The 57,109-nt window shown below is 67.9% G+C and carries 48 protein-coding genes and 9 pseudogenes (1 of these 57 cut by a window edge); 33 read left to right on the top strand and 24 right to left on the bottom strand.

All coding sequences use genetic code 11. The features are described from left to right. Positions 1 to 688 carry the 5' portion of an alpha/beta fold hydrolase gene (locus ACZ7L9_RS32650; RefSeq protein ID WP_471420938.1) on the bottom strand. It extends 140 nt beyond the left edge of the window, so 688 of the gene's 828 nt are visible here — the first part of the coding sequence; its start codon is at positions 686 to 688; its stop codon lies beyond the left edge, outside the window. A gap of 912 nt (positions 689 to 1,600) precedes the next feature. Here ACZ7L9_RS32650 and ACZ7L9_RS32645 point away from each other — a divergent pair. Continuing rightward, on the top strand, positions 1,601 to 2,293 hold the full coding sequence (locus ACZ7L9_RS32645) for an SDR family oxidoreductase (protein WP_471420935.1): 693 nt from the start codon (positions 1,601 to 1,603) through the stop codon (positions 2,291 to 2,293). Next, positions 2,290 to 3,048, top strand: a complete 759-nt coding sequence (locus ACZ7L9_RS32640) for an SDR family oxidoreductase (RefSeq protein WP_471420933.1) — start codon at positions 2,290 to 2,292, stop codon at positions 3,046 to 3,048. Before ACZ7L9_RS32645 ends, ACZ7L9_RS32640 begins: the two co-directional genes overlap by 4 nt. A 428-nt stretch (positions 3,049 to 3,476) precedes the next feature. On the opposite strand, the gene ACZ7L9_RS32635 is transcribed toward ACZ7L9_RS32640, so the two are convergent. After that, entirely contained in the window at positions 3,477 to 3,854 is a 378-nt protein-coding gene (locus tag ACZ7L9_RS32635; protein WP_471420932.1) for a hypothetical protein, read from the bottom strand. A gap of 81 nt (positions 3,855 to 3,935) precedes the next feature. Between ACZ7L9_RS32635 and ACZ7L9_RS32630 the strand changes: the two are divergent. Then, positions 3,936 to 4,316 (top strand): annotated as a pseudogene (locus tag ACZ7L9_RS32630) (hypothetical protein); the annotation flags it as partial. 712 nt (positions 4,317 to 5,028) lie between these two features. Here ACZ7L9_RS32630 and ACZ7L9_RS32625 read toward each other — a convergent pair. Then, positions 5,029 to 5,436: a transposase gene (locus tag ACZ7L9_RS32625; RefSeq protein ID WP_471420930.1), complete on the bottom strand. Its 408-nt coding sequence runs from the start codon at positions 5,434 to 5,436 to the stop codon at positions 5,029 to 5,031. 237 nt (positions 5,437 to 5,673) lie between these two features. Between ACZ7L9_RS32625 and ACZ7L9_RS32620 the strand changes: the two genes are divergently transcribed. From ACZ7L9_RS32620 to ACZ7L9_RS32610, 3 genes are all read left to right on the top strand, one after another. Then, on the top strand, positions 5,674 to 6,393 hold the full coding sequence (locus ACZ7L9_RS32620; protein WP_471420928.1) for a DUF1963 domain-containing protein: 720 nt from the start codon (positions 5,674 to 5,676) through the stop codon (positions 6,391 to 6,393). Positions 6,394 to 6,656: 263 nt separating this feature from the next. After that, on the top strand, positions 6,657 to 7,697 hold the full coding sequence (locus ACZ7L9_RS32615; protein ID WP_471420926.1) for a transposase: 1,041 nt from the start codon (positions 6,657 to 6,659) through the stop codon (positions 7,695 to 7,697). A 196-nt stretch (positions 7,698 to 7,893) separates the two neighbouring features. Beyond that, positions 7,894 to 8,580, top strand: a complete 687-nt coding sequence (locus ACZ7L9_RS32610) for a hypothetical protein (protein ID WP_471420924.1) — start codon at positions 7,894 to 7,896, stop codon at positions 8,578 to 8,580. 550 nt (positions 8,581 to 9,130) lie between these two features. Here ACZ7L9_RS32610 and ACZ7L9_RS32605 read toward each other — a convergent pair. Together ACZ7L9_RS32605 and ACZ7L9_RS32600 are read right to left on the bottom strand one after the other, a co-directional pair. Continuing rightward, positions 9,131 to 9,392, bottom strand: a pseudogene (locus tag ACZ7L9_RS32605) (IS630 family transposase); the annotation flags it as partial. Positions 9,393 to 9,625: 233 nt separating this feature from the next. Further along, positions 9,626 to 10,558, bottom strand: a complete 933-nt coding sequence (locus ACZ7L9_RS32600) for a LysR family transcriptional regulator (RefSeq protein WP_471420923.1) — start codon at positions 10,556 to 10,558, stop codon at positions 9,626 to 9,628. 100 nt (positions 10,559 to 10,658) lie between these two features. Here ACZ7L9_RS32600 and ACZ7L9_RS32595 point away from each other — a divergent pair, with 100 nt between their 5' ends. Together ACZ7L9_RS32595 and ACZ7L9_RS32590 are read left to right on the top strand one after the other, a co-directional pair. Further along, positions 10,659 to 11,825 carry an MFS transporter gene (locus ACZ7L9_RS32595; protein ID WP_471420921.1) on the top strand — a complete coding sequence of 389 codons (1,167 nt, stop codon included), beginning with the start codon at positions 10,659 to 10,661 and terminating at the stop codon, positions 11,823 to 11,825. 11 nt (positions 11,826 to 11,836) lie between these two features. After that, positions 11,837 to 12,076, top strand: a complete 240-nt coding sequence (locus tag ACZ7L9_RS32590; RefSeq protein WP_471420918.1) for a hypothetical protein — start codon at positions 11,837 to 11,839, stop codon at positions 12,074 to 12,076. Positions 12,077 to 12,452: 376 nt separating this feature from the next. On the opposite strand, the gene ACZ7L9_RS32585 is transcribed toward ACZ7L9_RS32590, so the two are convergent. Next, a complete protein-coding gene (locus ACZ7L9_RS32585) occupies positions 12,453 to 14,222 on the bottom strand; it encodes an alpha-L-fucosidase (RefSeq protein ID WP_471420917.1) in 1,770 nt (589 codons plus the stop codon). 512 nt (positions 14,223 to 14,734) lie between these two features. Between ACZ7L9_RS32585 and ACZ7L9_RS32580 the strand changes: the two are divergent. Further along, positions 14,735 to 15,031 (top strand): annotated as a pseudogene (locus tag ACZ7L9_RS32580) (transposase); the annotation flags it as partial. Positions 15,032 to 15,184: 153 nt separating this feature from the next. Here the strand turns inward: ACZ7L9_RS32580 and ACZ7L9_RS32575 are convergent. Next, positions 15,185 to 16,084, bottom strand: a complete 900-nt coding sequence (locus ACZ7L9_RS32575) for an NADP-dependent oxidoreductase (protein WP_471420915.1) — start codon at positions 16,082 to 16,084, stop codon at positions 15,185 to 15,187. A 1,139-nt stretch (positions 16,085 to 17,223) separates the two neighbouring features. Here ACZ7L9_RS32575 and ACZ7L9_RS32570 point away from each other — a divergent pair. The 4 genes from ACZ7L9_RS32570 (at position 17,224) to ACZ7L9_RS32555 (ending at position 21,433) form a co-directional block, all read left to right on the top strand. Then, the gene (locus tag ACZ7L9_RS32570; protein WP_471420911.1) at positions 17,224 to 18,180 is read left to right on the top strand and encodes a GlxA family transcriptional regulator; all 957 of its coding nucleotides are present in this window, start codon (positions 17,224 to 17,226) and stop codon (positions 18,178 to 18,180) included. A gap of 104 nt (positions 18,181 to 18,284) precedes the next feature. Beyond that, entirely contained in the window at positions 18,285 to 19,283 is a 999-nt protein-coding gene (gap, locus tag ACZ7L9_RS32565) for a type I glyceraldehyde-3-phosphate dehydrogenase (RefSeq protein WP_471420909.1), read from the top strand. Positions 19,284 to 19,665: 382 nt separating this feature from the next. Further along, a complete protein-coding gene (locus ACZ7L9_RS32560; protein ID WP_471420908.1) occupies positions 19,666 to 20,814 on the top strand; it encodes a serine hydrolase domain-containing protein in 1,149 nt (382 codons plus the stop codon). A 160-nt stretch (positions 20,815 to 20,974) separates the two neighbouring features. Beyond that, entirely contained in the window at positions 20,975 to 21,433 is a 459-nt protein-coding gene (locus tag ACZ7L9_RS32555) for a protein kinase family protein (protein ID WP_471420906.1), read from the top strand. Positions 21,434 to 21,536: 103 nt separating this feature from the next. Here ACZ7L9_RS32555 and ACZ7L9_RS32550 read toward each other — a convergent pair whose 3' ends face one another. From ACZ7L9_RS32550 to ACZ7L9_RS32540, 3 genes are all read right to left on the bottom strand, one after another. Beyond that, entirely contained in the window at positions 21,537 to 21,929 is a 393-nt protein-coding gene (locus ACZ7L9_RS32550) for a hypothetical protein (protein ID WP_471420903.1), read from the bottom strand. A 374-nt stretch (positions 21,930 to 22,303) separates the two neighbouring features. Beyond that, the gene (locus ACZ7L9_RS32545; RefSeq protein ID WP_471421013.1) at positions 22,304 to 22,693 is read right to left on the bottom strand and encodes a RidA family protein; all 390 of its coding nucleotides are present in this window, start codon (positions 22,691 to 22,693) and stop codon (positions 22,304 to 22,306) included. 793 nt (positions 22,694 to 23,486) lie between these two features. Next, a complete protein-coding gene (locus tag ACZ7L9_RS32540) occupies positions 23,487 to 23,765 on the bottom strand; it encodes a hypothetical protein (protein WP_471420901.1) in 279 nt (92 codons plus the stop codon). 349 nt (positions 23,766 to 24,114) lie between these two features. Between ACZ7L9_RS32540 and ACZ7L9_RS32535 the strand changes: the two genes are divergently transcribed. Further along, positions 24,115 to 24,657: a hypothetical protein gene (locus tag ACZ7L9_RS32535; RefSeq protein ID WP_471421019.1), complete on the top strand. Its 543-nt coding sequence runs from the start codon at positions 24,115 to 24,117 to the stop codon at positions 24,655 to 24,657. A 290-nt stretch (positions 24,658 to 24,947) separates the two neighbouring features. Here the strand turns inward: ACZ7L9_RS32535 and ACZ7L9_RS32530 are convergent. The 3 genes and pseudogenes from ACZ7L9_RS32530 to ACZ7L9_RS32520 all read right to left on the bottom strand — a co-directional run. Next, positions 24,948 to 25,148: pseudogene (locus ACZ7L9_RS32530) on the bottom strand (helix-turn-helix domain-containing protein); the annotation flags it as partial. A 120-nt stretch (positions 25,149 to 25,268) separates the two neighbouring features. Continuing rightward, entirely contained in the window at positions 25,269 to 26,033 is a 765-nt protein-coding gene (locus ACZ7L9_RS32525) for a class I SAM-dependent methyltransferase (protein ID WP_471420899.1), read from the bottom strand. Between the two features lie 50 nt (positions 26,034 to 26,083). Next, a complete protein-coding gene (locus ACZ7L9_RS32520; protein WP_471420897.1) occupies positions 26,084 to 26,839 on the bottom strand; it encodes a hypothetical protein in 756 nt (251 codons plus the stop codon). 370 nt (positions 26,840 to 27,209) lie between these two features. Here ACZ7L9_RS32520 and ACZ7L9_RS32515 point away from each other — a divergent pair, with 370 nt between their 5' ends. The 3 genes from ACZ7L9_RS32515 (at position 27,210) to ACZ7L9_RS32505 (ending at position 29,460) form a co-directional block, all read left to right on the top strand. After that, positions 27,210 to 28,619, top strand: a complete 1,410-nt coding sequence (locus tag ACZ7L9_RS32515; protein ID WP_471420895.1) for a hypothetical protein — start codon at positions 27,210 to 27,212, stop codon at positions 28,617 to 28,619. Between the two features lie 146 nt (positions 28,620 to 28,765). Further along, positions 28,766 to 29,287 carry a hypothetical protein gene (locus tag ACZ7L9_RS32510; protein ID WP_471421017.1) on the top strand — a complete coding sequence of 174 codons (522 nt, stop codon included), beginning with the start codon at positions 28,766 to 28,768 and terminating at the stop codon, positions 29,285 to 29,287. After that, complete coding sequence (locus ACZ7L9_RS32505; RefSeq protein ID WP_471421011.1) at positions 29,185 to 29,460, top strand: mycothiol transferase; 276 nt, start codon at positions 29,185 to 29,187, stop codon at positions 29,458 to 29,460. Before ACZ7L9_RS32510 ends, ACZ7L9_RS32505 begins: the two co-directional genes overlap by 103 nt. 885 nt (positions 29,461 to 30,345) lie before the next feature. On the opposite strand, the gene ACZ7L9_RS32500 is transcribed toward ACZ7L9_RS32505, so the two are convergent. Both ACZ7L9_RS32500 and ACZ7L9_RS32495 read right to left on the bottom strand, forming a co-directional pair. After that, positions 30,346 to 30,954, bottom strand: a complete 609-nt coding sequence (locus ACZ7L9_RS32500) for a DUF6551 family protein (protein WP_471420893.1) — start codon at positions 30,952 to 30,954, stop codon at positions 30,346 to 30,348. Between the two features lie 202 nt (positions 30,955 to 31,156). Further along, positions 31,157 to 31,774 (bottom strand): hypothetical protein, encoded by a 618-nt coding sequence (locus ACZ7L9_RS32495; protein WP_471420891.1) that lies wholly within the window; start codon positions 31,772 to 31,774, stop codon positions 31,157 to 31,159. A 521-nt stretch (positions 31,775 to 32,295) separates the two neighbouring features. Between ACZ7L9_RS32495 and ACZ7L9_RS32490 the strand changes: the two are divergent. Next, positions 32,296 to 32,477: pseudogene (locus tag ACZ7L9_RS32490) on the top strand (transposase); the annotation flags it as partial. 70 nt (positions 32,478 to 32,547) lie between these two features. Here the strand turns inward: ACZ7L9_RS32490 and ACZ7L9_RS32485 are convergent. Together ACZ7L9_RS32485 and ACZ7L9_RS32480 are read right to left on the bottom strand one after the other, a co-directional pair. Then, the gene (locus tag ACZ7L9_RS32485; protein WP_471420889.1) at positions 32,548 to 33,084 is read right to left on the bottom strand and encodes a GNAT family N-acetyltransferase; all 537 of its coding nucleotides are present in this window, start codon (positions 33,082 to 33,084) and stop codon (positions 32,548 to 32,550) included. A 231-nt stretch (positions 33,085 to 33,315) separates the two neighbouring features. Further along, positions 33,316 to 34,203, bottom strand: a pseudogene (locus ACZ7L9_RS32480) (ISAs1 family transposase); the annotation flags it as partial. Between the two features lie 261 nt (positions 34,204 to 34,464). On the opposite strand from ACZ7L9_RS32480, the pseudogene ACZ7L9_RS32475 reads away from it, so the two are divergent. Both ACZ7L9_RS32475 and ltrA read left to right on the top strand, forming a co-directional pair. Then, a pseudogene (locus tag ACZ7L9_RS32475) lies at positions 34,465 to 34,749 on the top strand (transposase); the annotation flags it as partial. Between the two features lie 680 nt (positions 34,750 to 35,429). After that, the gene (gene ltrA, locus ACZ7L9_RS32470; RefSeq protein WP_471421009.1) at positions 35,430 to 37,193 is read left to right on the top strand and encodes a group II intron reverse transcriptase/maturase; all 1,764 of its coding nucleotides are present in this window, start codon (positions 35,430 to 35,432) and stop codon (positions 37,191 to 37,193) included. Positions 37,194 to 37,342: 149 nt separating this feature from the next. On the opposite strand, the pseudogene ACZ7L9_RS32465 reads toward ltrA, so the two are convergent. Further along, a pseudogene (locus ACZ7L9_RS32465) lies at positions 37,343 to 37,441 on the bottom strand (IS6 family transposase); the annotation flags it as partial. 71 nt (positions 37,442 to 37,512) lie between these two features. Here ACZ7L9_RS32465 and ACZ7L9_RS32460 point away from each other — a divergent pair. Continuing rightward, positions 37,513 to 37,752 carry a hypothetical protein gene (locus tag ACZ7L9_RS32460; protein WP_471420887.1) on the top strand — a complete coding sequence of 80 codons (240 nt, stop codon included), beginning with the start codon at positions 37,513 to 37,515 and terminating at the stop codon, positions 37,750 to 37,752. A gap of 100 nt (positions 37,753 to 37,852) precedes the next feature. Here the strand turns inward: ACZ7L9_RS32460 and ACZ7L9_RS32455 are convergent, their stop codons facing one another. From ACZ7L9_RS32455 to ACZ7L9_RS32440, 4 genes are all read right to left on the bottom strand, one after another. Further along, positions 37,853 to 38,221, bottom strand: coding sequence for a PIN domain-containing protein (locus ACZ7L9_RS32455; RefSeq protein ID WP_471421007.1), 369 nt, complete (start codon positions 38,219 to 38,221; stop codon positions 37,853 to 37,855). Positions 38,222 to 38,229: 8 nt separating this feature from the next. Then, positions 38,230 to 38,487, bottom strand: coding sequence for a hypothetical protein (locus ACZ7L9_RS32450; RefSeq protein WP_471420885.1), 258 nt, complete (start codon positions 38,485 to 38,487; stop codon positions 38,230 to 38,232). Positions 38,488 to 38,585: 98 nt separating this feature from the next. Beyond that, positions 38,586 to 38,762 (bottom strand): hypothetical protein, encoded by a 177-nt coding sequence (locus ACZ7L9_RS32445; protein ID WP_471420883.1) that lies wholly within the window; start codon positions 38,760 to 38,762, stop codon positions 38,586 to 38,588. 267 nt (positions 38,763 to 39,029) lie between these two features. Further along, the gene (locus tag ACZ7L9_RS32440) at positions 39,030 to 40,037 is read right to left on the bottom strand and encodes an NAD(P)/FAD-dependent oxidoreductase (protein WP_471420882.1); all 1,008 of its coding nucleotides are present in this window, start codon (positions 40,035 to 40,037) and stop codon (positions 39,030 to 39,032) included. A gap of 90 nt (positions 40,038 to 40,127) precedes the next feature. Here ACZ7L9_RS32440 and ACZ7L9_RS32435 point away from each other — a divergent pair, with 90 nt between their 5' ends. From ACZ7L9_RS32435 to ACZ7L9_RS32390, 10 genes are all read left to right on the top strand, one after another. Beyond that, positions 40,128 to 40,733, top strand: coding sequence for a helix-turn-helix domain-containing protein (locus ACZ7L9_RS32435; RefSeq protein WP_471420880.1), 606 nt, complete (start codon positions 40,128 to 40,130; stop codon positions 40,731 to 40,733). A gap of 130 nt (positions 40,734 to 40,863) precedes the next feature. Then, positions 40,864 to 41,730, top strand: a complete 867-nt coding sequence (locus ACZ7L9_RS32430; RefSeq protein ID WP_471420878.1) for a class I SAM-dependent methyltransferase — start codon at positions 40,864 to 40,866, stop codon at positions 41,728 to 41,730. A gap of 366 nt (positions 41,731 to 42,096) precedes the next feature. Next, positions 42,097 to 42,699, top strand: coding sequence for a DUF1684 domain-containing protein (locus ACZ7L9_RS32425; protein ID WP_471420877.1), 603 nt, complete (start codon positions 42,097 to 42,099; stop codon positions 42,697 to 42,699). A 55-nt stretch (positions 42,700 to 42,754) separates the two neighbouring features. Next, entirely contained in the window at positions 42,755 to 42,988 is a 234-nt protein-coding gene (locus ACZ7L9_RS32420) for a hypothetical protein (RefSeq protein ID WP_471420876.1), read from the top strand. Between the two features lie 185 nt (positions 42,989 to 43,173). Next, the gene (locus ACZ7L9_RS32415; RefSeq protein WP_471421006.1) at positions 43,174 to 44,289 is read left to right on the top strand and encodes an IS110 family RNA-guided transposase; all 1,116 of its coding nucleotides are present in this window, start codon (positions 43,174 to 43,176) and stop codon (positions 44,287 to 44,289) included. 830 nt (positions 44,290 to 45,119) lie between these two features. Beyond that, positions 45,120 to 49,778 (top strand): phage tail protein, encoded by a 4,659-nt coding sequence (locus ACZ7L9_RS32410; RefSeq protein ID WP_471421003.1) that lies wholly within the window; start codon positions 45,120 to 45,122, stop codon positions 49,776 to 49,778. After that, complete coding sequence (locus ACZ7L9_RS32405) at positions 49,775 to 50,407, top strand: hypothetical protein (protein ID WP_471420875.1); 633 nt, start codon at positions 49,775 to 49,777, stop codon at positions 50,405 to 50,407. The genes ACZ7L9_RS32410 and ACZ7L9_RS32405 overlap by 4 nt, the downstream gene beginning before the upstream one ends. Before the next feature lie 139 nt (positions 50,408 to 50,546). Continuing rightward, positions 50,547 to 52,085 (top strand): ISL3 family transposase, encoded by a 1,539-nt coding sequence (locus tag ACZ7L9_RS32400; RefSeq protein WP_471420873.1) that lies wholly within the window; start codon positions 50,547 to 50,549, stop codon positions 52,083 to 52,085. 313 nt (positions 52,086 to 52,398) lie between these two features. Beyond that, the gene (locus tag ACZ7L9_RS32395) at positions 52,399 to 52,929 is read left to right on the top strand and encodes a hypothetical protein (RefSeq protein ID WP_471420871.1); all 531 of its coding nucleotides are present in this window, start codon (positions 52,399 to 52,401) and stop codon (positions 52,927 to 52,929) included. Between the two features lie 220 nt (positions 52,930 to 53,149). Next, positions 53,150 to 53,419: a hypothetical protein gene (locus ACZ7L9_RS32390; RefSeq protein ID WP_471420869.1), complete on the top strand. Its 270-nt coding sequence runs from the start codon at positions 53,150 to 53,152 to the stop codon at positions 53,417 to 53,419. A gap of 370 nt (positions 53,420 to 53,789) precedes the next feature. Here ACZ7L9_RS32390 and ACZ7L9_RS32385 read toward each other — a convergent pair. Beyond that, positions 53,790 to 53,954: pseudogene (locus tag ACZ7L9_RS32385) on the bottom strand (peptidoglycan-binding protein); the annotation flags it as partial. A gap of 1,476 nt (positions 53,955 to 55,430) precedes the next feature. On the opposite strand from ACZ7L9_RS32385, the gene ACZ7L9_RS32380 reads away from it, so the two are divergent. Both ACZ7L9_RS32380 and ACZ7L9_RS32375 read left to right on the top strand, forming a co-directional pair. Further along, positions 55,431 to 56,084: a YeeE/YedE family protein gene (locus ACZ7L9_RS32380; RefSeq protein WP_471421001.1), complete on the top strand. Its 654-nt coding sequence runs from the start codon at positions 55,431 to 55,433 to the stop codon at positions 56,082 to 56,084. Next, entirely contained in the window at positions 56,084 to 56,500 is a 417-nt protein-coding gene (locus ACZ7L9_RS32375; protein WP_471420868.1) for a YeeE/YedE thiosulfate transporter family protein, read from the top strand. The genes ACZ7L9_RS32380 and ACZ7L9_RS32375 overlap by 1 nt, the downstream gene beginning before the upstream one ends. 126 nt (positions 56,501 to 56,626) lie before the next feature. On the opposite strand, the gene ACZ7L9_RS32370 is transcribed toward ACZ7L9_RS32375, so the two are convergent. Next, a complete protein-coding gene (locus ACZ7L9_RS32370; RefSeq protein WP_471420866.1) occupies positions 56,627 to 56,809 on the bottom strand; it encodes a hypothetical protein in 183 nt (60 codons plus the stop codon). Positions 56,810 to 57,109: the final 300 nt, after the last annotated feature.

Below are 57,109 nucleotides of genomic sequence, written 5' to 3'. Positions count from 1 at the left end.
CGATGGGGACGATCTGGTCGTCGTCACCGTGCACGATCAGGGTGGGGATGTCGAACCGCTTGAGGTCCTCAGTGAGGTCGGTCTCGGAAAACGCCTTGACGCAGTCGTACGCGCCCTTGATGCCCACGGACATGGACCACAGCCAGAACGCGTCGCGGGTGCCCTGCGTCACCGTCGATCCGGGACGGTTGGCGCCGAAGAAGGCCACACCGAGGTCCTGGTAGAACTGCGAGCGGTCGTTTGCCACGCCGTTGCGGATGTCGTCGAAGACCTCGATCGGCAGTCCCTCGGGGTTCTCCGGCGTCTTCAGCATCAACGGCGGGATCGCGCCGAGCAGGACGGCCTTGGCGACCCGTTCGGTGCCGTGCTTGCCAATGTAGCGGGTCACCTCACCGCCACCGGTCGAGTGGCCCACCAGGATGATGTCCCGCAGATCCAGGGTCTCGATCAGGGACGCCAGGTCCTCGGCATAGGTGTCGAGGTCGTTTCCGTTCCAGGGCTGACCGGAGCGCCCGCCCCCGCGCCGGTCGTGGGCGATCGCGCGGAAGCCGTTGTCCGCGACCAGTTTCGCCTGAGGGTCCCACGCGTCGGCGGTCAGCGGCCAGCCGTGGCTGAACACGACCGGCTGACCGGAGCCCCAGTCCTTGTAGAAGATCTCCGTACCGTCCTGCGCGGTGATGAAAGGCATGGCGTGGGTTCCTCACGATCGCGATCGCATCGGCAACGGACATGGCGGTCGGCGGCCGGCCGGGACTCCCCGGGACTTTGGGCGCGGAATGCGGAGTTGTGCCTCCAGCAGCTGGGGCAGGACTTGGCCCGGCGGGCAGCCGGCCGCAACGTGCCGCAGCACGGACAGCGCCACCCGAGACGACGACAGCCGTGGTCGCTGCGTCGCCGCGTAGACGAGGTCGCGAACACTGGACCCGACGAGAGTCGCACCCACCATGGCGTCCGCGCCCGGCTCGACTTCCAGCTTCGCGCAGCCGTCACACTCCTGCATCATGAAGTTGCGGCGAGGACCGCCATGTCGTACTGGGCGGCCTCAACGCCCATCCGAGCAACGCGGGTCAGCGAAAGCGGGGGGCAGCCGAAAGCCTCGAAGCCGGCGGTGCCCGGCCGGCCCGCATGGTGACCCACGAGCTCGACTCAGGCCCGGCTGACGGTGGCGTTGTACTTCTGCGGGACGCCTGCCCAGCGGGCGGTGCGCTGGATGCCGTCGCTGATCAGGTCCACCGCCGCCAAACCCACATCGGAGTCGGCACGTTGTTGTCGGCCGGTCGCAGTCTCTGTGGCCTGGCCCGCTGGCACCGGCTGCGGGAACGGGATCAACCACGCCCCCTCTCACCCCTGGCGCCTCGTGATCCCCGGGCCTGTCGGACGACCCCGGCTATTCGATTCCGTGTGTGAGCGCCACGGACTGGCTCTGATGCTTCCTGAGCTGCGAAGAACCCGTTCACATGCACAACCACGGCATCCGGTGCAGGCTGGCAGTGGAAAAGACGTGCTCCACGGGTGTGCTGATACGTACGTCTGCATCGCCCGGCCTGCATCGCCCAGGGTGCCCACCAGGTACGGCAGGCACCGGCAGGAAGGAAGCGCGATGGAGATCAAGGGATCGGTCGCCCTGGTGACAGGAGCCAATCGCGGCATCGGCCGCGCATTCGCTCGCGCGCTGATCGACCACGGAGCAGCCAAGGTCTACGCCGCCGTCCGCGATCCGGCCGGCGTGAGCGATGAAGACCTCACTCCGGTGCGTCTGGACGTCACCAGGCCCGAGGAGATTGCCGCGGCAGCCGCCGCCGCGGGGGACGTCACCATTGTGATCAACAACGCCGGTGTCGGAGGATTCAGCACCAAGCTGCTGACAGGCTCCTTCGACGCCGCACGCCAGGCGATGGACGTCAACTTCTTCGGCACCTGGGCCGTCTCCCGCGCCTTCGCCCCCGTCCTTGCCCGCAATGGCGGCGGCGCACTGGTGAACATGCTGTCGGCCGCCTCCTGGGCCTCGCGGCCGGACTACCCGGGATATGCCGCCTCCAAGGCCGCCCAGTGGTCATTGACGGGCGCCCTGCGAGACGGCCTGCGCGAACAGGGGACGCTCGTGATCGGCGTCCATGCCGGTTTCGTGGAGACGGAACTCAGCTCCTTCACGGATGCACCGAAGATCGACGCGGCCGACGTCGCGGAGCAGACCATGGAAGCCCTGGCGAACGACCGGGTGGAGGTCCTCACCGACGAGCGGACCAGGCAGGTCAAACACGCCCTGTCGCAACCGCCGGGGAGCGATGCATGAGTCCGGAAGTCTCGGCGGCGCACAACCCCCGTGAGCCGGCCCTGCTCGGACAGACCCTCGTCGTCATCGGCGGGAGCGCCGGCATCGGGCTGGCGACCGCCGCGCAGGCCCACGCCGAGGGCGCCACGGTCATCCTCACCGGACGGGACCCCGAACGGCTGCGCACCGCGGCCACGGAGGTCGAAGCACTCAGCACCACCGCCTTCGACGTCAACGACCCGGCGCGGCTTCAGCAGTTCTTCCAGGAGTTGCCCAGGCCGATCGACCACGTGATGGTCACGGCCGGACACCCGACCTACGGGCGTCTCCTGGACATGGACCGCGATCAGGCGCGCCGGGCGATCAGCGAGCACATGGTGCTCGCGCTGGAGGTCGCACGCCACTGCGCCGGAATCGTCCGACCGGGCGGCACGCTGCTGCTCCTCGGCGGCACGGGCGCCCGGCGGACCCGTGCCGGCCTGGGGATCGCGCCCGCGGTCACCGCCGCGCTGCCCGCGCTCACCGCCAGTCTCGCGCTCGAGCTCGCACCGGTCCGGATCAACCTGATTGCCGCCGGCTTCGTCGACACACCGTTGTCGGCCGGGCTTCTCGGTGACGGACTCGGCGCCCGTCGCGAGGAACTGCGCACCACGTTGCCGATCGGCCGCGTCGTCGAACCGGCCGACGTGGCGGCGCTCGCCGTCCACATCATGACCAACACGGCACTCACCGGCGCAACCTACGACATCGACGGCGGCCAGCAGTTCGTCGGCTGACAGCACAAAGAAGGGACCGCGGACTCCTGGCCGTGCCGTCGGCCGTCGTCCGGGCGCCGTGGCGCCCTTCCCGACCCCCACCTCGTCGCCCTCGTCCGCAGCGGCGCCCGCTTCGAGTGCGGCGTCCTGGTCGAACGTGAGCAGGACGCCGCGGCATGAGTGAGCGCAAAGAACGCCCGCTGCTGTTCCTGGACGTCGACGGATCTCTCCTGCCGTTCGGCGACGGCCCGCAGTGCGAGCCATCGGGCACCGCGTCAGATTCGCACCTGACACGGCTCGACCCGCGTGTCGGGCCTCGGCTCGCGGCACTGCCGTGCGAGCTGGTCTGGGCCACAACCTGGGAGGAGGAGGTTTCGAGCGCGGCCAGCTTGTCGAGCGTCCCGAAGACGAGTCGGGAGGTGACGCTCAAGTCCCGTAGTTCACTGTCGTCACTCGATCCAACGGGCAGCGGCCTCGTAGGTAGTGGCTGGGGTGTTGCTGAACGCGATGGCCGCATCGGGTGCGTGCCGCCGAACCAGGTTGATTACTTGCTCGAGGAGTTCAACTTGATCGTCTGAGTGCCGCAGGCCACCGCCGACGGTGACGCACTCCCACGGATGGGCTCGCAGCGCATTTCCGACGACCGCTTCCACGTCGTCACTTCCATCAAGGCCGATTAGGCAGGTCTCGACGCCCATGCCGTGTTCGGCGAACTTGGTCAGTCCCGCCTCGATCGCCTTGGCTACCGGCTCGGGATCCCATGGCCCGGGCACCCGATACGGATCAAGCCCGATGACGAGGACGCGGGGTGAAGCAGTGGTGTCCATGTCTGGACGATACTGTCGAACGCCCCGCGAATCAGGAGGTGATGCTCAAGTCGCGTGACACACCGATCCACGGGTCTTGACCATTCCTCCGACGGCCACCTGACGGGCACCAAGGACCGGGCGACCGGATCCCGGCGCTACGACCTCGACGCGACCGGCCGGGTCACTGCCGTTCACGCAACGACGTGGAGCGAGAACTACGTCTATGACGCCATGGGGAACCAGACCTCAGCCTTCTGGCCGAGCGGCTTTCCGGGCCACGAAGCCACCGGCTCACGCGACTACACCGGCACCCGTATCACCCGCGCAGGGAACGTCCGCTACGAACACGGCGCCCACGGCCGCATTACCCTGCGTCGGAAAACACGCCTGTCCCACAAACCAGATACCTGGCGCTACGCCTGGGACGCAGAAGACAAGCTGACCGCCGTCACCGCCCCGGACGGCACCCGCTGGCACTACCTCTAGATGTGGAGAGCGGCTGCTGAACCCGAGGCGTCAAAATGTTGCCGAGTTTTGGGTTCTGGCACAGATCTTGGGGAGCGATCGCGGAGAGTCATCGTGGCGTTCGATGATGTGGGAGGTCGGGGCCCGGCTCCATGCCTAATGTTCTGCCTCACCAAACTTTGACGGTGGTCCGACGAGGCTGGCATCCAGCTCATGGACCTGTGCTGGGTCGAGGTGGAGTTCGTACGCGGTGTAACACTCGCTGATTTCTGTTCCTACGACAGCACCACATGGGCACAGCCGGTTCAGGCCGCTCTGGCCATGCCAGCCGCAGCAGCCTGTGTGGTCTCCCTCAAGGTCGGGCAGTAGGTCTGGTGCGTCGTCGGGATGAAGAACGATTGTGTTTCGGGGGCCCGCGGAAGCCAGGAACCCGTCCCCGTTCGGATTGCCGACACAAGGCCCGCCGGGAAACGCCGCGACGGGTTCGTCGGTCGGCAGGAACGGGGCTCCCCATGGCTCGGGCTCCAGGGCGTAGCACCCCATGTGCATCGTGGCGGGGGCCCGGCGATACCCGTCGGGTCCGATTTGCCCGTCGAACTCTGGCCTGACCAGGGTCTTGGACAACTCCACAGCCCTGGTCAGAGGGCGGGCGCAGGCGGCACACACAAAAGTGATCACACGAAGTTCTAGCCCGCCGAGCTCGCATCAGCAAGAGACTGCTTCCGGGCTACTGCAGCAGGATCATCTTCCGGAGCAGGTGGAAGCCGGCTCGGCCGTAGAGCTGTCTCTTGATCATTTTGATGCGGTTCACGGCGCCTTCGATGCTGCCCGAGTTCCAGTCCAGGGTGAGGCCGGCGGTCACGGCGTCGAGATCTCGGAGCAGGTGAAGGGCGAGGCCCGTGAGCCCGGGCAGCCGACTGGCTTCAACTGCGTCGATCCAGGCAGGAAGCGTGGCACCGAGGCGGCCGGTGAGCATCTCGCCGAAATCGCGGACGTGTCCGGCGGCCGTGTCCAGTGCGGGACAGCGGGTCAGGACGTCCTTGAGGCCAACGCGGTCTTCCTCGCTCAGGGCGACGGGGTGGCGGGTGAGCCAGCAAGTTTTGAGAGCGCCCGTGCGTCGTGTCGCCCTGAACACCTGCTCGCGGCGACGGGGGAAGCCTGAAATGGGGGATCGCGGGGCCGGGTGGGTTGGCTGTCAGTCCCCGGTCCTAGAGTCCGATGCATGATCCGTCGCACCCCTGCCCGTCCCGTGGACGTGGAAAAGCTCTTCCCTGAGCTGGTCCCCTTCCGCCGTGAGTCCGTCCGCCTTCACCCGCGCGCCGGCTCTCCTTCCTGCTACGACAGTTCCGTTGGAGGGCCGCTGCTGTGGCCTGTGGCAGAGCCATGGCCGGTCTGCATGGAGGAGCACTTCGACCCCGACACCGTGAGCGAGCTCCAGGCTGCCGTGCCCATGGTTCCCATCGTCCAGGTCCGCCAGGCCGACGCACCTGGAGTCCCCTTCCCAGAGGGAACCGACCTGCTGCAGGTGCTGTGGTGCCCTTATGCGCACGGCGAGTACTGCTACCCCCTGCCGCAGGTGCACTGGAGGGACTCCGGTGCCATCAAAGACATACTGCCGACTCCGGAGCCGGTGGAAGTCCTCCCGAAGGACTGGTATCCGGACCCGTGTGTGGTCCACCCGGAGCAGGTGACCGAGTACCCCAGCTGGGACCTTTCCCGGGACACACATGACGCGTTGCAGGCCCGTTTCGAGGAGCTGAAGGCAACGACCGGCCTCTACTACTCGTATCACTTGGCTGAGGCGCCCGGGATCAAGCTGGGCGGCTACCCCGGCTGGACACAGGAACCCTGCTGGCCCGACTGCGAAGCCTGCGGTGGCCGCATGGAGCACTTGCTGACCGTCGCGAGCGAGGAATTCGACGGAGAGTCCTGGCGTACGTGGCTGCCGGTGGAGGACAGAACCGACAGCGGTTGGACAGAAGCCGCGGACAATCCCGCAGGCCTGTGCCTCGGCGACGTCGGAGGCGTGTACATCTTCGACTGCCGAGCCTGCCCGGACCGCCCCATCGGGCACTGGTTCGACTGCTCGTGACTGGCAGAGGACCGCAACCAGGCGCCCGCCCGCACACACAGCGGTCTCCGTACCGACGGACGGTATAACAACTCGACAAAGTCAAGCATCAGGACGCTCTTAAAAGTCACCGACATCGACATCCAGCGGGACATGGTGCTCTCGTCACTCACCGACACCCGCTCTCGGCTATCACCAACATAGCCATCCGTGCCGTCCGGTGTGATGGCTCGTTGGCCAGGGTGGCGGCCGTTTTGCCGTTCCGGTCGCGGGTGGGGTGCTGGATGTCGATGCAGTCGCGGCCTTGGCCGCAGGTGCCGGAGCTGACCGCGCAGGTGGCTCGCGCGGTCGCAGCGCGTGGGCCGTATCCGCTGGCGATGCGGGTCCGCGATGAGCTGGGCGAGCTGTTCCCGGACACCGAGTTCGCCGAGGCGTTCGCAGAAAGGGGGCGGCCGGGCTGGTCGCCGGGCCAGCTCGCCCTGGTGACGGTGCTGCAGTTCGTAGAGAATCTCACCGACCGTGCGGCGGCGCATCGCGTCCGCTACGGCATGGACTTCAAGTACGCGCTGGGCCTGGAGCTGGACGATCCCGGGTTCGATGCCTCGGTCCTGTCGGAGTTCCGCGCCCGTCTGGTGGAGCACAGACTGGAGGAGAAGGCATTCGAACTCCTGCTGTCCTCGCTGAGGGACCGGGGCCTGGTGAAGGCCGGTGGCAAGCAGCGCACCGACTCCACCCGGGTCTTGGCCGCGGTCCGGGACCTGAACCGGCTGGAACTCGCCGGGGAGACGATGCGGGCCGCGCTGGAGGCTCTGGCCTGTGCCGCCCCGGACTGGCTGGCCGATGCGGTGCCGGTTCGGGAGTGGGCCGAACGGTACGGGCCGCGAACCGACTCGTGGCACCCGCCTGCCTCGAAGGCCAAGCGCGCGGAGATGGCCCTGGTCTACGGCCGGGACGGATTCGCACTCCTGGAAGCGGTCCACTCGCCCGCGCCGGTGTGGCTGCGCGATCTGCCGGCGTTACGGGTTCTGCGCACGGTGTGGATGCAGAACTACCACCGCACCGTCACCGAGGCGGGGACGGAGGTGAAGCGGCGGGAGAGCGAGGATCTCCTGCCCGGGAGGCTCCGCCTCGCCTCTCCCTACGACACCGACGCACGCTACGGCCTCAAGCAAGGCTCCTGGTGGACCGGGTACAAGGTCCACATCAGCTCGACCGCACCCGGACCGGGCACCTCGCCCGCCTCGACCTCTCCCTCGCCGCATAGCCCGGAATTGGCCAGCAGGATCGGTGACACGGTTCTTACTGGCGCCCCGCGAGGCCCATGAGTTCGTGCGAACTGAAGGAGCGTTGGGGCGAACTCATTGGTCTTCAGCCTTGTCCGACGGCTCTGGCCCTTGGGTTCACGGGAACCGATGGCCGGTCTTGCTCTGCGGCTGTGTCCGGGATCTCCCGGCAGCGGGATGCCTCGGTGTAGCGGATGCGGTCGACGATCAGCTCGCTCCTCGGGGAGAATCGGCCGCCATGCGGAAGAACAGAGCCACGGTGCTCACTCTGATGGGCGTCCTGCTGATCTCGAATGTCGTCCTGCTGACGCTCCTGGTCGCTACAAACATGTCGTCCGAGGGTGATGTCGCGATAGGCAAGGCCGCCCCCCGAGATGCGACGATCAACCTTCCTGCGCTCAAGGGTGGGGCAATCCTGGCCCCGAATCAGTGGCCGGACGCGTGTTCGTTCGTGGACCGGGAGGAGATCAAGGCGATCTTCCCTGGCGCCGAGAACATCGAACAGGAGAGCCGCCCGATCAACGCCTTGTCGATCAAGGACTTCGCTGCGGACTCCTCGTGGAAAGAGAGTGACAGGTCCGAGTCCGGTCAGTGCCTCTACAGCATGCGCCTTCCGGGCGAGACCTACGCCGCTACCCAGTTCTGGTTCCGCATCGAGGCCGTGGCCGACCCCAAGTTGATTGTCGGCTACGACGATCGCGTCGGGTCAGGAACCAATACCAACCAGGGTGCGAGGGGCGCGGATCACTGTGTCATCGCGGGGCTCTACGAGGGCAGTTGGACTTGCCGCAAAGGCCCGCTGCTGTTCGCCGTAGGCGGGCAGACCAGCGTGACTTTCAAGGGCGTGCCGGCCCCAGCACCTTTCGTCTGGCGGGACGATGTGCTCCCTGAGTTCGTCCAGACCATCGCCGCGAAGATCAAATAGCTTCCCCAGGAACGGCAGAAACTAAGTTCATCTGCGCGGGCTCAGTGTCGCCGAGCGCAAGACCAGTCACCTCTGTGCGGCGATCAGCGGTCGTTCCCTGGACGAGGTCGACGGCTGCTGGTCCCACCGGCCATCGCCCCGCGCAGGAGACGTCATCGCCGCCGGGCCGGATCGCGGGCGGCCTGCCGGTGCCTGATGCTTGCGAGGGCCTCTTGCGACTGCCAGTGCTGCCAGCCCGAGCCTCCTCGCCTTCGCTCAGACCACGGATCGGTCGGACAAGACGAGAAAGGTTCAAGAACCCAGAAGTTCCGTCACCGGACGGAAGAGCATCCGACGGAGCAAGAAGCCCCTGGCCACAGGGGCAAGCTCTCAGCGGAGCTCAGAGGAACTTGCGGGATGTCGCACAACAGCGGTGGTGGTGCTGGATACGAAGAACTGGCACCGCGCACGCACCACCACCCTGATCCGGGGCCGTGTCCACTGCGGCACGACGGACGACCGGCACGACCAGGTCGTCAAGGTCGCCGGGTACGCGCAGGCGGTGGGCGCGGTCCTGGTTCTTGTTCGCCGACAGGTTGTCCATGATCACGTAGATGGGAGCCTCATCAGGGCGGGCGGCCCGGATCGACTTCAACGCGGCCAAGGCGTGACCCTCCTTTGCGGCGGCGGGTCACGCCCCATAGCTGGTTATCGCCAAGGGAGTAGCAGCTGTGGAAGTACCGGACGCCGTGGGTGCGGTGATACGTGGCCGGCAACCGGTCAGGTTTCTTCTCTCCGGCCCAGCCGGAGCCATGGCAGGGCCGGATCGACAGTTCCTCGCCCGCGAAGCGATGGTGCCGCTCAACTGGAGAGCCCCAGCGCACGCTGCCGCCCTCGCCGACCGCGCCCGCCACCTCGCAGGCCCGCAGCCCTCCGCGGCAGCGCCACCGGACAGGTCCTAGCCGGGCGGTACCACTGCCGGCCCGGCCTCCGAGGCCGGCGCGAGGCGGGTCTCATCACTCTTCCGTGATCTACGGCTGGAACGCCCGCGCTGTGACCGCACTCGTCAACGGGAGCCCAGCAGAAGGGAGTTGATCCCGGGGCCCATGTCCTTCGCGAGGGCCACCGCGAGCGCCCGGAAGATCCGCACCTCCGGGTTGTCGTCACCGGCCCGCACCGCGAGATAGCTGCTCTCCCACGGAGCATCGAGGACGGGTACGAAGACGGCGCCCGGCCACGCGTAGTACCGCGCGAAGGAGCGCAGGCCAGAGCCCGCGGCCCGCCCGGTGACGACCCCGGTCAGCACCTCCTGCGGGGTGACGGCGAACTCGGAGCTGCGGCGCTGGGCGCGGTCGTCGAAGTACAGATACTCGGTGAACGTGTGAGGGGTGTGCCCCGGGACACGGAACAGCGGCAGGTCGGTGAGGTCCGCGACGCCGACCCCGGACATCCGGGCGTCGGCCAGCGGCGACCGCTCGTGCACGACGACGATCCGCTGCTCGGTGGTGAGGACGTCCGCTATGAGCCGCTCGTCGTGCGGGCTCGGCCGCACGAAAGCCACGTCCACCCGGTCCTCCACCAGCGCGGTCACGTGCTCCGTGAAGTCCAGCTGCCGGATCTGCACCCGCACCTCGGGCCGGGCCCGCCGGTAGGCGTTGATGGCCGCGGGCGTCAGCTCCGCCGAACCGTGCCCCATGATGCCCACCCGCAGCGGCCGCCCGCCGTCCGCCTCCTGCGTGACATCCGCCAGGTCATCGAGCGCGGCGTTCGCGGCGTCGAGGAGCGTGCGCGCGTGTCTGGCGAGCCGCACCCCGGCGGCCGTCGGCACGACGGGGGAGCCGGACCGGTCGAGGAGCCGCGCGCCGACCTGGCTCTCCAGGCGGCGCACGTGCTGGGTGACGGCGGGCGGCGACAGGAAGAGCCGCACTGCGGCCCGTCCGAAGTGTCCCTCCTCGACGACCGCCAGGAACGACGACAGCAGCCGCAGGTCAAGCGCCATACGACCAGGGTAGACGGGGAGCCGGGCAGGCTGCGCGGGCCGTTTACGAATCGTGAACGTACGGCGCGGGCCGAACGGTCGGACACGTACGAATGGGAGCATGACCGCACCACCTGTCACCGCTTCTGTCGCCGCCGTCCCCGTGGACACCGGCACCCCGGGCGCCGGCGCCGCCTGGATCATGCTGGCCTCCGGCTGGAGCGCCAACCAGTTCTCGGCCCTGCTCGGCGCCTACCGCAGCCACCTCGGCCTCACCGAGTCGACGGTGACCGGCCTGTTCGCGGTGTACGTCGTCGGTCTGATCCCGGCGCTGCTGATCGCGGGCCCGCTCGCGGACCGCAAGGGGCGGCGCCGGGTGGCGCTCGCGGCCCTCGCTCTCAACGTCCTGTCCACCCTGCTCCTGATGGCCGGCGGCGCGTGGAGCCATACCTGGCTGTTGCTGCCCGGGCGCTTCCTGACCGGTGTCAGCGCGGGCGCGCTGCTGGCCGCCGGCAGCGCCTGGATCAAGGAACTCTCCGGCTCGCCGCGCCGCCCCGGCCTGTTCGTCTCCGCGGGCTTCGCGACGGGCGGCTTCGCGGCGGCGCTCATCGCGCAGTGGGCTCCCTGGCCGATGGTGACGGCGTACGTTCCGCACGTCGTCCTCGGGGCGGCGGCGGGGTGGCTCGCGCTGGCCGCACCGGAGACGGCCAGGTCGGCCCCTGCCCAGAGCTCCGAAGCCGCCCACGAACACACCGGCCACCGCTTCCGGCGTACGGTGCTGCCGCTGGCGCCCTGGGTCTTTACGGCCCCTACCATCGGCTTCGTCACGCTGCCGAGCACCCTCCACACCGGCCTGATCCTCACGGGCGTCGCGACGGCCGTCGTCCCCGGTACCGGTCTGCTCACCGCACGACGCGCCCGGTCCACGCCCACCGAGGGCCTCCTGGTCGTAGCGGCCGGCACGGCGACCGCCGCCGTCGCCGCCGCGACGGAGAGCGAGCCCCTCGCCCTCCTCGCCGCGATCGTTCTCGGCGCGGGCTACGGACTGGCCCTCACCTACGGTCTCACCCGGACAGCGGCCCTCGCCCCGCCTCACCAGCTCGCCCGCTGGACGGCCCGGTTCTGGACGGTGGCGTACCTCGGCATGTTCACTCCGTACGTCCTCACGCTCCTCGGCCACGTCACGACGACGCCGGTGCTGCTGGCGGCCGTCACGCTGCTCGCCCTCGCCCACGCCGGGTTCGGTGCGCATCAGGTCGAGCGGCCGACGCGACGCCGTACGCCGTGACATGTCCCGGGGTGACAGGTGAACAGTGGTCGGTGCTGGAGTCGTTGCTGCCTGCGGGCGTGAGTCGCAGGTCGCCGGGTCGGCGGCGGCTGGTGGACGAGGTGCGGTGGCGGGTGCGCAATCTGATCAGGGACCGGGACGGGAAGTTCCCGCGGTTGTTCGACCAGGTGCTCCAGGACGAGGGTATCGAGGTCGTGCTCAGCGGCCTCCGGATGCCGAGAATGAACTCGATCACGGAGCGGTGGGTGTAGACCTGCGGGCGAGGATTGCTGGACCGCATATTGATCGGGGATCAGCGTCATCTCCAATACGCCCTGCGCGAGTTCGAGACGTTCGACAACGAGCACAGGCCGCACCCGGGCCTTGCGAACGCCCGCCCCCTCCACCTGCTGCCCCTCCGATCGAGGACCCGGACCAGATCGCCCGTCCGGACGTACGACGAGCGCGGCTTGACGGCACTCTCCACGAGTACCAACATGCGGCCTGACCAGCACGGATGAGGTATTCGGCAAGCGCAACGTCGTCGGGGCCGTAAGAACGCCGCGGGTGGTGAGGGCGCGGTGCACCCCATCGCCCGCGGCGCTCACGAGCCGGAGCGAGGACCCCGGTGCCGGCTCGGGAGGGAAGTCAGCACCGGGATCGGACACTCAGGGGGTTCCCGCGGTAGCCGTCGACAGTGATGCCCGTGACGGTCGCCCCCAACGGATCAGCGAAGTAGTCGGGGTCGGCCAGCGCGATCGTGATCGGCGTGATCCGCTGCGATCGGTAGCGAAGGCCGTCCACCGCTCCGGCAGCCAGCTGCGCTCCAGTGGCCACCACGGACGTCTCACCGAGGGTGATCCGGTACTTTGTGTCCGCCTTGAACGTGCCGGACACGGTGACCCTGGCCGCGTTCCAACCGCTGTTGCCATCCTGGCCGGCCAGCCACCCGGTCACGGAGGACGCATTGCGGCCGCCGTTGATGGGTGAGAGCCGGCCGGTCAGAGAACCGGCGGCGATCGAGAAGTGCCGGTCCGCGCTGACGGCGGTGCCGGCCGGCCGCACGAGCGGCGCACCGTCCGTGTGCACCTTGATGACCGACAGGTCGGCATCGGTCGGCTGAGCCGGCAGGGTGATCACCAGATCGTTGCCGTCCATCCGGTACGGCAGTTGGTCAGTCGCGCCGTCCACCGTGACGTCGAGGATCGTGCTGGCCATACCGGGCAGCCTGATGTCGCCACCGCCGTTCGGCCAGCTGCTCACGCCGAGGTAGACCGCGTTGCCCTTGATCGTGCTGTCGCCCCAGGACATCCGGCCGTAGAGCGTCGGCCGGGCACCCTCGACGGCGTTGGGGTGGCGTGCATTCCAGGCGCCGATTCCGGCCATCACACCGGCCTGGAAGTCGTCGATGGCACCGTTGCCCTGCGGTCCGACGTTCAACAGGTAGTTGCCACCGCCCGATGTCACGGTGAACAGGGACCTGACCTGCTGGGTGGTCTTGGACGTCTTGGAGGCGTCGGAGCGATCGGCGCTCGGCCAGGTGCAGTAGCCCCAGCACATCGGGAAGATCGAGTAGGCAGACTGCCACGGCGCCTGCAACTGCCTGGTCGGCACCGAGTTGTCGCCGCCGACCTCGAAGTCGCCCTTGTTGTTCCAGACCCGGGAGTTGACCATGGTCTGTGGCTGCAACTGGTGCACCGTCGCTGCCATCTCCGCGCTCTGTGCAGCGGTCGGCTTGCCCATGTCGAACCACAGTTCGTCGAGCTGCCCGTACTTCGTCAGCAACTCGGTCAGCTGCGACTTGATGTACGGCATCATCGAGTCGGGGATCGGGTTGAGGTTCTGGTACGGCTCGGGGGTCTGCAACGTCCAGTCGATGATGGAGAAGTACAGACCGAAGCCCATGCCCTGAGCGCGACAGGCGGTGCTCAGCTCCTTGATCGGATCACGGCCGAACGGTGTCTGAGCGACGACGTTGTAGTCGGTGGTCGCGGTGTCCCACATGGCGAAGCCGTCGTGGTGCTTCGACGTGAGCACCAAGTACTTGGCACCCGCCGCCTTGGCGGTGGCGCACCACTGGGCAGCGTCGAACTTGTCGGCGGTGAACCGGTGCGCGCCGGCCAGGTAGTCGGAAGTCGGGATGTTCATCCACGCCTTGATCTGCTCCGGGTAGCCGATGGTCTGCTGCACCCCGTTGTAGTAGCCACCGTAGGAGGAGAACATGCCCCAGTGCACGAACATGCCGAACTGGAGCTTCTCCCAGTTCGCGATGTTCGTTTCGGTGCTCAGCGGGATCGCTGCGGGGTAGGCATCGATGGGCTTGGGGGCTGGATTGGCCTGGGCCGGGCTGCCAGCGGCCAGAGCACAACCGGCCACGAGGGCGGCTGTCGCGAACGCCGCCTTCAAACTTCTGGTCAAACCGGTGACTTGGTGGTGCATCGTCACTGTCCTTCCGCTGCTTCCGCAGCCGTGTGTGAGTGGGATCTCCGGGCATCCGACTGAACACTCAAACATCGGTTCTATAGATCTTGAGGCTGCCTAATGAAGCCCGTCAAGGGTGCTTGCGGCGAGAAAGGACTGAAATCATCGGAGGTATACGTCGGCAGGTCGCGGACGGGGTGAGCCTCAGCGTCCGGGCCCGCTGAATCCGTATCAGGAATGCGTCGAGACAGGCGGCACCGGCCGGTGAGTCACCCTGACGTCCTGATCAAGACGCCGCCTTTGCCGGTAACCTCGTCCGCCCAGGTCACGCGGCATGTTCATACTCATGGGGGATCCCGCCCAGGCGTTCGCGATGTCCCGATGGGGCAGAGGGGAGTGTAGAACCGCTCGAACTCCCGCAGAGCGTGGTAGAGGTGGCGCTGGTTCCAGATCAACATACGGTCCAGCAGCTCACGCCGACACGTCTGCGCCTGCCTCTCCATAATCGAGTGATCGTGGTGTGGGACCGGCTGAGCACCCACACCTCGAAGACGATGAAAGCGCTCGTGGCCGAGCGGGATTGGCCGGCGGTGGTTCTGCTGCCCGGGTACGCGCCCGACCTCAACCCAGTCGAGGGCCTGTGGGCACACATCAAGCGGAGCCTGGCCAACTTCGGCGCCCGCACCCTCACCGACCTGGAAACCCTGCTCCGCAGACGGCTCAAGGCACCCCAGTACCGGCACGGCATCCTCGGCGGATTCCTCGCCGGAACGGGCCTCGCTCTCGATAGACCGGACGGACCCTAAAACGCTGAAGTCAGTACTGCCTAGACGCACGATCTGCCGCGCCGGCACGCCTCCTGGCAGATCAGCCTGCCACTTCGACCTCGTCGTCACGACGCCACCATGCCCGACCGGATGCGTCGGCCCAGCATCGGGATCGGGCGGTGCCCGGTCGGGTCATGCTCGGGTGAGCACGATCTTCTTACCGCCGGCCCGTCCGGTAACCACCCGGGCGAACGCAGCCGGTCCCTCGCTCAGCGGCAGGGGTTCCGGTGCGAGTTTCAAGGTTCCCGCTGCGGCCTGCTCCGCCAGCTGGACAAGCTGCGCGGCGTTGGGCTCGACGTAGAGGTCCCAACTCGTGATGCCTCGTTCCTCCGGAGGCGCGTCCGAGGTCAGGGAGCACAGTCGGCCGCCGTCCCGCACCAAAGGCAGGGCGGCGTCCGCCGTGCTGGTGGCGATGACGAGGGCGGCGTCGAACCCGCCGCGTACCTTGGCCGACCAGTTCGGGTCGTGGTAGTCGACGACCTCCATCGCTCCCAGACCGAGCAGGCGCTCTGCGGCGGCAGCAGACGCAGTCGCGGTCACCTCGATGCCCTTGGCCGCGGCGAGCTGGATGGCCAGGGCTCCGGTGGCTCCGCCTCCGTTGGTGATCAGGAGCCGCTGTCCTCGGCTGAGGTCCAGCTTCTCCAGGGCCTGCAACGCGGTGAGTCCGTTGACCGGCAGCGCCGCCGCGTGCACGGCGTCCAGCCCGGGTGGGCAGGCTGCCGCGTGATCCGCGTTGATCAGAACGCGTTCGGCCCAGAAGCCGCTTCCCCCGGGCAGCGGGGCCTCGTGTGCGAGCACCCGGTCGCCTACGGCAAACCCGGTGACACCCGCGCCGACGGCCAGCACCTTGCCCGCGCCCTCCACTCCCAGCGCCGCCGGGGGGCGCAGCCCCACGTCCCAGCCAGCGTCGTTCAGCAGTTGGTCCCACGGGCCGACCCCGGCCGCCTCAACCGCCACCAGGATCTGACCGGGCCCGGGAGATGACGGTTCGGGCAACTCCAGCAGGGCGACTTCCTTTTCGGCCCTGGACACTCCGCACGCCTTCACAGCAGATCTTTGTCCTCTCACTCAGTCCTGCCGACCGGGAGGTACGGGCCGGCAACCCAAAGCAGGCAGCAGTGCCGACCTCGGGATCCTGAACCGGCGCCCCGGCCGGAGCCTCCGTGCAGTAGACAGCGTGCACCACGCCCCGGCCGCCTGCCTTGGCCAGTATCCAGCCGGGTGGGCGGCGCGACCCCAGCGCCTGCTCAACGACCGTGGGCGGCTCCAGGTAGTCGGTGGGCACGGCGTCGTACGAGACACCGTCCACCGGCCTTACGTGCTCAGGCGCCCGGCCCCAAACCCGGTACTCGGCAGGCTCCACCGCGTCATCGGGGCCGTTGCGGTACGCCGGTAGGCCGACCTCGTACAGCCGGCCATCGTGGACCTGCCGCCGGGATCACAGGTGTGCGACGACCTCCTGGTCCCCGGGCAGCAGTACCCGGATGGGCACCGGCCCCGGCACCGGCTCGGGAGCGGAGGACCTCGTCAGGCCTCCCACCGTACGGACGGACGCCGACAGCACTTGCCGCTGCGCGGACGCTCTCGAACGGGGAGTGGCCCGTCTGCCACTCGCGCGCGTCGGTGCAGCGCGATGCCATCTTCCGCTGCAGGCCGGGGTCGATGGCCCGGTCGCATACGACGTAGGCGGAGGGAGGGCATGAGCGCTTTCAGCTGGCCAGAGTGCACTCGAGTCGGCCGTTTGAGTGTGCTGCTGTTACTGGTGCGGCAGGAGCGGTGAGGTCCGAGGCCCTGAGCTTCCGTTGTCAGGGCATTCCGGGCGGTCTGGCACCGCTGAAGCGCTCGGTCACGGTATGTTCGCCGCCGTTTATGGTGGCCTCGGCTTTCAGCGGAGAAGGATGTAGAGCAGGCAGCCGAGGGCGGTGAGCACTAGCAGCGGCACCAGGGGGACGAGGCGCCCCTTCCTGCGGAACGCCATAGGGCCTGAGGAGACTGCTGTCTCGGGGAAGCGCGGCTCGTCCCCCCGCCAGGGTCCTTCTCAGAGCGGCTGGAGGCGGGGCGAAGGGTGGGACGGCCGGTGGACCGCGGCGGGGAAGACGGTCCGGCCGGCGTCATCTGCCTGGTCCACGCAGTGGGCGCATCGAAGGCACACCCCACGTAACCTCTCTCCCGTGCGAGCCTCCCGCCTGTATCGCGTCGCCGTCCTCGTGCTCGAGGGTGCGAAGCCTCTCGATGTCGGAATTCCCGCGCAGGTGTTCACGACCCGCGCGAGCATGCCGTACGAGGTGCGGCTGTGCGGGGCGACACCCGGTCTCGTGACCGGAGGCGATGGCCTGTCGTACGGCGTCGCCCACGGCCTCGATGCACTTGCGTGGGCCGACATCGTCTTCGTCCCCGGCTACCGGTTCCCAGACCGCGACGACCCGCCGCAGGCCGTCGTTGATGCGCTGATCGGCGCCCACGATCGGGGCGCGCGGCTCGCCGCCATCTCGACGGGCGCCTTCGCGCTCGCTGCCACGGGCCTGCTCGACGGCAAGCGCGCCACAACGCACTGGCATTACGCGCGGGCACTCGCGGCGAAGCATCCGCTCGTTCAGGTCGACGAGAACGTTCTGTTCGTCGACGAGGGCAGGGTGCTGACGTCGGCCGGCGCCGCCTCGGGCATCGACCTGTGCCTGCACATTCTGCGCGGCGATCTCGGGGTGGCCGCGTCGAACCACGCGGCCAGGCGCCTGGTGGCGGCCCCCTACCGCAGCGGCGGTCAGGCGCAGTACGTGCCGCGCAGCGTGCCCGAGCCGCTCGGCGAGCGGTTCGCCGCCACCCGAGAGTGGGCGCTGCACCGGCTCGGCGAGTCCCTCACGCTTGAAGCGCTCGCCCGGCATGCGGCGGTGTCGCCGCGCACGTTCTCGCGACGCTTCGTCGAGGACACGGGGTACACGCCGATGCAGTGGGTCATGCGCGCCCGCATCGACGTGGCCCGCGAACTGCTCGAGCGTTCGCAGCGGAGCGTCGAGCAGATCGCCGCCGACGTCGGTCTCGGCACCAGTACGAATCTGCGGCTGCACTTCCATCGCATCCTCGGCACCACGCCGAGCGAGTACCGGCGCACCTTCGCCCAGGGCGAGTAGCCCGCCACCACGTGGCGCGATCCTTTCGGACCGTGGCGATCACGCCGCTGTCACCGGCGGACGCTGCACGCGAACCTGATGGCGAACCCGAAGGGACACCACTCATGACTCGCATCGCCATCAACGGATTCGGCCGCATCGGACGCAATGTGCTGCGCGCGCTGCTCGAACGCGACAGCGACCTCGAGGTCGTCGCCGTCAACGACCTCACGGAGCCCGCCACCCTCGCGCGGCTGCTCGCCTACGACACGACGGCGGGCCGGCTCGGTCGCCCGGTGAATGTCGACGCGGACGCCCTCGTCGTCGACGGCCGTCGCATCACCGTGCTCGCCGAGCGTGAACCGGCGCAGCTGCCATGGGCCGAGCTCGGCGTCGACATCGTGCTCGAGGCGACCGGCCGCTTCACGTCGGCCACGGCCGCCCGCGCCCACATCGACGCGGGCGCGAAAAGGGTACTCATCAGCGCGCCGGCGGACGGCGCCGATGTCACGCTCGCGTTCGGCGTCAACACCGACGCGTACGACCCGGCGGTGCACACGATTGTCTCGAACGCCTCGTGCACGACCAACGCGCTTGCGCCGCTGGCCGCGGTGCTCGACGATCTTGCCGGCATCGAGCACGGCTTCATGACGACGGTGCACGCCTACACACAGGAGCAGAACCTGCAGGACGGTCCGCACCGCGACGCCCGCCGCGCCCGCGCCGCCGCTGTCAACATCGTGCCGACCACAACCGGCGCCGCCAAGGCGATCGGCCTCGTGCTGCCGAACCTCGACGGCAGGCTGTCGGGCGACTCGATCCGCGTGCCGGTTCCGGTGGGCTCGATCGTCGAACTCAACACGACCGTCGCCCGCGACGTGACGCGCGAGGACGTGCTGGCGGCTTACCACGCCGCGGCGGAGGGGCCGCTCGCCGGCATCCTCGAGTACTCGGACGACCCGCTCGTGTCGTCCGACATCACGGGCAATCCGGCCTCGTCGATCTTCGACTCGGTCCTCACCCGCGTCGACGGCCGCCATGTCAAGGTGGTCGCCTGGTACGACAACGAGTGGGGCTTCTCGAACCGCGTGATCGATACGCTCGAGCTCCTCGCCACCCGCTGACCGGACGCCAGGGCGGTACCCCACTTCCGGCGGGCATTGTCAGGTTGAGCGAGAGGTTGCTGGTCTCCGGCGGGAGCCGGTTGGCCTTGTCCGGGAGGCGTTCCAGGATGCGGTGTTGAGGCGCTCGCGGGCCGCCATTGCGGGCCGCCCGATCCAAAATGCCGACTTCACTGCCGAACTCGACGTCCTCGGCATGATCTGGGTGCCGAGCTGGTCGGCATCGGACTGCAACTCTGGTGCGACCGACCCGCGTTGGGTCGCTCGCACCTGACCGATCCGGCGAACGGCTGAAAACGGCTCAACCGTCACGACCGGGCTCAACCCGCCGCTCGCCTCCCGCGGTCCCTTCCCGTGACCGCAGTTCACGATCATGGGAGCCCGCATGTCAGCCGCACGTACCTTCCGTACCCTCCTCGCCGCCGGACTCGTCGCCGGGATCACCGCCACCGCGCTCGCCGCGCCCGCCGTCGCCGCCGCGCCGCCGGCCAAGCCGTCCCACGCCGCCACCCAGCAGGCCCTGGACGCGGCCGTCGCCGAGGGCGTGCCCGGGGCCGTCGCACAGGCCCGTGACGGAAAGGCCCGTTGGGTCGGCACCGCGGGGGAGCGGAAGGGGGGCGATCGTTTCCGGGTCGGATCCATCACCAAGACCTTCACCGCCACCGTCCTGCTCCAGCTCCAGGCCGAGGGCCGGCTCGACCTCGACGACCCGGTCGAGAAGTGGCTGCCCGGTGTGGTGCGCGGGCACGGGCACGACGGGCGGAAGATCACCGTCCGCCAGCTGCTCAACCACACCAGCGGCATCTACAGCTACACCGAGGACCCGGCCTTCCAGGAGAAGGTCTTCGGGCCCGGCTTCCTGCAGCACCGTTACGACACCTGGGCCCCGAAGCAGCTCGTCGCCGTCGCGATGGCGCACGAGCCCGACTTCGCCCCTGGGACGGACTGGAACTACTCCAACACCAACTTCGTGCTGTCCGGGATGGTCGTCGAGAAGGTGACCGGACGTCCTTACGGCAAGGCGATCGAGAACCGGATCGTCAAGACGCTCAAGCTGCGCGCCACTTCCGTGCCCGGCACCGACTCCCGTATGCCCGAACCGAACTCCCGCGCCTACTCCAAGCTCTCCCGCGAGACCGGCGGGCCCACGTACGACGTCACCGAGCTCAATCCGAGCATCGCCGGCGCCGCCGGCGAGATGGTCTCCGATACGAACGACCTGCAGACCTTCTACCGTGCGCTGCTCAAGGGTCGGCTGCTTCCGGCGGCCGAGATGAAGGAGATGACCGACACCGTCCAGATCTCTCCCGAACTGCCCGGCGTCGGCTACGGGCTCGGCCTCATGCGGCAGAAGCTGAGCTGCGGCAAGGAGGTCTGGGGGCACGGCGGCGGCATCCACGGGTCTAGTTCCGAGGCCCAGGTCACCCGGGACGGGGAACACTCCCTCGCCGCGAACTTCAACGCCGACTGGACCGGTGACACCCAGAAGCTGATCGAGGCGGAGTTCTGCGGCACGGCCCCGGCGAAGCGGTAGCCGTCAGCGGGGCAGGACGACCACGTAGGCGGCCGGCTGCCGGTCACGCCGCTGCTTCTTGGGCTTGAACCGCCCCATCGAGGTACCCCCTCCGTGTGCGATCAGCCAAGCCTCAGCCGGGCGCGAGCGGCGGCACACCTGGGCGGAGCACCTCGCCCGGATGCACGCCGCCGGCCGGGCCCACGCCGACGTCCAGCCCACCAACACCCTCGTCACGGGCGACGGCTGCGCGGCGGTCATCGACTACGCCCTCGCCTGCGGCCCCGACGGCCCGCCGCGCCTGCCGTACCGTGGCGCGCTCACCCACACCACCGCTCCCGAGATCGCCGCCGCCATTCTCGACACCCCCGCGGCCACCCACATCCAGGCGCAGCCGGCCGCCGACATCCGGAGTCTGAGCGCCTCCCTGTTCTGGTGCCGGACCGGCCACCGCCCCGTCCCTTACGACGACACCACCGACCGGCTGGAGAAGCCGGCCGTCATCGCCAAGTGCACCACCACGGCGCTGCGCGACGTCCGGCCGTGGCCGTTCCCCGAGTTCGAGGGCGCCGTCACCGCGTGCCTCGCACCCGAACCCGCCGACCGACCCACCGCGAAGGAGCTGACCGCCGCATGGTGACCCTGCGCGCCCTGACCCCCGACGGCGCCCCCGCCTGCGAGGACAGGTGCGCGGCGGGGGTGGAAGCGCTGTCCCGACCCCGCCGCCTACCTTCCGGCGAGTGTCAGTGGACGACGATGGAGAACCAGGCGTTGGCCGCCTCGCCGTTCTCGTTGGTCACCGACACCGTTGCGGAGCGCTTGCCGGCGCAGCCGCCCGCCCAGGTGTAGTTGACGATCCGGGCCCGGGAGAGCGAGGAGACGCTTGTCAGGGTCCTGGATACGTCGAGCTGCGGGTCCGAGAAGACGACGCAGTGCTCTCCGGTGCCCTGATGGCGGACCTCCGCGATGCCCTTGGCGTTGCGCGCGTCGCCGCAGCTGTTGACGACTGCGCCGGCTTGCGCGTAGGGCGCCTTGACGTTGTCGGCCACGGCCACCGCCACACCTGCGGTCGCCGCGACGGCGGCCAGACCGGCGGCGCCGAGGGCAAGGGACCGGGTCTTCTTGCTGTGGAACACGCACTTCTCCTCTGGGAACAGCCCGAAAGGAAGGTGCCGAACCCCACCAAGGGGTGAGGCGGGAGGGTCCCGCCGGATGGAGGTACCGCTGTGATCGTCCGACTCCGGGGCGGCCCGCTTGCCGATCGCCAGCCGCTCACCACCCCGGGCCCGCGGGGCCGGAGACTGGCTCACAGCCGGTGACGCCGACTGGGGCCTGTACGTCCCCGTGCACCGCGACCCGGCGACCGGCATCGTCCTGGTGGAGGCCCGGATCACCATCCCGTGCAAGCGGGAGCCCGCTCAGCTGAGCTGCGGTGATGCCGGAGTCCTCGGCGGCTTCACTCGAAGATCATCAGTAACCCGTCCAACCACCCGGCCACAGGTTTGCCGGGTCACCAGGGGATTACGGCAAGGGCTTCCACCTCGAGCATGAGCTCCGGCCGGTACAGGGCGGCCACCTGTACTGCGGTACTGGCCGGCGGACGGGCGGTGTCGATGTGGGCGTCGCGGACGGCCCGTACCTCCGGCAGTATGGCGACGTCGGTGACGTAGAAGGTGAACTTGGCGACCTCGGCGAACGTTGCGCCGCCTGCCGTCAGGCAGCGCCGCAGGTTCTCGAAGACCTGACGGGCCTGGGCGGCTGCGTCGCCTTTCCCGACCACATTTCCCTGTTCGTCCAGCGCGACCTGCCCCGAGATGACGACCAGTCGACCTTCGCCCACAACCACATGGCTGTAGCCGTTCCCTGGGGCGACCCCGTCTGGCGGAATGTGGGTGAGCATGGTCTCTTCTGACTCATCTGACACAGGTGACCTCCTCGAACGGCAGTTGACGGGGCAACGGTATATGGCACCAACTCTGCCCATCTCGAAGCACGTTGGGCCGTGGGGCCCGACGTGCACCGCGTCTCAGCTCCGTGCATCGGCGGAAGGCCCGGTAAGAGGTGATCTTCGAGTGAAGCCGCCTTTGACTCGGGCATCGCCGCACCTCAGGGATGGGGGCGCGCGACATCACGCGACGAATCTCAGTAACCGTCCAACGCAGCTGCGCTACGGGGGGAATTGATGGAGAGTGATGACGTTTCCACAGATCACCGTGCGGGGATCTGCAGGGCCAGGGGGCAGCCTGCGCTGACCAGCGAGTGCCGGCCGTAGTGGCGGGAAGGGCTCCGAAGCCGCGTTCATCGGTGGCCCCGCACGTGCACTCGCATCGGACACCCGTATGCCGGCGTGGGTGAACGGCGTTTCGCCGGATCGACAGCTCCGGCCGTGTCGCGGGGATGACCACGGCCGTGGGACGGGGATTACAGGGGGATCGGTTATGGAAATGTCTGACCTGACGGCGATGGCGGCGCAGGCTCTGACGGCAGCGGCCTCCGGGGCGGCGAACACCGCGGCAGCGGACTTTGTTCGAAGCAGACTCAGCAACTCGGAAGCCGGGCGGGCCGCGCTGGCGGAACTGGATGCGGCGCCGGGTGACGAACAGGCTGTCGGCAGCGTGGAGGACGCCATCGCAGAAGAGATCGGCAACGACGCACGGTTCGCCGGGCGACTCTCGGTCCTTCTGCGGACATCCTCACAGCAGAACGTCGGCAGCGTGGTTGTGGCCGGCGGCAAAGTGTCGCGGAGCCAGATCGCAGCTCGGCCCACTGACCATCAACAACACGCGCTCGGGATGGCTGGCCTTCGTAATCGGTGCGCTCCTGGTGGTACTGATCGCGGCGCTCGCGGTACGCGGTGGTGTGCAGCTGTTGGAGGGCAGCGACGCGCCGTCGAACTCAATCCGGGCGGGGGAGCCTTCCAACCGCCCGGCCGGAACGGCCGGGCGATCTGCGAAGCCCTGCTTTCCCATCATGCGAGCGCAGGCCCTTTGTCTGGAGGTGGGTGGGTGCGAGGGACGTTTGTTCCGGCTGTCACCTGCGGGGATGGTCTCGGGCTGAGGGTGGTGCGGGCGTCCGGAGCGTGGTGGTTGTAGCTGGGGCGCGCCCGCAACGGTGGCCCTGCTGTCCGAGCCGAAGACGCTGTTCCATCTGCCCCCGGCTACGACCCGGGCGAGGACGGGCAGTGGCGCACGGTGGACAAAACATCCTTCCGGTTCCCCCCTCACTGACCCCGGTTACCAGGACCTGAGCCGCAGCAGATCGCCTTCGCACGAGAAATCCAGAAGCTCCTTCGAGCCGGATACTGTTGGAGAGGATCTCACCTTGTCCCGCCAGCCGGATGACCTCCAGAAGAGAACAAAAGTGACGAAACCGTCAGTACTTCAGGGAAAGCAATTCAATGGCTACCTGAGGGTCAGGCTGCCACACGAACTCGACGAGATCGTCGAGTCGGTAGTGGCCAGGTACATGCAGGCGGCGCCATCATCGAGACGGGAGATCCTGGGCACTGTAACCACACGCGCAGCCGGGGTGCTCAGCGCATACGGTGAACGCATGGCTGCCGTCGGAGTCCGTACCCGATCGCAGGCGCCGCTCGGCCGCGCGCTTGTGGCGATGGGGATGGCGGACGGGAATCTCGAAGATTCCCGCGAGAACCTAATCGTTCTCGCGGCTGTGAACCACAGTGCCGTATTGATCGAGAGTAGCTTGGGTCAGATCCTTGATCAGGTCGCTGAATTGATTCCTGACCCAGCACTGTCCAATTTCCAGGAATTTACGCGGCGCGAAGAATCGGATAAGTCGCTTTGGAGTATGGGGCTGGACACGCTCGGGGAAGGGGAAAATTTTAGGTACGTATCTGCGTGATCCTGCATCCTCGGTGGAATCTCCTTTGCTGAAGGGGAGCGCGATCGGTCGAGGGTTTCCGGAATCGACTTCGGAATGATTGTTTCTGTTATCAGGGCGGGTCCTGAGGGTCGTCCCGTAATCGCTGGCGGCGCACAGCGACAGCTACGGCACCTCGCCGCGCGGGCGGAGGTGGTGGCCGACCAGGTGCTGGAGGAGGTTCTGCCCGAGCAGATCTCACCGCGGCCGGTGCACCAGTTCAGAGCGGCCTGATGACCGCGCTCCAGGAGTCCGTTGCTACGGCTGGCCGGTGGTGACGTCGATGGTGTGGTCGGGCGGTCGGTCATGCCGGCCTCGCCGAGGAGGCGGTAACGGTCCGCCCAGCGTTGGGCCGTGGTCGGCGAGACCTGGAAGCGTTCGGCGGCCCGGCGCAGGGTCCAGCCGTCCTCGACCACGCAGCGGGCCAGACGCAGGCGGCCGGTCTCGGTCAGGGGTGCATTACGGTGGGGCACGAGGGCCTTTCGGTCGGTGTAGACGTCGCAATCCACACCGAACCCGGAAGGTCCTCACCCGTTCAAGAACCCTCAGCCGAGATCTCGCTCACCTGTCCACAACCTCCCCGGACAGAACACCTAGGGCATTCCGGGAGGGACGGTCTCCGCGGTACCGCGCCGCGCCACGAACACGAACTCCCTGCCCGGCCGGTCGGGTGCGTCGCGTACGTCCTCGACGACGAAACCGTGCTCGTGCAAGTCCCGCTCGATCTCCGTACGTTCGCGGAAGCGAAGTGTCGATTCCGAGGTCAGTACGTCCCCGTCCGCAGCGAACACGTGCGTACCCCGGAAGCTCACCAGCGGCAGGCTCACGTCTGTCAGCTCGGCCCAGGTCTCGACGTGGCCGACGCCCGGGATGTCCGTCATGCGGTACGTGGTCTCGCGCGTCCACTCCGCCCACTCCTCCCACACGCGCTGCGCCGGATCGCGTGTCTCGAAGACAAGCCGCCCACCGGACCGCAGCGCCTCGTACGCGCCGCGCAGCGTCGTACGCCACGCCTGCGGATCGGCGATCGCCTGGGCGACGTTCCCGGTCATCGTCACCAGGTCGATCTGCATGGGTGGCAGGTCCCCCGCGTCGCCGTCGAGCCAGCGCACCCGCTCCGCGCCCGGCTTGCCACGCGCGACGTCGAGGGACGCCCGCGCGGGATCGATCCCGGTGACCGTAATCCCGCGCTCGGCGAGCAGCAGCGCGAACACGCCCGTACCGCACCCGATGTCCAGCACGGACCGCGCCCCGAAATCCTCCGCCATCGCGAGATACGCGTCGAGATCGCTGCGGTCCGGATCGAGTGGGTCGTAGATGGCGGCGAGGCGCGGATGCCCGAAAGCTGCGTCAACCATGGAGGCGAACGTATGTGGCCCCGAGCCCGCGCGGCCACTGCTTTTTCGGGTTACGGCGCCAAGCGGGCGCGGCGACCGTCGTTGGGGGCACCAGCCGCGCCGATGGCGGACACCTGCACCGAGGACACCCCGCTGGGCACGGTGAAGGTCTGCTCGGCGCCGGTGAAGGCGAATGTACAGGTGACGGTGGGGCCTGTGGTCGTGCAGGTGCCCTGCGCGTGGGCGGGTGCGGACAGCGCCATCGGGGCGACGGCGGCGGTGCAGAACACGCCGGCCGCCACGGCCAACGCCCGGCGCCGACACCTGGCCGAACCGGCACGATGCCTGCGCACTGAGCCTGGCCGGCCGGCAGGCCCCGGCAGTGAGAACGTCACGATCAACTCCAGAAGACGGAAGAAGGTCTCGGCGAGGGGGCGCCTTCCGCCACTGTTGATCACGCAGCCAGGGCCTCGGCCCCCTACCGAACTGACACGCCGTCGTTTCACACCGGCGGTCCCCGGGCTGGGCCTTCGGTAGCACCCGAGTGCTCTCAAATCCCAGCGACATCCCTCGGCTGGACGATCGGTTGCTCTCGTCGCCGAGCGACAGGTGCTCTCACCACTCACCTGCAATGCCACCATGAGTGTCGGCATCTGACCGTAGAAGTCCAGCGCGTCTGCCAGGTAGGCGGCGAAGCCGAACTGGTAGGTCCGTGACTGCTCCACGTCCTGCACGCGTTGTTCGGCGCGGCGGGCCGCCTCGAACCAGTCGGTGGCCCGCTCCACGCCCATGGCGTTGACGAGGCGCTCGGTCCAGGTGCTGTCCATGGCGGGAAGCGTAGGGAGGGGCGGAGGCGGCCGGGGCTCCTGGTTTTCGGGGCCACCGGGGCTGCCCCGACCTGGTGTCAACCGTTCGGTGGAGCCAGAGCGCAGCTTGAACGCCAGACCCGAATGACACGTCACGAGACCCGAACTCCCCTTCCGTCACTTTTCGTACATTAGTAATCACAATAAGTGATTAATGGTTGAGGTGACCTGCCCCTCTGGCGGAAGGCCGCCTCACCCCAAGCCAGCACGTCGGGAGACATCAGTGACCAGTCATCACGCTCCACAACACCCCCTCACCGGAGCGGAGGCAGAGCGAAGCCGAACCCGCGCCGGCATCGGTACTCGTGAGCAGTGGCGGCGGGCAGGAGTCGTGGCGGGACTGTGCGCGGCACTGGCCGGCACCGCACTGACGCCCGCGACCGCCGCACCGGCCGTCGCCGGGCCGGCCACCACCCCAGCGACGGTACGAGGAGGCGACCCATCGTCCACCTTCAGCTTCACCGGGGCCCCGCAGACCTTCGCCGTCCCCGCGAACGCGGTCGTCACCATCACCGCGGACGGCGCCGGCGGCGCCGACAACGACAACACCAGCACCCCCTGCGGCTTCACCGGGTCCGGGGGGACGGGGGCACGCGTCGTCACCACGCTGCCGGTGACCACCGCCCCGACGACCTACACCGTCAATGTCGGCGGCACCGGCACCGCCGGCTGCAACGCGAGCGGCACCGGCGGCTACAACGGCGGCGCCCCCGGCGGCACCTCGAGCAACCCCACGGGCCAGTTCCGCAGAGGTTCCGGAGGAGGCGGGGCGTCCAGCGTCAGCACCGGCACCAGCCTCCTCGTCGTCGCCGGCGGCGGCGGTGCCGCCGGCGGCGCCCCGTTCGCCGGCACGACCGCGGGGGGCAACGGGGGCAACGGCGGCACACCGGACGCCACCGCCGGCACCGCCGGAGCGTTCGACAGCGGTGGTTCGCCGGGATCCGGCGGGCAAGGCGGCAACACCACCACCATGGCCGTCGGCACCGGCGGTACGCCGGCCACCCCCACCGGAGGCTGTACGCCCGCCGCAGGTAACCCGGGAAGCAGCTTCACCGGCACCACGGTCGGCACCGGCGGCACCGGCGGCAACAACACCGGCGGCAACTGCGTGGCCGCCGGGGCCGGCGGAGGCGGAGGCGGCGGGTACTACGCCGGCGGCGGAGGCGGCGCCGCCACCCCCGGCCCCAGCGGCTTGGGCCGTGCGGGTGGTGGCGGTGGCGGCGGAGGAAGCAGCTTCGCCACCGCGACGGGCACCGGGACGAGCTACACGGCCTCGGCGATCGGGACGGCGAACAAGAACGGTCAGGTGATCATCGCCTACACGGTGGTCACCCCCTCCTTGACCATCACCAAGACCCACACCGGGAAGTTCGTCCAGGGCAAGCAGGGGACCTACACCATCACGGTCGGCAACAGCGGGCCGGGCGTCACCGACGGCAGCACGGTCACCGTGCACGACAGGCTGCCGAAAGGACTCACCGCCCGCAGCATCACCGGCGCCGGATGGAACTGCACCCGAAGCACCCTCACCTGCACTCGCAGCAATGTCCTGGCGGCAGGCAGCAGCTACCCGACCATCACCCTCAAGGTCAAGATCTCCTGTGACTGCGACTCGCATCGCAAGGTCACCAACAAGGCCACCGTCACCGGAGGCGGCGACACCGCAACCCACACCGCCACCGACCCCACCGTCATCAAGCGCAACGGGCACTGTCACCACGGCGGGCACGAACGCAGCTAGCCAACCTCCACCCCGGCGGCTGTCGAGGACGCCGGTCGGTGCCAGGAACGTCCCTCTCCCATCGCGGGCTTGACCCGACCGCTCGGAGCCGTGTTGGCCGCCGAGCGCGGCCTTCCGAACCCGGCCGACTGGGACTCCCCGGCCAAGTGACGTTTGGTCGGGGAGTCCCCGGTGCTCTTCATGGCGTACCGCGGCAGCACGTCCCGCTGCTGCAGATCACACCGTCGAAGACCGACGAGGAACGTCTCCTGCTGGTCAGCCCCGAGCTCGCCGATGTGCTCAGCACGATCAGCCAACGCGTTCGCGTCACCGACGGGAAGGTCCCCTTCGTCGTCGCCTACGACCACGGAGAGCGTGTCTGGAACCCGCCGACGCCCCTGCTCTTCCAGTGGCACCACGGCGCCCAGGACCGGCCCGTGTCGGTGACCACCATTCGCAAGGCACTGGACGAGACCATGGACGCAGCCGGACTGACCGACAACACCGGCCAGCCGCTCCGCTACCAACCCCACGACTTCCGAAGCATCTTCGTCACCGACGCCATCATGAGCGGCCTGCCCCGCACATCGCCCAAGTCATCGTCGGCCACAAGAACATCGCTTCCCCTCGACGCTGTCGGCCGGGTGCCATGGGTGAGCTGCCACCTCACCGGATTCTTGTCCATATGATCGCCGAGACACAGCGGCATGCTGGCCGTGCCGATACCGTTCGTGAACTCGCCGACGGGGCGACCGGGCAGCTGCCCGGGAGCGGCAACATGGCGACCGGAGACTCGGTCTGGCGGGAGCGATACCGCGACCGACTGGAGCAGGCGGCCAAAGAGGCAGCCGCGCGCTCGTAGATCAAGTGCCCTCGCCGGCTCTGCCGAAGCAGCCAACAGGAGGCGACGGGCAGAGATCCGAGAACACCGCTGACGGGGTGGTCGGCCCCGTGGGAGAGTCGGTTCGGGTCGGTATTGGGGGCTGGTCTTGGTGGCGGTCACCACGGTGACCGCCACCAAGACCAGCCCCGTTGGGCTTCGCGGGATGCCGGCTGACCGGCCCGGCGGGTGATGCGCCTGGTCATCACCGCTACTTCTTGCCCGAGAGGCGGCTGATGGTGGCCGGGGCGCGGCGGGTGCTCGACGGGGCCGAAGGGGAGCCGTACGCGGCGGTCAGGGGTGACGCGGCGAGGCCGGCCCCCCGGCAATGCGCGAGGCGTCGACCAACCACGCGGTCGACGCGGCCAGTTGGGGGTTCCCATTGTGGTCCTCGCTGTGGCAGCGACCTTGGCGCGGGCTCACGTCAGCGCGGCCGACGTCTCGGACTTTTTCGTGCCCCTGCTGCCCTGGGCGCTCTTCGCTCTCGGGCTCTGGGTCCTCGCTGTACAAGCGCGCGCGGCCCTCGCGCGGCAGCGCGCCCGCGAGCGGATGTCCGTATGGCGGTGGTACGTCCGGTCGCTCGCGCCGCTCGCGCCGCCGCCAGCCCTGGCTGCGCCAGGCGCCGCGTCATTGGGTGACCACCGCCCGACCCACCACGGAAGACTTCAAGCGCACCTTCCACGCAACGACCATCGCCTCCACGGCACTCGCCCAGCGCGCCGACGCCGGCGACGATCCCGCCGCCCTGACGTTCGCCGATGCCACCTTGGCCGTCGACGCTTTCCGCGCCGCACGCAAAAGAGACGGCATCCCCTACTCTTCCTCCTTCCGGCGCAGCCTGCTGGGGATGTTCTTCCAGCTCATCGCTTACGGCCGCTTGCGCTTGCCGTGGCCGGCAAGCTTCCCGCTGAGGCGGTCGAGTTGGGCGCCGGGGTTGCGGTCGAGGACCATCGCGACGGCGCGCAACATGATCCCCTCCCACGTCGCTGGGTTGCGGCCCCATGCGTCCTCGACGACCCGTAGCACCTTCGGGATCAGCGGGGAGCGCTCCTCGGGGAGGACGAGGGGGTAGATCAGGCTCCCGCTCTCGTCCCGGGCGGCGTGCTTCTCGTCCATCACCGCGAGGGCGGTGAGCGCCTGCACCGCGCCGATCTTGTTCGCCGAGGTGCTGCCCGAGATGCCGAGACCGCAGCTCTCGACCTCGGTGAGGATCCGGGTGTTGCGGGGGTCGCCAGCGGTGATCGAGACGCGGAAGATGTCGAACGGCTTCACTGCCTTGCGGCCACGGTTCGCCGCGAGGAACAACTTCGCCTCCTGCTCGTCGGAAAGCCCCTCATAGACCATGCAGTCCCGGAGGAAGTCCGGACTCTCCTTCTCGACCGCCACCTCCGTGGAGTGCTGGCCGTCGAGAAGGTAGTACCGGCCGTCTTCCCGGAGGGAGACGATCGCCGGGAGTAGCGCGAAGGGATCCCACATCTTCGTGAGCCGCGCCGTCCACGCGGCGTCCTTCTTCCGTTGCGTGGCCGGGCCGGCGTCCTCGGCGGTGTTAGTGCCAAACAGGCGGACAGAGTCGAGGGTCTGATCGACATGCAGGTCCGCGACGCGGATCTCCCGGTAGAACTTCCGGACGGTCTTCGTCGCTCCGGCCTGTGCCGGGACGGTAAGTCCGGCTGGAGTACTAGCCGTGCCGGGTGAAGATTTCGCAGATGCCGGGCAGGTCCGCTTCCTTCTCCTTCTCGTCCTCGTATGAACCGTCCTCGTCGCGGATCGCCACGATGGTCTCCGGGGTGAAGTCCTGGCCGAAGCGGTAGGCGTCCAGGCAGTAGTCGAAGCCGGACTCGCCGAAGAGGTCCGCGTCCTCGCGGCGGCAGTACTCCGCCAGGCCGTCGGACACGTGCCAGCGCGTGCCGTCGTACCAGAAGACACCGCCTGCGTAGTGAATCGCCCGGCCTGTCGCGGAGTCTGTGAGGTTCAGCGACTCGTAGTTCTCGGGACGGTCGCGGACGAGGGCGACGAGGGATTCAGGGACGCCGTCGTAGAAGGACTCCTGGAGGGCGAAATCCTCCTCGGCGTACAGATTCAGGTCCGACTCGTGGTCGAACGTCAGCAGCAGCACGCGGCCGTCCTCCGCGAAGTACCAGACTGCGGACTGGCCGCCGCCGTCGTTCCAGGCCAGACGGCGTGCGCCGGTCACCGTCACCGTTTCGACCTCGGCGAGTTCGTCCATGATGGCCGCGCGGCGCCGTACTTCCGGGAGGGGGGTCACTGCCAGGGCATCCCATATTGCGTTGCTCATTCCCGCAGGGTATCCACCGCCTACGACAGGGCCGTCACCAAATACCTCGCCGCCTTCCACGTCGCCGTCATCCTCATCTGGGCAGCAGGGTGATCCAGAAGAAACGCCTTAATCCCAGGACTCGTTGGTCCGCCATCTCAGGAGCCGTTCGCGACACCAGCGCACCCCAGGGGCTCGATCTTTCTGCAGAGCTCGAAGGCTCGCGGGTGTATCAAGAGGTCGACCCTGGGGTGGGCTCGCGCCGTGACGATCAACGCTCGGCAGCGGCTCGCAAGTTTCGCGGTGGTCACGGAGACCCCGGGCCGTGCCGCTCTTGACAGAGGCCTCAACGGCCAGGGGAAACGGAGGCATCAGCCCAGGGTCCGCGTCACCCCGCGAAATTCGCCGTTGACGGTGCCGCTCTTTGAGGAGGCCTCGGGGGCCAGGGGGACTCAAGACATCCGTCACCGACGTGGAGCGGTTCCAGCCCTTGCACGAACGAGTTCGAACCGCCTACAGGTCGGATTAGGGGGGCTCACACCGGACCTTCGCCGGTCGACCGGGCCCGTCCCGGCAAGCACCACCTAATCGTCGACCGGCACGGAACCCCGCTCGCTGTCGCTCTGACCGGCGGGAACCGCCACGACGTCACCCAGCTCATGCCACTGCTGGACGCCATACCGCACATCCGTGGCTGCGAGGCCGGCCCCGCCACCGGCCCCAGGGCTTCGTCAAAGTTTGAACTTGCACCGTCTGTCCACATCTGCCCTACTGTGGCCTTGGGTTGCTCGTGTTTATGTCCGAGGCGTCCAGTCGTTCACGATGAGGCCAAGAATGGCCTCATCCGCATAGGTGCCGTACACCCAGGCGGAGCGCCGCAGTGTTCCCTCACGCGTGAACCCCGCTCTGGTCGCCGCAATGATCACCGGGGTGTTGTCCGTGAGAGTCTCAATCTGTAGGCGTTGCAGCCCGCGCACGGCGAATCCGTACTCGCACAGCGTGTGCAGGACATCGACGCTGAGCCCGCGGCCGCGGAATGCGGGGCGGAGGGAGATCCCGAGGTGAGCCGTCCTGTTGTGCGTGTCGATGCCCCAGAGCAGGGCCTCGCCGGCCAGCTCCCGCTGCTCCAGCTCCACGACGGAGAAGCAAGCTGCCTCGTCCGACGGTTCAGCCACCGCATAGGGCGACTGCCCCGAGTCTGGGGGGATGGGCCGCCAGGGGCGGGAGTCGGCGCGTGAGCGTGTGGCCACATCGTCGTACAGTTCGGCCTGGAGAACCGGGACGTCACTCTCGTGCCGGGCACGCAGCCCGATCTTTTTACCGTATATCACGGAGCCTTGCTATACGCAGGGCAACAGCCGGTCAACCGCATTACCCGCCTTGATCTATACGGATGGCGGCCATCTGAGCCCGAGGAGGGCCAGCACACGCTCTGGGTTGCGGGCGTTGTGCCGCAGGGCAGCAGCGATGCTGGTGGCGCCAGCCAGCTTCAGGGCGCCGACCGCGAGGTTGCGCCAGGTGGCCATCGAGCGGGGCGCGTTGCCGGTCCGCAACTGCGATGCGTCTTCGGCGAAGGTGGTGTCGCGGACGTGGTGCAGGGCCTCGATCGTCCAGTGGTCGCGGACGAGTCGGGCGAGCTGGGCCGGGGTGGCCTGCTCGGCGGTCAGGCTGGTGACGGCGTAGATCGTCTTGACGGTGGTTTTGCCGGTCTTGCGGTCGGTGCGCCGGCGCTTGATCTGGACGGCCTGGCGGGCTCAGGGGAAGAGGAGGTTGTTCACGGTGGCGACCTTGATCCGGCGGATCTCCGAGCGGCCGTGACCGATGTTCTTGGTGCGGTCCTGCAGCGGGATGTCCTTCCAGGGAAGGGACTTGAGCTGTCTGCGCAGCTTCTTCTGATTGCCCTTGACGATCACGATGTAGTGGGCGTCCCGGCCGAGAAGGTACTCGGCGTGCTCGCGTTGGGTGTGCATGGCGTCGCTGGTAACCACGGCTCCGGCCAGGCCGGCCACGGTCTCCAGCAGCGGTTGAAAGCAGGTGATCTCGTTGGTCTTCTCGCCGACGTCAAGCTGGGCGAGGGCCAGGCCGTTGGTGTGGTCGAGGGCTGCGAGCAGGTGGATCTTGCGGCCTCCTGCCCTGGCGGCGCCGCGCAGGCTCTTCCCGTCGACCGCCAGGCCGCGCAGCCGGTCCCCGGTGGGGCTGCGTCGGTCCGCGAGCCAGCGGCCGACCGCCCGGTCCAGGGCATCGCCGTCGATCCGGGCCAGCAGCCGCCGGACCGTTGTCTCCGCAGGCAGGAGTCGTTTCGGGAACAGCGGATCGGGCCGCACGCCGACGTGCTCCAAGACGTTCGGCGGAGCGTCGGCGATCCACTCGCCGATCGCCAGCAGCGAGGTCGCCCCGGCCAGCACCGCGCAGGCGGCCAGGGCAAGCACGCCAACAAGGTCGTGACGCACTCCGCGCGGATCGCGGGGGTCGGGCACCTCGGCAAGCCGCTCGAGCAGGTCGGGGACTTCCCCGGGTCCTACGTCGGGATGCTCACGGAGTTGGCCAAGGGCAGGCGGGATCGGCGATGATGCGTCGGCAGGCACGGTCTTCCACTCGGATCACGGGGCGTCGAGAACTCCATGATCTTGGAAGCCCGTGCCTGTCACGTTCCCAGGGCTCCACTAGCTGGCACATCGTCACGAACCGGACGCCACTCGACTTCGCCGGAGCCCTGCCACCGGCCCCGGCGGCTTTTCGCCGACCGCGGCTACGACTTCGACAAGTACCGCCGCCTCGTCCGAGCTCGTGGGATCACACCGAAGATCGCCCGTCGCGGCACCCCGCACGGCTCCGGCCTGGGCAAGACCCGCTGGGTCGTAGAGCGGACCTTCGCCTGGCTGCACCAGTTCAAACGCCTTCGGATTCGCTACGAGATACGCGCCGACTTCCACCTCGACCTTCTCCAACTCGCCTGCAACATCATCTGTTTGAGACGCCTCCGAACCTCATTCTGAAATGATCAGGTGCGACACGAGGTCGCTCCAAGTAAGTAAGGACAGCCACATGAAGGAGGTATCGATCGGCTGAACCTCGGGCCAGTGTCCAAGGCCCGTCCCCGCGCTCACATGCGTCGCTGGCAACGGCGGGGTGTGAAGCTGAGCGTTCAAGCCCAAGGGCACCTCGGCCATCGAGGAGCCACAGGCGAGGGGAAGGCTGGACGGGCGAACGCGAGTGAACCCCTGATATGACATCCCGTGAATTTCAGACCGCGCGATGGCACGCAAGCGGCGGTTACAGGACCCGGTGCTGCGAGGCACCAAGCGACCCTCAGGAAGCTGAATCCCGGGGGGAGGACACCGCTGGTCTCGGGATAAAGGGGGCGCCCACCCCAGCCGTGACTTACTGGTGCGGAACGCGGAAACCCCGTCGAGGTCCAGGCACTGCCTGGTAGGCCGACCGCAAGGAAAGCTCAACTCCCCGGCGGGAGAAGGATGATCCAAGAAGCGAAGGTCGGCCGGCCGAAAGGCCAGAGGAAAACGGGAGACGGGCCCTTCACTCGTCTCTCGCATAACTCGCCGGATACGGACCCTGGTGGCCCGGCCCGAAAGGGAGCCCACGTGGATCAGGTGAGCCTTTGAAGTCACCACTGCAAGGAAGCCGGAACCAAGGGACAAGTTAGACACCGGAGGTGAACATGGAGGTCACGGCGCCTGTCGTGACGTCTTCGCCTGCGGTGAACGGACCCGAGGGCGTCTTGCTCGACTGGCACGGCATCGACTGGGCCACTTGCGAGGAGAACGTACGGCGGCTGAGGCAGAGGATCTTCAAGGCGACGCAGGATGGGGACCTCAAGAAGGTCCGCAACTTGCAGAAGCTCATGCTGAGAAGCCGCAGTAACACGCTGGTCGGCGTGAAGCGGGTGACGCAGCAGAGCAGTGGTCGCATGACCGCTGGCATCGACGGGGAACGGGCCCTCACGCCGAAGGCGAGAGGCACTCTGGCGGCCGAGATTCATCGATCGTCGAAGCCCTGGAAGGTCAGACCGGTCAAGCGAGTGTTCATCCCCAAGAGCAATGGGAAACAGCGACCGCTCGGCATTCCGGTCATCCGTGACCGGGTACTCCAGGCCCGCGTGAAGAACGCGCTGGAACCCGAGTGGGAAGCGCGGTTCGAGCCGAAGTCGTACGGCTTTCGGCCCGGCCGCAGCTGCCAGGACGCAATCATGGCCATCTTCTCGACGGCGAAGGGCAAGTCCTCGAAACGTCACTGGGTGCTGGATGCGGATCTGTCAGCGGCGTTCGACCGCATCGACCACAACTACCTAATCTCCGCCATCGGGCAGTTCCCCGCCAGGGATCTGATCCGAGGGTGGCTGAAGGCAGGTGTGGTCGACCGCGGTCGATTCTCACCAACCGAGGAGGGAACTCCCCAAGGAGGTGTGATCAGCCCACTGCTGATGAACGTGGCTCTACACGGATTGGAACAAGCCGCAGGGTGCCATTACAGGGTTGCGCAGGCCGGGCGCGAGCCCGGCGCATCCCCGGGCACCCCAGTGCTGGTGAGATATGCCGACGACTTCGTGGTGCTCTGTCACGACGAAGCCCAAGTGCATGGGGTCAGGGCCCGGCTGGAGGACTGGTTGGAGCCAAGAGGTCTTCGCTTCAACGAAGAGAAGACCAAGGTCGTCCACCTCGAAGAGGGGTTCGACTTCCTCGGATTCACCGTCCGCCGGACCGGCGGCAAACTGATCATCAGACCCAGCGCTGAGGCATGCAAGAGGCTCCGGGCGCGGCTACGGACCGAGGTGAAGGCCCTAAACGGGGCCAACGCCGAAGCTGTCCTGCGCAGGCTTATCCCAATCGTTCGCGGTTGGGCGGCCTACTACCGGGGGGTGGCCTCCACGACGACATTTGCGTCGCTGGACCGCTACATGTGGCGTCTGACCTGGAACTGGGCCAGGCGAAGCCATCCCAAGAAGTCGAGGTACTGGGTCGCAGACCGATACTTCGGCAGGTTCCATCCATCCAGACGGGACCGGTGGGTGTTCGGCAACCTCAACAGCGGTGCCTTCCTGCCCAAGTTCGCCTGGACTGGCATCGTTCGCCACCAGCTCGTCAAAGGCGGAGCGTCCATGGACGACCCCGCGCTAACCGAGTACTGGACCAACCGCCGCCGCAGGAAAGCGCCACCGCCGATGGACAAGACAAGTCTTCTCCTGGCGGTCCGACAGCAGGGGCTCTGCCCCCTCTGCAAGCAGGCGCTGATCGCCGGGGCCGAGTATGAACCGGACAGCCCACGCGAGTGGATCAACTGGTTCGCGGCCTCGAAGAAGATGCTCCACAAGCATCACTTCACCTACCAGCGAAACGGCGGCGGGGACGAACGGAACAACCTTCGCCTCGTGCACTCCGAATGCCACCGTCAGCACCACGCGGGCGACGGCGAACGGACCACATAATCCTGCCGACCTGCGAAGCCCATGGGGCTTGCTTGAGCCGGATGCCGGGATGACTGGCACGTCCGGTTCTGAGGGGGCCGGGTCACGGAGACGTGACCCGGCTACCCGACTAAGCAGCAAGTGGGGAGATTCAAAGAGCCCCATCAACCACGGTACGAGAGGGGGAACCGATGGTAGAGCCGGACCGTGTGGGCGATCACCTCGGCCGGGAAGCGGTAGCCCTTGTACGACGGGGTGATGGCGTCCATGAGCAGGGCCCTCCGACGAAGGGAACCGTGATCCTCTCACGGCGCCGAAGAGCCCTCCGCCCAACCTGACAATGCCGTACCGCGAGCGCAGCTACTTCCTCCAACAGACAGCAGACTCCATCGAGGAAGAAGCGAACGCTCTCGTACTCGGGGTGGGCGAATACCTCGAGTACGGCAGTGATCAGGAAGACCGTGCCCTCGCCCGCTTCACCCAGCGCGTCGAGAGCCTGCCCAATGAACAGCGGCGCCGCCAGCAACAGCTTGATCAGCCCGCCGACCAGGTCACACCCGCCGGTCAGCAGCAGTCCTGAGGGTCAGGATCAGCGTTCCTGGGAGCCGCACGTGCACAGCAACGGAATGAGGCCGCCAACCCCGTCCGGAACGAGATCGGCGGCCGCCGGTGACCGCTGCTCAGGCGTTGAGGTCCAGGACGCGGACTGGCTCTCCTTCCCACCGCTTCGGGGCCGTGGTGGCGATGATCGCCCCGTCCGGGCGGTCAGGTGTGGGCTGCGTCGCGTACTGGCTGTGCGCCGCGGCCCACGTCTCTTGACACGCGATCGCAAGGGCGGCAGGCAGATCCAGGTCCAGAACGGTGATGCCGGGAAGAGAAGCCAGGTGCTCGGCCGTGCCGGGCCGTGCGCGGTCGGCTTCGACGAGGGCGCAGGCCGGGGCGTAGAGGAACCAGCCCGGTTCGGCATGGGCTCGGTGGATCAGGCGGGAAGCAAGGACGTTGCCCTGGCCGGCCGCGGCCATCGCGGTGTCGTCCAGGACGATGTGCATGGCGTCGCTCACCGGGCCGTCACCTGGGCCAGGCGCCGGTCCAGCTCACTGTCCAGGTCGTCCTGCTCGGCCCGGGTGGGGGCGTAGCCGTTCCACTCCTTCAGTGCGGCCATGGCCTTCTCGGCACGCTCGGCACGCTCGGCCGGGGTGAGCATGGTCTCGGCCAGGCGCGCCAGGTAGGCGCGCAGCGACAGGCCCTCGGCAGCCGCGATCGCGGCCAGCCGGTCCTTGGCTTCCTCGGGGATACGGATATTGGCATCGGACATCGTCGTACTCCTTCCCATCCACCTAGGGTACGGGTACGTACCCGTACCCTAGGTTTTCTGCGTCGACAGGGGCGGTCGGGCAGTGCCACGCAGCTTTCTCAGGGCAGCAGTCTGCTCTGGAGCCAGAGGCTGACGGCGCCGACCAGCGCGGTGCCGGTGCGGTAGCAGATGCCGCGGAGCAGGTGTCCTGATGCAGCGCGGTGCCAGGTGCGGGCCCAGCGCCACATTCGTGCGCCCTGTATGCGCGGGGGAGTCGTGTGTGGGGTGGCGCTCACGGAGTGCTCCTTGGTGCGGGCATGGCGAGGCAGCCCCTGCCGGGGCTTGACCTGGTGGCGTGTTTCCCGTGACCGGGAGGGACTCTTCCGCTCGCGCGCTGGTGCTCTGGCGAGAGTCGAGCGCACCATGTCATGGCTGACCGGCTACCGCCGACTCAGCCACCGCTACGAACGCCACCCCCGCCAGGTTGGTGCGATGGGGACTTGCTCACCGCGCGGACCGCTGGATCGAGGTCCGCGCAGTTCTTCAGCAGCGGGGCTTGCGTGTCAGCCGGTGGTCTTCTGGGCGACGGCGAGCGCGGCGTCAGTGTCCGCGGTGGCCAGCAGGGCGTTGATGTGGGCGCCGGCCAAGGCTCCGGCCGCGGCGGAGGCGCCGACCTGGGCGGTGAGGTCGGTGGCGTTGCCGGCCACCCACACGCCCGGGATCTCGGTGGTGCCGGCCATCGCGGAGGCGAAGCGGCGGCCCATGTTGTCGGGCAGGTCCTCCATCGGCAGCTTCAGACCCTCCAAGCCCTCAGTGCGGGCCTGCATCTGCGTGGCCACAGCCAGAATCCGCCGCTCCACGACGCTGCCGTCGGTCAGGCGGACGCCTGCGAGGGCTCCAGGGCCTTCGCTGACGACTTCCTTGACGTCGGTCTCGATGATGCGGACGTTGCGGGCGGCGAAGCGGGCGCGGGTGTCCGCGTCCAGCTCGGTGCCGTTCGTGAAGTAGATGAGGTCATCCGTCAGCTGGCGGAACAGCCAGGCGTGGTGGACGGAGGCGGGCCCGGTGGCGAGGATGCCGATGGGCTCGTCGCGCACCTCATAGCCGTGGCAGTAGGGGCAGTGCACCACGCTGTGGCCCCAGTGCTCGGCCAGGCCGGGCACCTCGGGCAGCACGTCGCGCAGGCCGGTGGCCACCAGTACCCGGCGTGCCGTCAGCGTACGGCCGTCGGCCAGGGTGACGGTGAACCGGAGGTCGCCGTCCACCGCGGGGACGGTGGGATCAGCCGCGGCCACTTCCCCGAACACGATCCGGCCGCCGTATTCGCGTACCTGCTGGCGTCCGCGCTTGAGGATCTCGGTGGGCGGGGTGCCGTCCAGGACGATGAAGCCGTGCATGGCGTCGGCGGGGGCGTTGCGCGGGGTGCCGCTGTCGATCACGACGACCGAGCGGCGGGAGCGGGCCAGCATCAGCGCGCCGTTCAGCCCCGCGGCGCCGCCGCCGATCACCACGACATCCACGGTCTCGGCGGGCAGTGCGTCGCTCTCGTGGCGGGAAGTCTGCGCAGACATGTCGCGCCCTTTCGTCGTACGTGGCCCCGTGCTGGACCATCTGTATTCGACGTTAAGCCCGCATTGCATCAAGGGCATACCATGTTGCCTATGACGCAAGAAGATGGACAGCTGGACAGCCTCGTACGCAAACGGATCCGTGCTCTGCGCGTCGCGCAGGGCTGGTCGCTGGAGGAGTTGGCCACCCGGGCCAACCTCAGCCAGTCCTCACTGAGCCGCATCGAGAACGGTCAGCGCCGCCTCGCCCTGGATCAGCTGGTCACCCTTGCCCGCGCCCTGGACACCACACTGGACCAGCTTGTGGAGAACGCCGCCGACGACGTCGTGATCAGCCCGATGATCGACGGCACCCACGGCCTGATGCGCTGGCCCATAAAGGGCGACCCCGGCATGAGCGTGATGCGCCAGCGGATGACCGACCCGCCGCCCGACAATCCCGCCCGCATGCGCGCCCACCCCGGCCGCGAATGGCTCGTCGTGCTGTCCGGCACCGCCATCCTGATGCTCGGTCACCGGCGCTTTCGCATCGAGACCAACCAGGCCGCAGAGTTCCCCACCATGATGCCGCACGCCATCGGCGCCGAAGGAGGGCCGTGCGAGATCATGGGCATCTTCGACCGCGACGCCCGCCGCGGCCACCAAAAGGACGCCGGCACCGAAGCCGACTGCGACGGCACTCAGGGCCCCTGCGAATAGCGGGCTACGGTCAGCCGGAGACCCCCGGCGTGGTGGGCGACCTTGCGTGGCGGGCAGCACGTCAAGCCACTCTCTTGCGTAACCCGCAAGAAGTCGTGCGGCAGGCGCATGGCCGGCTTACGGTGATGCCATGAGCCCAACGCACCAGCACACCCCCAACCACGGCAAGAGTGGTCACCACCAGCACGGTGATGCCGGCCAGGCGGAGATCCTCGATCTGGATGCCGAGGTGCTCGCCGAGCACATAGCGTCGATCACCGCCTGGCTGCCGCTGAAGAGTGAGCCGCGCCGGATCGTGGACCTGGGCTGCGGCACCGGCGCGGGAACCTTCGCGCTCCTCGAGCGTTTCCCCGACGCGCACGTCACCGCCGTCGACACCTCGGTCGAGCACCTTCAGCTCCTGCGCGAGAAGGCATGCGCCCGCGGCATCGAGGAGCGCGTACGTACCGTGCAAGCCGACCTCGACAGCGACCACTGGCCCGACCTCGGCAGGCCGGATTTGGTGTGGGCCTCGGCCTCGATGCACCACATGGCCGACCCCGAGCGCGCCCTGGCGCGCGTCCGCGAACTGCTCGCCCCTGGGGGCCTATTCGCCGTCGTCGAGCTCGCAGGCTTCCCCCGCTTCCTGCCCACCGACGCTCCCGAGAGCCGGCCCGGCCTCGAAGAGCGCGCCCATGCCGCGACCGACAGCTTCCACGCCGAGCACGTTCCGCACCGCGGCGCCGACTGGGGCCCGATGCTGACAGCCGCCGGTTTCACCGTCGAGGACGAGCGCACCATCACCGTCAACATCGAAGGTGCGCGCAGCGACGCGATCGGCCGCTACGCCTACAGCAGCCTGCAGCGCATCCGAGGCGTCGCCGCCCCCGCTCTCAGTCCCGAGGACCTCGCCGCCCTCGACGAACTCCTGGACACCGGCAGCGCGAACAGCCTGCTGCGCCGCGAGGATCTCGCCGTACGCACCGAGCGCACCGTCTGGGCCGCCCGCCGCACATAACCCCGGCCGCCCGGGTTGCCTGCCAGGCAGTCCCAGCACCGAATTGCTTGCCTCATACGCAACCACCACCTGCGCAGCGTCATGCGCTGCGTTGTGCTGAGCAATCATGCCCGCGTATCGCCTTGCGCAGGACTGTCGCCGCGACCCCACAGCGCGGCGGAGAGGAAAGGGAGCATTCATGACTACACCGCAGATCCCCGCCGACTACGAAGCCTGGCGCCAGGGCCGGTGGGAAGAGATCGCCGGAGCGAACGGCAAGGCCAAGGTCGCCGCCAATGCCAAGATCACAGACCCGGGCCCGCACACGCTTGCGGGCATCCCCGGCGAATGGCGCACCACCGAATCAGGAGACCTGACCGTAACGGCGTGCAGGTCGCCGGCAGCCTGGTCGACGGAACGAGCCCCGTCCCCTCCGGCAGCTCCCTGGAATTCCCTGACAACCAGGTCGGCTTCGCCAGCGGCAAGGACGGCTCCTACGGCCTGGTCGTCATGGACCAAGGTCGCCTCGAGCGCACCGGCCTCACCGGCATCGACACCTTCGCCTACCACCCCGCCTGGGTCTTCGAAGGCCAGTACCGGGCAGCCCCCGAAGGGCGTCGTATCGAGGTGCCGCGGCTGACCAGCCCGCGCAGCACCGAGGCCATCCTGGCCCCCGTCGACCTGGCCGTGACCATCGACGGCACCGATTACGTCCTGGCCGTCCTCCAGGACTTCCCCGGCCAGCGCCTGGTCATCTTCACCGACGAGACCAACGGCGAGTCGACGCCAACGATCGGCCGCTGGTTGGTGCTGCCGCTGCTGGAGCCCGGCAGCACCGTGACGGTCGACTTCAACAAGGCCACGCTCTCGCACCACCACCTCAACCCAGATGTGTTCGTCTGTCCGCTCTCGCCGCCCGGCAATCACCTGCCGATGCGCATCGAGGTCGGCGAGCGCGCCCTGATCCACACCGCTACCGACCAGACCTGAAACGTGCCCCCCTGCCGGGACCCATCAACTCACTCGTATCGAAGGAGAAACCCGCATGAGCCAGGACCTCAAGGACAAGGCCGTCACCTACCTCCGCGCACTGGAAGACCGCGACTGGAAGGCCGCCCGCGCCCTATGCGCCGAGACCACCACCGTCTGGCACAACGACGGCAAGGGCGAGCAGTCCATCGAGGAGAACATCGCCGGAACGGAGGGGCAGATCGAATCCATCGAATCGATGCGCTACGACTGTGAGGATGTTCAGGTGCCGCTCCGAGTGGTGGTCTGACTCGCGCTACGACTGGCTCTGTGCCTTGAGTTTGATCTGTCGGCCACCGCCTGGAGCGGTACTTGCTGCCGCCGGGCAGGGGACGTGTCCCGATAGGGGCCTTCGCGACAGGCACCGTCACAGTCTTGACCGCCCCGGCCCGGCGACGGCCACCGGTTCCCGAGGCGATCAGGAGACAGGCGACCTTGCCCAGCATCACGCAGCCCACGGCTCCGTGTCACATGCCGGCCGACGCACCGAAGGACATCCTGCTGGGCGTCGACACCCACAAGGATGTACACGCAGCGGCCGTCATCACCACGCTCGGCGCCACCCTGGACGGACGCAGCTTCCCGGCGACCGCTGAGGGCTATCGTCAGCTCGTCGCCTGGGCCCGATCATTCGGCGTGGTCCGGCGGGCCGGAGTCGAGTGCACGGGATCCTACAGGGCTGCTCTGGCCCGGCACCTGCACGCCGAAGGCGTCGAGGTGACCGAGGTCAACCAGCCCGACAAGGCTGCCCGACGGCGCCACGGCAAGACCGACGCCATCGATGCCGAGGCAGCTGCCCGTGCCGTGCTGTCCGGGCGCGCTACTGCCGCAGCGAAGACGAGCGACGGCCCAGTGGAGATGCTTCGGCTGTTCAAGCTGGCGAAAGGGTCCGCGATCAAGTCCAGGACCCAGGCCATCAACCAGCTCAAGAGCGTCCTGGTCTCAGCTGACGCCGCCCTGCGCGAGTCCCTGTCCGGGCTGAGCAACCCGCACTTGTTCAAACGGTGCGCCGAGCTCGACGATCCGGAGATCTCCGGGCCGGCAGGGGCCGCCCGCCACACCTTGAGACTGCTGGCCCGCCGCATCCGGCACCTGACGGAGGAGATCGACGACCTTAACAAGCGCCTGACCGAGGCGGTCGAAGCGAGCACGCCAGGGCTCCTCGACGTGCGTGGCGTCGGTCCGGACAGCGCGGCGGCCCTGCTCATCTCGGCTGGCGATATCCCTCAACGCCTCGCCAGTGAGGCTTCGTTCGCCGCTTTGTGCGGCACCAGTCCGGTCGAGGCTTCGTCCGGCAAGACCCAGCGCCGCAGACTGAACCGCGGGGGCGATCGCCAGGCCAATGCTGCCCTCTACCGGATCGTCCTCAGCCGCCTGCGCTGGGATGGCCGTTCCCAGGACTACCTGCGACGACGTCTGGCCGAAGGCAAGACGCGTCGAGAGATCATCCGCTGCCTCAAGCGGTACGTCGCTCGCGAGATCTACCGGCTCATCGTTCCCACACAAGCACGGCTGGCTGACCGCAGAGTCCCGGCCGGAGCGGCAGCTTGACATCCATAGGGGCATCAAACGCGGCTACGTCTACCTCGGCACCGCAACCGCCGCAGCCCTCACCATCTGGCTCCGAACATGATCGGCCGGACAAGTCCGCGGGCACCCGGGATCCGGCGCGCGGTAGTCCGGACCGCCAGGCCGGCAGCCGTGCGCGGCTGCGGGCGTGAATTCCGACAGCGGGGGCCCGGCCGAGGGTTCGCCCGACCGGCTCCAGCTCGCAGTGGCACCAGCCGACTAGGTGAGCGGGCCTGCCAGTCCGAGCCACCGACCTCGAACCCGCTGCTCACGATCCGGCAGACGCCACCGTAAGCGACGAGTTCACCAGCGGCGCCGACCGGCTCCGGACCGAGACCACCGCCAGCGATATCGCTGCCACGGCCCTCCTGCTCGACCTTGTGGTCGTCTTCCACCACGCAGTGCGCGAAGACGACAGGCTCACCGCATCCCCTTCAGCGACGCCCCTGGGTACTCCCAGGCACTCCGTCGGGGGAGCCGACGTCCCGCATTACCAGGGTCCGCAGAGCGGCACGCCACACCGCAGTCCGGGCTGAGGGCATCTGATCCCGCTGTCTTCGCCGGCCGCGTCCCTGGCATGCCCTTGCGGGCAGACGAGGTGTCCTCCAAGTCTGTCCCCGTTGCCGGCGGCACGAGACAGCGGACGCTTGAGAGTGGATGAACGAGGGAGGCCAACTACGAGGGCGGCCATGGAGAAACGGGTCGAGGAAACTGGTACGGCCAGGGAGGCGCCGGGCTACCGGCCCCACACCGACCAAGCACCCGAGTCACCGACGGCGGCGTGCCGAACACCGGCCACGCGGCCGTTGAGCGTGCTGAGTGCCCAGCGGCTTCAGGTGGCGGCCGGCAATCGGGCTCTGGCAGGCCTGATCGCCCGGCAGCGCAAGGCCACGCCGGGCGACGCGGTTGTCGGCCAGGCACCGGCCCCCGAGGTCTCGGTGCAGCGGCTCGCTCGCCCGGAGGCGGCGGCAGCGCCGAAGTTCTCCGCGCTCACGTCGGATGTGAAGGGCAAGCAGAAGACTCTCGCCGCGCATCCGCCCGCTACGGCGAAGGCGAACGCGGCGCAGGCAGCCGCGAAGCCTCCCGCGGATGACAAGCAGGCGCAGGGCAAGGCCGCCAACGCGGAGAAGATGAATGCCGCCCAGCCGGGGGAGTTCGACAAAGCTGCCTTCATCGCGGCGGTGAACAAGGCGATCGCGGAGCAGGCACCGAAGAACCTCGACGAGGCCGACAAGTTCGGTGACTCAGGTAAGGCCGATGCGGTCAAGGGGCAGGTGCAGGGGCAGGTCGGCGAGGGCAAAGACCAGTCGGCGAAACAGATCGAGACCACGACCAAGGCCGCCCCGGACACCTCTGCGGCCAAGGAGAAGCCGGTCACACCCCTGGTGGGCGAGCCGGCTCCGGGCCACCCGGGAACTCCGGACCCGGCCAACGCCATACCGGACAAGGCTCCGGTGGCCGCGACGGACTTGTCGGCGGGACCAAGACAGGTCGACCAGCAGATGGCCGGCGCGCAGGTCACCGAGGACCAGCTCGCCAGCTCGAACGAACCCGAGTTCACCGGCGCCGTGAAAGACAAGAAGGCCGGCGAACAACATGCCGATACCGCTCCCGGCAAGGTACGCGCGGCCGAGAACAAGACGCTCGCGGCGGCCAGGACGGGGGCTCAGACGAGCGCGGCGACGTCGATCGAGACCATGCGGGGCGCCAAACAGGCCGCGAGCACCGAGGTCGGCCAGGGACAGCAGGACGCCCAGGGCAAGGACGAGTCCAAGCGCGCGCAGGTCACCGCCAAGCTCCAGGCCGTCTTCGACGCCACCCAGAAGGACGTCGAAGGCATTCTCACAGGGCTGGACAAGAAGGTCGACGATTCGTTCTCCGCCGGGGAGAAGGCGGCTCGGGACGCGTTCACCGCCGAGCACAAGCGCCGCATGGACGAGTACAAGGACAAGCGCTACTCCGGCTTCACAGGCAAGCTGAAGTGGGTCAAGGACAAGTTCGCCGGCCTCCCCAAGGAAGCCGATCAGATCTTTGTCACCGCCCGGCAGGGCTATGTCACACGGATGCAGCAGGTCATCTCCACCGTCGCCGACGTCATCGCCGCGGAGCTGGGGCGGGCCAAGCAGCGCATCGCCTCCGGCCGTCAACAGCTCCAGTCCGAGGTCCAGAAGCTGCCCGCCGAACTCCAGGATGTCGGCAAGCAGGCGGCGGGTGAGTTCTCCGGCAAGTTCGAGGAGCTCACCCAGTCAGTGGACGCCAAGGGCACCGAACTGGTTCAGACCCTGGCGACGAAGTACAACGACGCACTGAAGTCCGTGGACGCGGAGATCGAGGCCGAGAAAGAAAAGAACAAGGGCCTGATCGCCAAGGCTGTCGACGCGGTCAAGGGCGTCATCGATACCATCTTGAAACTCAAGGACCTCCTGCTCGGCGTGCTCGCCAAGGCCGCCCAGGCGGTGATGGGGATCCTGAAGGACCCGATCGGGTTCCTCGGCAATCTCGTCACCGCGCTCGGTGCCGGACTGCGCAACTTCATCGCCAACATCGGCGCACACCTGAAAAAGGGCCTGATCGGCTGGCTCCTTGGCACCATGAGCGGCGCTGGGCTGGAACTCCCCGCCAAGTTCGACCTGCGCGGCATCCTCATGATGGTCGCGTCCCTGCTCGGCCTGACCTGGGCCGCCATCCGCGACCGGATCGTCGCCAAGGGCGTGCCGGAACAGGCGATGAGTGCAGTCGAAGCCGACGTCCCCCTGGTGGCGAAGCTGCAGTCCGAAGGCGTCGCGGGAGTCACCGAGGAGATCAAAGACCAGGTCGGGGATCTCAAGGAAGGCCTGCTCGGGAAGATCTCCGCCTATCTGATCCCGACGGTGCTGATCGCCGGGATCACGTGGATCGTGTCGCTGCTGAATCCGGCGTCCGCGTTCATCAAGGCCTGCAAGATGATCATCGACATCGTCACGTTCATCATCGAACGCGGCGCGCAGATCATCGAGTTCGTCAACGCCGTGCTCGACGCCGTCATCGCCATCGCCGGTGGTGGCGCAGGCGGGGTTCCGGGGCTGATCGAGAACGCCCTCGCCCGCTCCATTCCCGTCCTGATCGGTGCGCTCGCGGCGATCCTGGGCATCGGCGGGATCGCGAACAAGGTGAAGTCGTTCTTCCAAGCCCTGTCCAAACCGGTGATGAAGGCCGTCGACTGGATCGTCGTGAAGATCGTCAAACTCGGCAAGGCGCTCTGGGCGAAACTCAAGGGCAAGGGCAAGGGCAAGGGCAAGGGCAAGGGCAAGGACGGCAAGGAGGGCGATCCCTTCGACGTACGCGTTGCCGCCCGGCAGGCCGCCCAGCGCGGATGGGTCGCCACCCGGCAGCGAGCCGACACACAGCTCGTCGGCCGCGCCGAGCTCGAATCGGCCCTGGCCAAGACCGGAGCGGCCCGTGACGGCGTACAGGTGCAGCTCGTAGTCGCCGAGGCGGGCACCCAGTGGACGGTCCGGGCCACGGCCAGCAAAGGCGCCAAGAAGGCCACCGCCGAGGAGGGGAAGGGCTGGATCGCGAAGGGCGAGAACGGCGCCTCCTGGTATGCCGCGAAGGACCACAGCGCCTTCAACCGCTTCGTGATCGCGGAGTCGTTCGACGCGCTGCGCGGCACCGCCGAGCCCGAGGACGGCGACCTGCGCACCGCGTACGCTCGGAAGGTCGCCGCGGCCAAGAACATCGCCGTGACCCAGCAGGGACGCCTCGACGGCCGTGCCCGCGGCCTCAAGCTGACCATCGGCATGGAGCCGTTCACCGGGGTGGCCCGGGACAAACAGATCGCGACCACTGTCAAGATCGCGCCGAATACCACTCAGCAGCGGGGCCAGGTGCCGGCGGAAGGCGAGGCCTTCCCATACAAGATCGGCCCGCTTATGGGCGCTGCCCAGTTGAAGACCATTCCGGTCGGGACCGTGAAGGAGCAGCTGCAGCCCTTCCCCGCCGGCGGCTTCGAAGTGAAGGAGGACTTCACCGGCTTCGCCGTCAACCTTCTCGCCACGCCCGACAAAGCCAAGAGCGATCTGGCGACCCGCTACCTGGACCAGGCCTGGGCCGGTGACCCGGAGCTGCAGGCCGTGGCGGCGCACCGGACGGCGGTCATCGCGGGCGTCAACGCCTTCGAAAGGCTGGACACCGAGGCCACCGACACGGCCGGCAAGGAGGTAGCAAGCGCCGTCTCGGGTGTGGCGGAGCGCGACAACATGCTGATGGCGGTCTTCGGCTTCCTCTGGGAGCCGCGGTGGTTCCCCAAGTCCGGTGGCAAGGCAGTGCCGCTGAGCAAAGTGCGCAAGGCGTACGCGGAGCTGAGTGACGAGGGCGACCGCACGAAGGCGAAGGACGAGGAGTCGGCGATGCTGCAGAGTAGGTCGCTTCCGTACGGCGCCCTGCGGGAACAGATGCTCCGCTCGACGCACACCAAGCAGGCGGTGGACATTCTGTCCACGCGAAACCATCGGGTGCACGTCTTCAGTCAGGATCCGGACGGCGGGCTGACCACCGTCGGCGAGGACCCGATGGGTGTCCTCGCGAAGTACACGAGAGTTCTCGCGGGCATGGAGCGGCACCCCATGCTGACCATCGGCGGGTACTCCTTCAAGGGCGTCAGCTGGGCCGAGGAAGCGGATCCCCGGAGGGGACAGCTGACGGTCCTGGGCAACGAGATCGACCGGGCGATCCGGGCGGCCGTGGCGAAGGTCCTGCCGCGGATGATCTATCCGACCGAGCCGAACATGCTCATCAAGGCATGGACCCACGACAAGAGCGAACAACGGGGCATCTTCCAGGACCCGGCGATGATGGGAGGCAAGAAGCCCTTCTGGGGCAAGAAGGACGCCGAGGGCTGGGCGATCCGTGATCGGCTGGCGAGGGGATATCGCGGCGACGAAAAGGATTTCGTGGCCTACGTCCCTGAGGCCGCGACGACGACGGACCCTCTTCTCCAAGACCCCTCCCGGGGGTTCGGCATCGGTGCCCCCGAGGTGCTGGACGCCGTCCGGCCCAGGCGGCGGAAACCTGATCCCGCCGACGCGTTGCTGGGGCAGTCGCAGACCTATGCGGAAGCGAAGCGGCTCGCCATGGAGATGTCCAAGTCCGAAACGACCGCGTCCTACGAGGCCCGGCGGGCAATCTTGGCCACCCAGGGCCTGACGGCCAAGGTCTACTCCGAGGTGGAAAGTGTCGTACGGATGATGGCACGTAATCCGGAGGCGCTCGGTACCGAGGAGCTCCGGCTTCGCCTGGAGGCGATCGACGCAAAGGTCGAGCAGGTACTCGACCGTAAGAGAGAGCGCGAGGATCTGGTGAAGAAGGCCGGGGAAGTCACCAAGGAAATCGTCCGCGCGCTCACCTCCGCCGAACTCGTGGAGACCTGGGCACAGATCAAGGATTGCCTGGACGAGATCCTCCAACCTGCCGAAGGGGGAACCGACAAGTGAGTCCGACGACGCCGCGCCAGGGATACGCCGCGATGGCCGCCCGCGCACAGGCCCTCTACGACCAGGGACGGAGCGCCCGCGAGACGCTGGCCGAGTGCTACGGGGTGGAGCTACCCGACGAAATCTTCGCCATCGCCGACACAGAGTTCGACCCCGAGCTGCCCGACTACTTTCCGGTCAACCAGCCGTGGCGGCTCATCACCGGCCCTGGCCGGGGCCCGGTCCCGCCGGCCCCTCGTACCTCGGAGCGGTACGAGAAGGCCATCGCCGACCTGGACCCCGACCTGCTTCCCCTCATCGGCCTTGGCGAGGAGGAGACAAAGCACGGCGACTCCATGCTGTGCTACCGCCTGTCCGACCTCGCCCAGGGCGCTGCCACGGTGTACGGCATCGAGGGCGCGGTCTGGACGGTGCTGGAGGCGCTGCCCGCCGAGGTTCCGCGCTACGGCGACTCGCTGCTGGACGTCCTGGCCGAGTACTACGCCGACTTCTACGCCCAGATGGAGGAGCGCTACTACGGGCCCGGGCACGCGGTGTCGGACGAGATGCTCGACGAGGCCCGTGACATCGTGGAGACCATCGATCGCCTCAAGCGCGACCTCACTTCCGGCCTCGGCGGACAACCCTGAGGTGCCGCCCTCAGCTCGGCTCGACCAGATCGAACTGATGACTGACGGCGGCGTCTTCGCCCGGGAGGGGGTCTGTCAAACGAGCGGCTCTGTTCCGTAGTCGGTGGTAACGAAGGGTGACGGCCGTCGTTGGCATGGTGTGCGCAATGTCAATGAGCTTGTGGATGTGGTGTTTTCGGGACTGTCAGCCCTCGTCGTCGAGGGCGTGACGGACGAGGGCGAGGTCATCCGGGTGTCGGCTCGGACCCGGAACGATTCGGTGCCGTGCCCCGTGTGCGGGCAGCCGACGGGGCGGGTGCACGGCTTCCACGGGCGAGTGGTCGTGGACCTGCCGGTGGACGGACGGCGGGTCGTAGCGTCGGTGCGGGTGCGGCGCCTGGTCTGCCCGGTGCTCGGCTGCCCACGGCAGACGTTCCGCGAGCAGGTTCCCGGCGTCGTGGAGCGCTACCAGCGTCGCACCAACCGCCTCGCCGACCAACTCAGCTCTTTAGTCAAGGAGTTAGCAGGCCGAGCGGGCGCCCGCATCTCCCGCGTGCTGGCTTGCGCGATCTCCCGATCGACCGCCCTGCGCATGCTCATGCGCAGGGCGGTACCGCCGCTGCGCGTCCCGCGTGTGCTCGGCATCGATGACTTCACCCTCAAGCGCCGACACCGCTACGCCACTGTGATCATCGATGCCGAGACCGGCGAGCGGATCGACGTCCTGCCCGACCGCACCGCCCAGACCCTGGTCGCGTGGCTGCGCGAGCGTCCTGGGGCCGAGTACGTCTGCCGCGACGGTTCCGGCTCCTATGGCGAGGCGATCCGTCAGGCCCTGCCTGAAGCGGTGCAGGTCAGCGACAGGTGGCACCTGTGGAGCAATCTGTGCGGCAAGGTCCTGACCGAGGTCCGCTCCCACGCCGCCTGCTGGGCCACCGCCGTGAATCCCGCCCGGCCCGGGGGCGTACGCGAGCAGACCACCCGCGAGCGCTGGCAGCGGGTCCACCATCTGCTCGACCAAGGCGTCGGCCTGCTCGAATGCGCCCGCCGCCTCAATGTCGCCCTGAACACCGTCAAGCGGTACGCCCGCATGAAGGAACCCACCGGCGACCGCCACGCACCCCAATACAAACCCACGCTCGTCGACCCCTACCGCGACCACCTGCGCACCTGCCGCGCGGAAGACCCGGCCGTCCCCGTCCTCCAACTCTTCAGAGAAATCGAGGAGTTGGGCTACAACGGGAGCCTCAACCTGCTCTACCGCTACATCACCCAGGGCCGCGCCGAGGGCGACAAACCGGTCACTACCCCGCAGCGTTTCGCCCGCCTCCTACTCACCCGCCGCGAGAACCTGCGCGACAAGGACACCGCACTACTACGGGAACTCATCAAAGCCTGCCCCGAGATGAACGAACTCGCCCGCTTCACAGGCCAGTTCGCTCAGCTACTGACCCCAGCGGAGGGCAATGACACCAAGCTCACCGACTGGATCACCACGGTTCGCGCCGCCGACCTGCCCCACCTGCACTCCTTCACGAACGGCCTCGAACTCGACCGCGCCGCCGTCGACGCCGGACTCACCCTCCGATACCACAACGGCCGCACCGAGGGCGTCAACACGCGAACCAAACGGATCATGAGGCAGATGCACGGCCGAGCCGGGTTCCCCCTGCTCCGCCACCGCATTCTCCTCCAGTGATCAATACACAGGGCTACCACCGATTACGGGACAGAGCCGAACGTTTTACAGTCCCCGGAACGAGGGCCTCCAGTCTCAAGTTACGATCAGCTCTTTGTGGTGACTCTAGGATTTCTCACGTGTATGACTTACTGAGGCCATGCCGTCCTAACGAGGGACGCCTAGGGGAAAGGTGCCTCGTGAGCATCATCAAACGGGGATCAGTAGGTTCCGTCATCGCGTTCGCTGTACTCGCCGGGATAGCGACGGCGCCCGCGTACGCGCATCGGCTGTTTCGGCCGATGACTCGGAGCCGGTGGGCACCGCTCCGCCGATGGAGCCGGATGAAGGCGATCTGGTTGACGCCACGGATCCCGAGCCCGAGCCGGAGGAGACTATTCCGCCGGGCAAGCCGGGTGACGCGACGAACGGGGAGTACTGCGGTCCGACGCAGGCCGTCTACACACCCAAGACCAAGGGCGCCAAGTACCACAAGGGTGTGGGACCGACGAACGCCAACTGCAACGGGACATCACGCACCGCGCGTTCGACGTTCACCTCCGAGGTCACCGGTGAAGTCGGAGTCAGCGTCACGGCAGGCCTGACGACCAGGGTCGACGCGATGATCGCGAAGATCGAGGGCAAGTGGGAGGTCAACCTGAGCGCCAAGCCGACAGCGAAGATGGGCAACCAGATCTCGGTGGACACGCCTCCGAAGACGACGACGAACGCCAGGTACGGCGTCTACCGGCTCAAGAACACCGGCACGAGCTACAAGATCTACAGCAACTGCAAGACCTCAGCAGCAAAGACCATTACCAGCTACACACCTATGAAGGTGGGCTGGGCCCTGTGGGAGGGCTGAGCTTTCCGGTTCCTGCCCGTGTTTCTTCCTTCCTCGCTGCGACTGTCATGACTGCCTGGCGCTGGCTGGATGCAGCGGGGAGAAGGAGCCCTCAGTAACCGAACCAACCACCTCGCGATCTGCACGGCCCAGCCCCTCCCAGATTAGTGACCGGGCCGAGCACATCGAAGGCGAGACGGTTTCCCGGGCGCCCAAGCCTGTCAATGACGGGCAGGTTCTGTTGTCCGTCGCGTCCAAGCAAGGGAATGCTGAACTTCCTCTGACCAAGGAAATCGGCGCGGGAACGCTGGCCATCCAGGTCAATTGCCAAGGCAAGGGAATCCTTAACGTCACCGTCGACCCCGTGGGGCTCTCCTTTCCTCTGAGCTGCGTCAACGAGGAAGTCAGCAGCACCTACAACGAAATCCATCTAAAAAGAGCGCGCAGCGAAGGCACCGTGCGGGTATCAGCCCCCTCGACGGTTCGCTGGGCCCTCACAGCCGAGCAATAGGCGGAGTAGATCATCCTGAGAGGGGAACTGGTCCCAGATAGGTCGGCTGAATCCGTCTGGGGGCGCTCTCCATCGGTTCCGTTCACCGCGGCGCCAGCCTCCGGGGCGACCAGGTGCGACCGCTACGGTGGAAACCTCACTCCAAGAGCGACTGCGGCCCCCGCCACTGGCGGGGGCCGCAATCGTTACGGACTCAGCCGGTCGACAGGTTGGCGTCGTACACCGACGGTTTCGCTTGCCCGAGTAGCCAGCCGAACCGCGGGCTGACATGCTTCTCGGCCAGTCACCCATCCGACTGCGGCAGGGACTCCAGTGCGCAGCAGGGACACGTACAGGTTCATCTTTGTCTCCAGTTCGCCCCCGCACCTGGTTACTTGAACAGCCGTCGCCACGTCTCCGGGCCCGGGTAGCCGTCCGCGTCCTGCCCGGTCCAGCCCTGGGCCCGTTGGAACGCTTCGATGTTGCGGCGGTCGGCCTCGCCCCAGTTCCGAGAGGGTCCGACCTTGTAGTACTTGCCGTATCCCTTCGCCACGAGCATGCCCTTACTCGCGCCCCGTCCTCCCGTCCGGGGCCAGCGCAGACGTTTCGACCTATGTGGGCAGAACCTTCACCGTTCAACCACCAAGGCCATGTAGCTCGAAGCGTCGTACACCAGGCGTTCAACGGCGTGCCGCAAGAGGGTGGTCAGATCTGCCAGGAGTTCCCGCTCGTCGGTTCCGTGGATGGTTCCCGTTCATGCCGGGCTTTTCGCCCAAGAGACGAGCCTGGCCCACCAGCCACCCCTCGATCGGCCCCGTGGACCCTCTGGGTGCCGAGGAGCAGGTGCGTGTCGCGCCGACCCGCCCGGTCGGACCGACACCGGTCCCGTTCGAGTCATCGGCTCCCCTGCGCGTGCATGCCTGTGCTTCGCCGGCTCACATATGCACCGCTGAAGTGTTGGCACACCGGCGAGTACTTGCTCCACGTGGCTCCCGCAGCCCTCATAAGTCACCTTCCGGCATGACCGGCAGACAGCACGTTGGCACATGATTCCCCTCCATTAACGCCCAGCAATATCAACAGTTTCATCACAGTCGAATTCACATTTTCGCCACAAGTAACGCCCATACGTACACCATCTCCACGAACAACTGACTCCCGTCACCAGGAGAGTCGGCCATGGGGTCGCCTCACGCTCCAAGTGATCTCATCATCGGCCGCGAATATCCGGATACGAGAGGTATAGAGGCACAAGCGCGGCGTGGCGTATCTCACTCAGCGATGTCAAGCGGTCACGGTCAGAATCCTCCCTGAGTTTGCTCGGGACAGCGAAACAGTGGTTCCATCACGCCCGGTCGAAGGAATGGAGGGCACGGCTCCGTATTGTGACAGGCCATCACTGCGTCGCTTTGAGATCGTCGACCCTGACGCGGCGAGGGGATGAAATCGAGAACGGCAACCGCCTTCACCGAACGGGTGGTGTGTGCCGCTCAGAAGGGAGCAACGTGGGTTGCTCGCATACCGCAGAATGCCCCCTTTTCCCGCTACTTAGGGCGAGCTTGCAAGGCTGGCGCGACTACTACTGCGACAGCGAGGATCAGTGGCTCGGCTGTGCGCGCTACCAGATGTCACTCACCGGCGAGCGCGTGCCGATCAGCCTGCTGCCCAACGGGGTTCGCGCACGACACCTCGAAGACGCGGTCAACGCGGACCGCTCCGGCGCCGCCTACCCAGGGCAGGTACCCCGGCAGGCCCCGCCACCACGGCACAATCAGAGGTCACCGGAGAGCGCGTCCTGGTCGCAGCCAGCGCCGGCCCGGCCACCAGAGCCGTCAGAACCTGGGACCACGGCACCGGAGACCATGGCTCAGTTCGGCGCGGCAACTTCGCCGATACCGGTCTCGCATTACCAACCGTCACCACCCCCACAGATTCTCCAGCCACACGCCCACCCGTCTCGACACGCGCGGCAGGCGCCCAGCTCGAAGCGCGGCTGGTGGACCCGATTCACCGAATGGATGGGAGGCCCCGCATGAGTAACTACTGGCCCTGGTGGGCCGGCGCTGCCGGGCTCGCTCTGATCACCATCAACTACACCCTCACCACGGATCGGTCTTTCGGGGTGTCGTCCGCGTGGGATCGCGTGTTGCACTGGCGCAGGGAGCGTCGCCTCGAGCGGATGGACGAGGAGTTCACCGACGATCGTGCTCTCGCTGACGCTCTCGCCGCAGCTACAGCGGAGCACTTCGGCGGGCCTGGCGCGTCTACCGTGCCGCCGGTTGCGTACGAGACGTCACAACTGCTCGAAACGGACGTCGAACCGACGGTGTGTGAGGACACCTCGGCCACGGGCCCGCGCCCGGCCCCGCTGTTTACCCAGGCTGCCCTGCTGGTATCGATTTTCTTCGGCGGATTGATCGCCGCGGTCACCTCCGGGCGGTTCCACCTCCGCTTCGACATGGGCCCGGCATTCCGCAACCTGGTCACCGCCAATCCGACCACCATGATTGCCCTGCTGTTCGTCGGAGGCGTGCTGGTCGGCTTCGGCACTCGGCTGGCCGGTGGGTGCAGCTCCGGCCACGGACTCAACGGCTGCGGCCGTCTACGCCCGGTCAGCCTCGTTGCGACCGCCGTGTTCTTCGGCACCGCCGTCGCGGTGTCGTTCCTGCTGTGGAAGGTGATCTGATGCGTACTCGGGGCGCGATCCTGCTGGCCACCATCATCACCGGACTGGCCCTCGGTTATACCGTCACCAACATAGGCTTCGGCGACTACGCCGAGCTGAACCGCATGTTCACCTTCCAGGACCTGCGCATGCTCCTCTCCTTCGCCGGCGCCGTCGTGATCATCGTGTGCGCATTCGCTCTGCTGCGGGTCCGCCGTACCCCCGGGCGCATCCACGCCGGCGTGATCCCCGGCGCAGTGCTGTTCGGTACGGGCTGGGCGATCTCAGGTGGGTGCCCGGCCATCCCGATCATCCAGGTCGCCAGCGGATACCTGCCTGCCCTGGTCACCATCGTCGGCGTCATCGTCGGTATCCGGCTGTGCCGCTGGGCCAACGCCCGGTACTTCCACCTCGACCGCGGCTCCTGCGGGTTGTAACCAAGGACGCCCCGCCACACGTCCCGCCGAGGAAGCGGCCCTCGGCCGGAGCCGCTGCGGCTGGTAACGACCTTGGGAGCGATTGAGTTCGTGACGTGCTGGCCTGGCGGGTTGGCTTGTAGGTGATCAGCAGGTGGCCTGGCGGGCGAGTACGAGTTCGGTGCCCGGCCTGCGGCGGGTCGCCCGCCGGGCGGATCGGTCGGAGACCAATCCGGCGATGGCCCGGTGGGTCTCGGCGTAGGTTTCGCGGCGGCCGGTGAACCGCTGCAGGGGCCGCCACTGCTTGTATTCGGCGTTGGTGTGCTCCACGCTGATCCGCCGGGAGGACTGGCGGCGCCGTTGCTCGCGCCAGGCACGACGCTCGCCCAGAGGCGCGTCGTTCTTGGGTTTCTTCGGCGGGGCGCTGACCTGAGCGGGGAATTCGTTGGCCAGGCCCCGGTAGCCCTCGTCGACCTCCGCCTTAACCTTCGGGTACCAGCGGAACTGTTCAGCGATGCCCTCGCTACGAACGGCCGGTCGGGTAGCGGCGGCGCATTGCTGCGCCGCCGCCCCCTCAGAACCCGGCGTGCGCCGTTGAACGCACCGGGCTCAAGCAAGCCCCTGTGGGCT

It is taken from the genome of Streptomyces sp. NPDC111516 (assembly GCF_055635345.1).
The sequence above is the reverse complement of the archived record's forward strand: the minus strand, read 5'-3'. Positions and strand labels throughout refer to the sequence as shown.

What these genes read in the sequence shown, in the direction of transcription:
- ACZ7L9_RS32645 (WP_471420935.1), top strand. Translation starts at nt 1,601, where the DNA reads ATGGAGATCAAGGGATCGGTCGCCCTGGTGACAGGAGCCAATCGCGGC.
- ACZ7L9_RS32640 (WP_471420933.1), top strand. Translation starts at nt 2,290, where the DNA reads ATGAGTCCGGAAGTCTCGGCGGCGCACAACCCCCGTGAGCCGGCCCTG.
- ACZ7L9_RS32635 (WP_471420932.1), bottom strand. Translation starts at nt 3,854, where the DNA reads ATGGACACCACTGCTTCACCCCGCGTCCTCGTCATCGGGCTTGATCCG.
- ACZ7L9_RS32615 (WP_471420926.1), top strand. Translation starts at nt 6,657, where the DNA reads ATGTCGATGCAGTCGCGGCCTTGGCCGCAGGTGCCGGAGCTGACCGCG.
- ACZ7L9_RS32610 (WP_471420924.1), top strand. Translation starts at nt 7,894, where the DNA reads ATGCGGAAGAACAGAGCCACGGTGCTCACTCTGATGGGCGTCCTGCTG.
- ACZ7L9_RS32600 (WP_471420923.1), bottom strand. Translation starts at nt 10,558, where the DNA reads ATGGCGCTTGACCTGCGGCTGCTGTCGTCGTTCCTGGCGGTCGTCGAG.
- ACZ7L9_RS32595 (WP_471420921.1), top strand. Translation starts at nt 10,659, where the DNA reads ATGACCGCACCACCTGTCACCGCTTCTGTCGCCGCCGTCCCCGTGGAC.
- gap (WP_471420909.1), top strand. Translation starts at nt 18,285, where the DNA reads ATGACTCGCATCGCCATCAACGGATTCGGCCGCATCGGACGCAATGTG.
- ACZ7L9_RS32560 (WP_471420908.1), top strand. Translation starts at nt 19,666, where the DNA reads ATGTCAGCCGCACGTACCTTCCGTACCCTCCTCGCCGCCGGACTCGTC.
- ACZ7L9_RS32555 (WP_471420906.1), top strand. Translation starts at nt 20,975, where the DNA reads ATGCACGCCGCCGGCCGGGCCCACGCCGACGTCCAGCCCACCAACACC.
- ACZ7L9_RS32545 (WP_471421013.1), bottom strand. Translation starts at nt 22,693, where the DNA reads ATGCTCACCCACATTCCGCCAGACGGGGTCGCCCCAGGGAACGGCTAC.
- ACZ7L9_RS32540 (WP_471420901.1), bottom strand. Translation starts at nt 23,765, where the DNA reads ATGATGGGAAAGCAGGGCTTCGCAGATCGCCCGGCCGTTCCGGCCGGG.
- ACZ7L9_RS32525 (WP_471420899.1), bottom strand. Translation starts at nt 26,033, where the DNA reads ATGGTTGACGCAGCTTTCGGGCATCCGCGCCTCGCCGCCATCTACGAC.
- ACZ7L9_RS32520 (WP_471420897.1), bottom strand. Translation starts at nt 26,839, where the DNA reads ATGGACAGCACCTGGACCGAGCGCCTCGTCAACGCCATGGGCGTGGAG.
- ACZ7L9_RS32500 (WP_471420893.1), bottom strand. Translation starts at nt 30,954, where the DNA reads ATGTGGGATCCCTTCGCGCTACTCCCGGCGATCGTCTCCCTCCGGGAA.
- ACZ7L9_RS32495 (WP_471420891.1), bottom strand. Translation starts at nt 31,774, where the DNA reads ATGAGCAACGCAATATGGGATGCCCTGGCAGTGACCCCCCTCCCGGAA.
- ltrA (WP_471421009.1), top strand. Translation starts at nt 35,430, where the DNA reads ATGGAGGTCACGGCGCCTGTCGTGACGTCTTCGCCTGCGGTGAACGGA.
- ACZ7L9_RS32460 (WP_471420887.1), top strand. Translation starts at nt 37,513, where the DNA reads ATGCCGTACCGCGAGCGCAGCTACTTCCTCCAACAGACAGCAGACTCC.
- ACZ7L9_RS32455 (WP_471421007.1), bottom strand. Translation starts at nt 38,221, where the DNA reads ATGCACATCGTCCTGGACGACACCGCGATGGCCGCGGCCGGCCAGGGC.
- ACZ7L9_RS32450 (WP_471420885.1), bottom strand. Translation starts at nt 38,487, where the DNA reads ATGTCCGATGCCAATATCCGTATCCCCGAGGAAGCCAAGGACCGGCTG.
- ACZ7L9_RS32440 (WP_471420882.1), bottom strand. Translation starts at nt 40,037, where the DNA reads ATGTCTGCGCAGACTTCCCGCCACGAGAGCGACGCACTGCCCGCCGAG.
- ACZ7L9_RS32435 (WP_471420880.1), top strand. Translation starts at nt 40,128, where the DNA reads ATGACGCAAGAAGATGGACAGCTGGACAGCCTCGTACGCAAACGGATC.
- ACZ7L9_RS32430 (WP_471420878.1), top strand. Translation starts at nt 40,864, where the DNA reads ATGAGCCCAACGCACCAGCACACCCCCAACCACGGCAAGAGTGGTCAC.
- ACZ7L9_RS32420 (WP_471420876.1), top strand. Translation starts at nt 42,755, where the DNA reads ATGAGCCAGGACCTCAAGGACAAGGCCGTCACCTACCTCCGCGCACTG.
- ACZ7L9_RS32395 (WP_471420871.1), top strand. Translation starts at nt 52,399, where the DNA reads ATGGAGCCGGATGAAGGCGATCTGGTTGACGCCACGGATCCCGAGCCC.
- ACZ7L9_RS32380 (WP_471421001.1), top strand. Translation starts at nt 55,431, where the DNA reads ATGAGTAACTACTGGCCCTGGTGGGCCGGCGCTGCCGGGCTCGCTCTG.
- ACZ7L9_RS32375 (WP_471420868.1), top strand. Translation starts at nt 56,084, where the DNA reads ATGCGTACTCGGGGCGCGATCCTGCTGGCCACCATCATCACCGGACTG.